53 protein-coding genes and 1 pseudogene (2 of these 54 running past the window's edge) are annotated in these 56,102 nt (G+C 74.3%); 29 read left to right on the top strand and 25 right to left on the bottom strand.

Going from position 1 to position 56,102, the window contains the following annotated elements; genetic code table 11:
• The 5 genes from mmsA to E2B92_RS02355 all read right to left on the bottom strand — a co-directional run.
• A protein-coding gene (mmsA, locus tag E2B92_RS02375) for a multiple monosaccharide ABC transporter ATP-binding protein (protein WP_126888195.1) crosses the window boundary here: on the bottom strand, positions 1-201 show its 5' end (the start). 1,335 nt of this gene lie to the left of the window's left edge; 201 of the gene's 1,536 nt are visible here — the first part of the coding sequence; it begins with the start codon at positions 199-201; its stop codon lies beyond the left edge, outside the window.
• 32 nt (positions 202-233) lie between these two features.
• Complete coding sequence (chvE, locus tag E2B92_RS02370; protein ID WP_126888191.1) at positions 234-1,346, bottom strand: multiple monosaccharide ABC transporter substrate-binding protein; 1,113 nt, start codon at positions 1,344-1,346, stop codon at positions 234-236.
• A gap of 2 nt (positions 1,347-1,348) precedes the next feature.
• Complete coding sequence (locus E2B92_RS02365; RefSeq protein WP_185923718.1) at positions 1,349-2,317, bottom strand: hypothetical protein; 969 nt, start codon at positions 2,315-2,317, stop codon at positions 1,349-1,351.
• 147 nt (positions 2,318-2,464) lie between these two features.
• Complete coding sequence (locus tag E2B92_RS02360; protein WP_126888190.1) at positions 2,465-3,490, bottom strand: zinc-dependent alcohol dehydrogenase; 1,026 nt, start codon at positions 3,488-3,490, stop codon at positions 2,465-2,467.
• Positions 3,487-4,641 carry a mandelate racemase/muconate lactonizing enzyme family protein gene (locus E2B92_RS02355; protein ID WP_126888189.1) on the bottom strand — a complete coding sequence of 385 codons (1,155 nt, stop codon included), beginning with the start codon at positions 4,639-4,641 and terminating at the stop codon, positions 3,487-3,489. Before E2B92_RS02355 ends, E2B92_RS02360 begins: the two co-directional genes overlap by 4 nt.
• A gap of 270 nt (positions 4,642-4,911) precedes the next feature.
• On the opposite strand from E2B92_RS02355, the gene E2B92_RS02350 reads away from it, so the two are divergent.
• The 7 genes from E2B92_RS02350 to E2B92_RS02320 all read left to right on the top strand — a co-directional run bounded on the left by E2B92_RS02350 (position 4,912) and on the right by E2B92_RS02320 (position 13,297).
• Positions 4,912-5,685, top strand: coding sequence for an IclR family transcriptional regulator (locus E2B92_RS02350; RefSeq protein ID WP_126888188.1), 774 nt, complete (start codon positions 4,912-4,914; stop codon positions 5,683-5,685).
• 224 nt (positions 5,686-5,909) lie between these two features.
• Positions 5,910-6,782 carry an SMP-30/gluconolactonase/LRE family protein gene (locus E2B92_RS02345; RefSeq protein ID WP_126888176.1) on the top strand — a complete coding sequence of 291 codons (873 nt, stop codon included), beginning with the start codon at positions 5,910-5,912 and terminating at the stop codon, positions 6,780-6,782.
• Positions 6,783-6,895: 113 nt separating this feature from the next.
• Positions 6,896-7,441: a SigE family RNA polymerase sigma factor gene (locus E2B92_RS02340; RefSeq protein WP_126888177.1), complete on the top strand. Its 546-nt coding sequence runs from the start codon at positions 6,896-6,898 to the stop codon at positions 7,439-7,441.
• Between the two features lie 184 nt (positions 7,442-7,625).
• Positions 7,626-8,507: a pectate lyase gene (locus E2B92_RS02335; protein ID WP_126888178.1), complete on the top strand. Its 882-nt coding sequence runs from the start codon at positions 7,626-7,628 to the stop codon at positions 8,505-8,507.
• Positions 8,508-8,591: 84 nt separating this feature from the next.
• Entirely contained in the window at positions 8,592-9,500 is a 909-nt protein-coding gene (locus E2B92_RS02330) for an arginase family protein (protein WP_126888179.1), read from the top strand.
• 64 nt (positions 9,501-9,564) lie between these two features.
• Positions 9,565-12,969, top strand: coding sequence for an AfsR/SARP family transcriptional regulator (locus E2B92_RS02325; RefSeq protein ID WP_399432224.1), 3,405 nt, complete (start codon positions 9,565-9,567; stop codon positions 12,967-12,969).
• Between the two features lie 127 nt (positions 12,970-13,096).
• Positions 13,097-13,297, top strand: a complete 201-nt coding sequence (locus E2B92_RS02320) for a hypothetical protein (protein WP_126888180.1) — start codon at positions 13,097-13,099, stop codon at positions 13,295-13,297.
• Positions 13,298-13,439: 142 nt separating this feature from the next.
• Here the strand turns inward: E2B92_RS02320 and E2B92_RS02315 are convergent, their stop codons facing one another.
• A complete protein-coding gene (locus tag E2B92_RS02315) occupies positions 13,440-14,456 on the bottom strand; it encodes an iron-containing redox enzyme family protein (RefSeq protein ID WP_126888181.1) in 1,017 nt (338 codons plus the stop codon).
• Positions 14,453-16,030, bottom strand: coding sequence for an FAD-dependent oxidoreductase (locus tag E2B92_RS02310; RefSeq protein ID WP_126888182.1), 1,578 nt, complete (start codon positions 16,028-16,030; stop codon positions 14,453-14,455). The genes E2B92_RS02315 and E2B92_RS02310 overlap by 4 nt, the downstream gene beginning before the upstream one ends.
• A gap of 63 nt (positions 16,031-16,093) precedes the next feature.
• Here E2B92_RS02310 and E2B92_RS02305 point away from each other — a divergent pair, with 63 nt between their 5' ends.
• The 7 genes and pseudogenes from E2B92_RS02305 (at position 16,094) to E2B92_RS02275 (ending at position 23,257) form a co-directional block, all read left to right on the top strand.
• Positions 16,094-16,753 (top strand): HemK2/MTQ2 family protein methyltransferase, encoded by a 660-nt coding sequence (locus tag E2B92_RS02305; RefSeq protein ID WP_126888183.1) that lies wholly within the window; start codon positions 16,094-16,096, stop codon positions 16,751-16,753.
• Positions 16,737-16,982 carry a CDGSH iron-sulfur domain-containing protein gene (locus tag E2B92_RS02300; RefSeq protein ID WP_185923717.1) on the top strand — a complete coding sequence of 82 codons (246 nt, stop codon included), beginning with the start codon at positions 16,737-16,739 and terminating at the stop codon, positions 16,980-16,982. The genes E2B92_RS02305 and E2B92_RS02300 overlap by 17 nt, the downstream gene beginning before the upstream one ends.
• Before the next feature lie 28 nt (positions 16,983-17,010).
• On the top strand, positions 17,011-17,262 hold the full coding sequence (locus tag E2B92_RS02295; RefSeq protein ID WP_126888184.1) for a DUF6480 family protein: 252 nt from the start codon (positions 17,011-17,013) through the stop codon (positions 17,260-17,262).
• Between the two features lie 14 nt (positions 17,263-17,276).
• Positions 17,277-17,693 carry a CBS domain-containing protein gene (locus E2B92_RS02290; RefSeq protein ID WP_133087368.1) on the top strand — a complete coding sequence of 139 codons (417 nt, stop codon included), beginning with the start codon at positions 17,277-17,279 and terminating at the stop codon, positions 17,691-17,693.
• Between the two features lie 214 nt (positions 17,694-17,907).
• On the top strand, positions 17,908-19,086 hold the full coding sequence (locus E2B92_RS02285; protein WP_126888185.1) for an acyl-CoA dehydrogenase family protein: 1,179 nt from the start codon (positions 17,908-17,910) through the stop codon (positions 19,084-19,086).
• A 252-nt stretch (positions 19,087-19,338) separates the two neighbouring features.
• Positions 19,339-21,716, top strand: a pseudogene (locus tag E2B92_RS33225) (tetratricopeptide repeat protein).
• Entirely contained in the window at positions 21,713-23,257 is a 1,545-nt protein-coding gene (locus E2B92_RS02275) for a phytoene desaturase family protein (RefSeq protein ID WP_126887412.1), read from the top strand. The pseudogene E2B92_RS33225 and the gene E2B92_RS02275 overlap by 4 nt, the downstream one beginning before the upstream one ends.
• Before the next feature lie 67 nt (positions 23,258-23,324).
• Here E2B92_RS02275 and E2B92_RS32590 read toward each other — a convergent pair whose 3' ends face one another.
• The 3 genes from E2B92_RS32590 to E2B92_RS02265 all read right to left on the bottom strand — a co-directional run bounded on the left by E2B92_RS32590 (position 23,325) and on the right by E2B92_RS02265 (position 25,800).
• Positions 23,325-23,501 carry a hypothetical protein gene (locus E2B92_RS32590; RefSeq protein WP_160159727.1) on the bottom strand — a complete coding sequence of 59 codons (177 nt, stop codon included), beginning with the start codon at positions 23,499-23,501 and terminating at the stop codon, positions 23,325-23,327.
• 240 nt (positions 23,502-23,741) lie between these two features.
• The gene (locus tag E2B92_RS02270; RefSeq protein WP_126887413.1) at positions 23,742-23,936 is read right to left on the bottom strand and encodes an antitoxin; all 195 of its coding nucleotides are present in this window, start codon (positions 23,934-23,936) and stop codon (positions 23,742-23,744) included.
• Between the two features lie 85 nt (positions 23,937-24,021).
• Entirely contained in the window at positions 24,022-25,800 is a 1,779-nt protein-coding gene (locus E2B92_RS02265) for a serine hydrolase domain-containing protein (protein WP_133087367.1), read from the bottom strand.
• Positions 25,801-26,007: 207 nt separating this feature from the next.
• Between E2B92_RS02265 and E2B92_RS02260 the strand changes: the two genes are divergently transcribed.
• The 3 genes from E2B92_RS02260 to E2B92_RS02250 all read left to right on the top strand — a co-directional run bounded on the left by E2B92_RS02260 (position 26,008) and on the right by E2B92_RS02250 (position 30,010).
• Complete coding sequence (locus E2B92_RS02260) at positions 26,008-27,117, top strand: NAD(P)H-dependent flavin oxidoreductase (protein WP_126887414.1); 1,110 nt, start codon at positions 26,008-26,010, stop codon at positions 27,115-27,117.
• Positions 27,114-28,781, top strand: a complete 1,668-nt coding sequence (locus E2B92_RS02255; protein WP_126887415.1) for an acyl-CoA synthetase — start codon at positions 27,114-27,116, stop codon at positions 28,779-28,781. The genes E2B92_RS02260 and E2B92_RS02255 overlap by 4 nt, the downstream gene beginning before the upstream one ends.
• Positions 28,782-28,849: 68 nt before the next feature.
• The gene (locus E2B92_RS02250; RefSeq protein ID WP_126887416.1) at positions 28,850-30,010 is read left to right on the top strand and encodes a calcium:proton antiporter; all 1,161 of its coding nucleotides are present in this window, start codon (positions 28,850-28,852) and stop codon (positions 30,008-30,010) included.
• Here E2B92_RS02250 and E2B92_RS02245 read toward each other — a convergent pair.
• Positions 30,000-32,474: a penicillin acylase family protein gene (locus E2B92_RS02245; protein ID WP_126887417.1), complete on the bottom strand. Its 2,475-nt coding sequence runs from the start codon at positions 32,472-32,474 to the stop codon at positions 30,000-30,002. The genes E2B92_RS02250 and E2B92_RS02245 overlap by 11 nt on opposite strands.
• Before the next feature lie 24 nt (positions 32,475-32,498).
• Positions 32,499-33,602, bottom strand: a complete 1,104-nt coding sequence (locus E2B92_RS02240) for a glutamate--cysteine ligase 2 (RefSeq protein ID WP_126887418.1) — start codon at positions 33,600-33,602, stop codon at positions 32,499-32,501.
• 124 nt (positions 33,603-33,726) lie between these two features.
• On the opposite strand from E2B92_RS02240, the gene E2B92_RS02235 reads away from it, so the two are divergent.
• On the top strand, positions 33,727-34,404 hold the full coding sequence (locus E2B92_RS02235) for a restriction endonuclease (protein WP_126887419.1): 678 nt from the start codon (positions 33,727-33,729) through the stop codon (positions 34,402-34,404).
• Between the two features lie 176 nt (positions 34,405-34,580).
• Here E2B92_RS02235 and paaK read toward each other — a convergent pair whose 3' ends face one another.
• The 3 genes from paaK to E2B92_RS02220 all read right to left on the bottom strand — a co-directional run bounded on the left by paaK (position 34,581) and on the right by E2B92_RS02220 (position 38,179).
• The gene (gene paaK / locus E2B92_RS02230) at positions 34,581-35,873 is read right to left on the bottom strand and encodes a phenylacetate--CoA ligase PaaK (protein WP_126887420.1); all 1,293 of its coding nucleotides are present in this window, start codon (positions 35,871-35,873) and stop codon (positions 34,581-34,583) included.
• A gap of 155 nt (positions 35,874-36,028) precedes the next feature.
• The gene (locus E2B92_RS02225) at positions 36,029-36,508 is read right to left on the bottom strand and encodes a GNAT family N-acetyltransferase (protein ID WP_126887421.1); all 480 of its coding nucleotides are present in this window, start codon (positions 36,506-36,508) and stop codon (positions 36,029-36,031) included.
• A gap of 45 nt (positions 36,509-36,553) precedes the next feature.
• Positions 36,554-38,179: an acyl-CoA synthetase gene (locus E2B92_RS02220; RefSeq protein ID WP_126887422.1), complete on the bottom strand. Its 1,626-nt coding sequence runs from the start codon at positions 38,177-38,179 to the stop codon at positions 36,554-36,556.
• Positions 38,180-38,354: 175 nt separating this feature from the next.
• Between E2B92_RS02220 and E2B92_RS02215 the strand changes: the two genes are divergently transcribed.
• The 5 genes from E2B92_RS02215 (at position 38,355) to E2B92_RS02190 (ending at position 42,922) form a co-directional block, all read left to right on the top strand.
• A complete protein-coding gene (locus E2B92_RS02215) occupies positions 38,355-39,155 on the top strand; it encodes a crotonase/enoyl-CoA hydratase family protein (RefSeq protein ID WP_126887423.1) in 801 nt (266 codons plus the stop codon).
• Positions 39,156-39,407: 252 nt separating this feature from the next.
• On the top strand, positions 39,408-40,364 hold the full coding sequence (locus tag E2B92_RS02205) for a Zn-ribbon domain-containing OB-fold protein (protein ID WP_126888251.1): 957 nt from the start codon (positions 39,408-39,410) through the stop codon (positions 40,362-40,364).
• A complete protein-coding gene (locus tag E2B92_RS02200) occupies positions 40,361-41,422 on the top strand; it encodes a thiolase domain-containing protein (RefSeq protein ID WP_399432225.1) in 1,062 nt (353 codons plus the stop codon). The genes E2B92_RS02205 and E2B92_RS02200 overlap by 4 nt, the downstream gene beginning before the upstream one ends.
• Positions 41,409-42,578, top strand: coding sequence for a thiolase domain-containing protein (locus E2B92_RS02195; RefSeq protein ID WP_126888240.1), 1,170 nt, complete (start codon positions 41,409-41,411; stop codon positions 42,576-42,578). The genes E2B92_RS02200 and E2B92_RS02195 overlap by 14 nt, the downstream gene beginning before the upstream one ends.
• Positions 42,579-42,679: 101 nt before the next feature.
• Positions 42,680-42,922 (top strand): DUF397 domain-containing protein, encoded by a 243-nt coding sequence (locus tag E2B92_RS02190; protein ID WP_126888241.1) that lies wholly within the window; start codon positions 42,680-42,682, stop codon positions 42,920-42,922.
• Here E2B92_RS02190 and E2B92_RS02185 read toward each other — a convergent pair.
• On the bottom strand, positions 42,915-43,508 hold the full coding sequence (locus E2B92_RS02185; protein WP_126888242.1) for a hypothetical protein: 594 nt from the start codon (positions 43,506-43,508) through the stop codon (positions 42,915-42,917). The two genes, E2B92_RS02190 and E2B92_RS02185, sit on opposite strands and share 8 nt — an antisense overlap.
• A complete protein-coding gene (locus tag E2B92_RS02180; protein WP_235023648.1) occupies positions 43,505-43,882 on the bottom strand; it encodes a PadR family transcriptional regulator in 378 nt (125 codons plus the stop codon). Before E2B92_RS02180 ends, E2B92_RS02185 begins: the two co-directional genes overlap by 4 nt.
• A gap of 134 nt (positions 43,883-44,016) precedes the next feature.
• Here E2B92_RS02180 and E2B92_RS02175 point away from each other — a divergent pair, with 134 nt between their 5' ends.
• The 4 genes from E2B92_RS02175 (at position 44,017) to E2B92_RS02160 (ending at position 46,131) form a co-directional block, all read left to right on the top strand.
• Positions 44,017-44,616 carry a CGNR zinc finger domain-containing protein gene (locus E2B92_RS02175; protein ID WP_126888244.1) on the top strand — a complete coding sequence of 200 codons (600 nt, stop codon included), beginning with the start codon at positions 44,017-44,019 and terminating at the stop codon, positions 44,614-44,616.
• Positions 44,617-44,673: 57 nt separating this feature from the next.
• Positions 44,674-45,075, top strand: a complete 402-nt coding sequence (locus tag E2B92_RS02170) for an ACT domain-containing protein (RefSeq protein ID WP_126888245.1) — start codon at positions 44,674-44,676, stop codon at positions 45,073-45,075.
• A gap of 126 nt (positions 45,076-45,201) precedes the next feature.
• The gene (locus E2B92_RS02165; RefSeq protein ID WP_064070633.1) at positions 45,202-45,702 is read left to right on the top strand and encodes a hypothetical protein; all 501 of its coding nucleotides are present in this window, start codon (positions 45,202-45,204) and stop codon (positions 45,700-45,702) included.
• Between the two features lie 33 nt (positions 45,703-45,735).
• Positions 45,736-46,131, top strand: coding sequence for an RNA-binding S4 domain-containing protein (locus E2B92_RS02160; protein ID WP_126888246.1), 396 nt, complete (start codon positions 45,736-45,738; stop codon positions 46,129-46,131).
• A gap of 19 nt (positions 46,132-46,150) precedes the next feature.
• On the opposite strand, the gene E2B92_RS02155 is transcribed toward E2B92_RS02160, so the two are convergent.
• The 5 genes from E2B92_RS02155 to E2B92_RS02135 all read right to left on the bottom strand — a co-directional run bounded on the left by E2B92_RS02155 (position 46,151) and on the right by E2B92_RS02135 (position 53,455).
• Positions 46,151-48,427: a terpene synthase family protein gene (locus tag E2B92_RS02155; protein WP_126888247.1), complete on the bottom strand. Its 2,277-nt coding sequence runs from the start codon at positions 48,425-48,427 to the stop codon at positions 46,151-46,153.
• Positions 48,428-48,544: 117 nt separating this feature from the next.
• Complete coding sequence (locus tag E2B92_RS02150; protein ID WP_133087366.1) at positions 48,545-49,021, bottom strand: hypothetical protein; 477 nt, start codon at positions 49,019-49,021, stop codon at positions 48,545-48,547.
• A 141-nt stretch (positions 49,022-49,162) separates the two neighbouring features.
• Complete coding sequence (locus tag E2B92_RS02145) at positions 49,163-51,085, bottom strand: N-acetylmuramoyl-L-alanine amidase (RefSeq protein ID WP_126888249.1); 1,923 nt, start codon at positions 51,083-51,085, stop codon at positions 49,163-49,165.
• Positions 51,086-51,264: 179 nt separating this feature from the next.
• The gene (locus tag E2B92_RS02140) at positions 51,265-53,022 is read right to left on the bottom strand and encodes a PP2C family protein-serine/threonine phosphatase (RefSeq protein WP_133087365.1); all 1,758 of its coding nucleotides are present in this window, start codon (positions 53,020-53,022) and stop codon (positions 51,265-51,267) included.
• A 148-nt stretch (positions 53,023-53,170) separates the two neighbouring features.
• On the bottom strand, positions 53,171-53,455 hold the full coding sequence (locus E2B92_RS02135) for a GlsB/YeaQ/YmgE family stress response membrane protein (protein WP_126888054.1): 285 nt from the start codon (positions 53,453-53,455) through the stop codon (positions 53,171-53,173).
• 249 nt (positions 53,456-53,704) lie between these two features.
• On the opposite strand from E2B92_RS02135, the gene E2B92_RS33220 reads away from it, so the two are divergent.
• Together E2B92_RS33220 and E2B92_RS33215 are read left to right on the top strand one after the other, a co-directional pair.
• Entirely contained in the window at positions 53,705-54,088 is a 384-nt protein-coding gene (locus tag E2B92_RS33220; RefSeq protein ID WP_235023647.1) for a hypothetical protein, read from the top strand.
• A gap of 29 nt (positions 54,089-54,117) precedes the next feature.
• On the top strand, positions 54,118-54,471 hold the full coding sequence (locus tag E2B92_RS33215; RefSeq protein WP_235023646.1) for an ANTAR domain-containing protein: 354 nt from the start codon (positions 54,118-54,120) through the stop codon (positions 54,469-54,471).
• Here E2B92_RS33215 and E2B92_RS02125 read toward each other — a convergent pair.
• The 3 genes from E2B92_RS02125 to E2B92_RS02115 all read right to left on the bottom strand — a co-directional run.
• Complete coding sequence (locus E2B92_RS02125) at positions 54,443-54,625, bottom strand: hypothetical protein (protein ID WP_126888056.1); 183 nt, start codon at positions 54,623-54,625, stop codon at positions 54,443-54,445. The two genes, E2B92_RS33215 and E2B92_RS02125, sit on opposite strands and share 29 nt — an antisense overlap.
• A 245-nt stretch (positions 54,626-54,870) precedes the next feature.
• Complete coding sequence (locus tag E2B92_RS02120) at positions 54,871-55,587, bottom strand: DNA alkylation repair protein (RefSeq protein WP_126888057.1); 717 nt, start codon at positions 55,585-55,587, stop codon at positions 54,871-54,873.
• Between the two features lie 212 nt (positions 55,588-55,799).
• On the bottom strand, positions 55,800-56,102 hold the final stretch of the coding sequence (locus E2B92_RS02115) for an aminoglycoside phosphotransferase family protein (RefSeq protein ID WP_126888058.1). 816 nt of this gene lie beyond the right edge of the window; the window shows 303 of its 1,119 coding nt (coding positions 817-1,119); its start codon lies beyond the right edge, outside the window; the stop codon is at positions 55,800-55,802.

The raw sequence follows: 56,102 nt of genomic DNA, 5'->3' as shown, positions 1-56,102 counted from the left end.
CTTGAAGGCCACCGGCTCGCCGAGGAACCGGATCTCGCCCTCGTACGACCCGTGCGGGTGGACGCCGCTGAGCACCTTCATCAGCGTCGACTTCCCGGCGCCGTTCTCGCCGCAGACCGCGTGGATCTCGCCGGGCCGCACCGTCAGGTTCACCCCGGACAGGGCCGTGACGCCCGGGAACGTCTTGGTGATCCCGCGCATCTCCAGGACGGGCGGCTCCGCCGCGGGCCCCGTCACGTCAGCTCCCCGGCGGTGAAGTAGCCCTCGTCGACGAGGAGCCGGGTGTTGGTCCGGTCGATGCTGACCGGGTCCAGCAGGAACGACGGCACCGTCTTCCTGCCGTTGTCGTAGTCCGTGGTGTTGTTGACCCGGGGCTCGCGGCCGTTGAGGACGGCGTCGCCCATCAGCACCGCCTGCGCCGCGAGCTTCCGGGTGTCCTTGAAGACCGTCTGCGTCTGTTCGCCCCGGATGATCGACTTCACCGAGGCCAGCTCCGCGTCCTGCCCCGTCACCACCGGCAGCGGCCGGCTCCCGGTGCCGTAACCGGCGCTCTTGAGGGCCGAGATGATGCCCAGCGAGATGCCGTCGTAGGGGGAGAGGACCGCGTCGACGCGCTGCTCGCCGTAGTTCTTGCTGATCAGGTCGTCCATCCGCTTCTGCGCGGTGCCACCGTCCCAGCGCAGGGTGGTCGCCTGGTTCATCCGGGTCTGCCCGCTGCGCACCACGAGCCGGCCGCTCGCGAGGTACGGCTGGAGCACCTTCATGGCGCCGTTCCAGAAGTACCTGGTGTTGTTGTCGTCCGGCGAGCCCGCGAACAGCTCGATGTTGTACGACTTCCCCGCGGAGGCCGGCGGGCCGAGCTTCAGCGCCCCCACGACGTACGCCGCCTGGAGCTCGCCGACCCGCTCGTTGTCGAACGACGCGTAGTGGCCGACGTGTTCGCTGCCCATGATGAGGCGGTCGTACGCGATCACGGGTATGCCCGCGCCGTCGGCCCGCCGGAGCACCTCGGTGAGGGCCGAGCCGTCGATCGCCGCGATCACCAGCAGTCGGCGACCCTTGGTGATCATGTTCTCGATCTGGGCGATCTGGTTCTCGACCTTGTCGTCGCCGTACTGGAGGTCGGTCGCGTACCCCGCCTCGCGGAACCGCTCCGCCATGTTCTCGCCGTCGGCTATCCACCGCTCGGACGCCTTGGTGGGCATGGCCAGTCCGACGGTGCCGCCCTTGCCCCCCGCCGGCCGGTAGCGGCTGCCGCCCCTGGCCTCCTGGCCGCAGGCGGCGAGCGGGGCGGAGAGCAGCGCGGCGAGCGAGGCCGTCACGGCGGTTCTGCGGGTGATGCGCATGGTCAGTCCCCTTCCGGGACGGGGAAACGGCACAGCTCGCCCGGCAGCCGCGAGCCGAGCGGGGACATCCCGCCGTCCGCGCCGTGCCGGGCCAGCAGGTCGAGGACGAGCCGGCCCCGGCGGACCCGCTCACGGGCGGTGGCGAGCGCGGCGTCCCGCAACTGCGCGCCGTAGGGGTAGATGCCGGGGGAGCGGCTCAGGCCGAACTTCAGGTAGAGCGGGGCCCCGCGCCGGATCAGCTCGGCGGCCTCGTACATCCGGACGCAGCCGCCGAGGTCGTCGGGCGCCTCGACGTACAGGTCCATCGGCGCGCGGGCGGCCAGCCGGATCTCGGTGAGGTGGTCCAGGGTCAGGTCGGAGGGCACGTTGATGGAGTCCGCGCCGAGCCGTTCGTACACGGCGTACGAGGCCGGGTTGACCGGGCCGGTGAGCGCGGACAGCTTGAACGTGGTGCCGGCGGGCAGGTGCCCGGCCACGCGCAGTCGGTGCAGTGTCCACAGCACGCCCTCGTCGGCGACGAGCAGGCAGCGCACGCCCAGCGCGGTGGCGCGGCACGCGTCCTCCACGCAGCCGGCGAGCGCGTCGTGGCCCCGGGCCCGCGGTCCGGCGCCGCCCGCGTCGGTACGGGTGCCCGCTCCGATGTCCCAGGTGCCGCGCGGACCGGTGAACAGGCACAGCTCGATGTCGCGTTCGGCGCAGGACTCCACCATCGAGGTGATCTCGGAGTCGGTGAGCATCCAGACGCCGCTGCCCTGGCTGACGCGGTGGACGGGGACGCCGAGCCGGGCACTCTCCTCCAGGACGACGCCCAGGGCCTCCGGGCCCTCCACGGAGGGGATCTCGGTGCGCCAGGTACCGCCGTCGGGGAACGTGTGCGGCGAGGTGTCGGCCGGGTCGGCGGCGGGCGACGGATGGCCGATGGCGGCCAGGGCGCCGGCGCCGGGACGGCGGGGCAGGGACGGGGCGGTCACAGGACTCCCATGTTCGATATGTCGGACGTGGTTCGGAAGAGTGGGTGTACGGCGGTACGGGATGCGAGCAGGGCACCCCGTACCGCCGTACGGCATACGAGGGCCGCCGTGCCACGGGGACCTCCGGGCGCGCAGGCCCGGCCGGCCCTACGGGCGCAGCAGCACCTTGCCGGTCCCCGGGTCGCCGCCGCCGACCAGCGCGACGGCGTCCGCGAACCGCTCCAGCGGGAACTCGTGCGTGATCAGCGGCGCCGGATCGAGCAGACCGAGCCCGAAGGCCCGTACCGCGTCCGACCAGGCCGACGAAGGGGCACCGAAGACGCTGCGGACCTCGAGCTGGCTCAGCGACAGGTGGACGGGGTCGATCCCGGCCGCACCCGGGCCGAACATGCCGGTCAGCACCACCCGGCCGCCGCGGCGCGCCAGCAGGCACGACGAGGCCGCCGTGGTCGGCGCGCCGGCCGTCTCGACCACCAGGTCGAACCGCCCGCCGAGCCCCTCCGCACCCGCCGGGTCGACCGCCGCGGTCGCCCCCAGCAGCAGCGCCCGTTCACCCCGCGCCGCCCGTGGATCGACCACCGTCAGCTCGGCCGGTGAGCAGGCCCCCAGCAGTTGCACGGCCAGCAGCCCCAGGGTGCCCGCGCCCACCACCGCGACGCGCTGACCCGGGCGGGGCCGCCCGGCCCGTACGGCCGCCGCGACCACGGCGGCCGGCTCCAGCAGGGCCGCGGCCCGCAGGTCGGCGTCGTCGGGCAGCGGGTGCAGCAGCCGCGCCGGAACGCCGACGTGGTCGGCGAAGGCACCCGGCTCGGTGAACCCGGTCTCCGCGTACCCGCCCGCGCACAGGCTCGTCTCGCCGCACCGGCACCGCTCGCACACCCCGCACGCCCGGAACCCCTCGGCGACCGTCTTGCGGCCCACCAGCGCCGGGTCGACCCCCTCGCCCACCGCCTCCACGGTCCCCGCCCACTCGTGGCCGGGGATCACGGGGTAGCGGACGTAGGCGGCGTCCCGGTGGCCGTCGTACACCTCCCGGTCGCTCATGCAGATCCCCGCCGCGGCGACCCGCACCAGGACCTCGCCCGGCCCCGGCCCGGGCACGTCGCGCTCGACCAGCCGGTACGCGCCCGGCCGGTCGACCACCACAGCCCGGCTGCGCGGCGGCCCGCTCACCTCGGCGCCCTCCTCTCCCAGCCCTCGGCCCACAGGTCGAACCGGGCCCGCTGCTGCGGGAACTCGGCCGCCGCGTCCACGTCCAGCTCCACACCGAGCCCCGGGGCGTGCGACACCGCGAAGCAGCCGGTGGCCGGATCCACCTCGGGGGCACCCCTGACGACCTTCTTGATCTCCGCGTCCGCGAAGTCGTTGAAGTGCTCCAGGATCTTGAAGTTGGGTGTGCACGCGGCCAGTTGCAGGGAGGCCGCGGTGAGGACCGAGCCGCCCACGTTGTGCGGGGCGACCATCATGTAGTGCGTCTCCGCCGTGGCCGCCAGCTTGCGGGTCTCCAGGATGCCGCCGATGTGCCCCACGTCCGGCTGGATGATGTCGGCCGCCTGCGACTCGAACAGCTCGCGGAACTCGATCCGGTCGTGGATGCGTTCACCCGTCGCCACGGGCATGTCCACCTTCCCGGCCACCTTCGCCAGGGCCTTGAGGTTCTCCGGCGGCACCGGCTCCTCCAGCCAGGCCGGGCGGAACGGAGCCATCTCCCTGGCCAGGCGCACCGCCGTGGCCGGGCTGAAGCGCCCGTGCATCTCCAGCATCAGCTCGGCGTCCGGCCCGATCGCGTCCCGCACCGCCTCGATCAGCGACACCGCGTACCGGGTCCGCTCCGCGTCCAGCTCGAAGTGGCCGGTGCCGAACGGGTCGATCTTCAGCGCCCGGTAACCGCGCGCCATGACCCCCTTGGCGGCCCGGTGGTACGCCTCGGGGGTCCGCTCGGTGGTGTACCAGCCGTTCGCGTACGCCGGGACCGTGTCGGTCACCCGGCCGCCGAGGAGCTGCCAGACCGGCACCCCCAGCGCCTTGCCCTTGATGTCCCAGCACGCCATCTCGACGACCGCGATGCCGGACATCACGATCTCACCGGCCCGCCCGTAGTCGCCGTACTTCATACGGCGCACCAGATCCTCCACGGCGAACGGGTCCGACCCGGCGATGTGGTTGGTCTCGGCCTCCCTGAGGTAGCCGGCCAGGGCGTCCGTATGACCCAGCATGCGCGTCTCGCCGACGCCGGTGAGCCCTTCGTCGGTGTGGACGAGCACATAGGTGAGATTGCGCCAGGGGGTCCCGACGACATGAGTGCTGATTCCCGTGATGCGCACGGCAGTTGCCCTCTCGCGCTCGTTCGATATTTCGTCACGCGTTCGAAATCTGGGCGTGACCGTATGCAACCGCTCGGGAGGTGTCAATGGGGTGCGCGGGTTCCGCCTTCCGCCCCTCTCCGTACGGCAGTTGCCCGCCGCCGCGGGGTCGGCTCCGGTGCGGCCGTGACGGGAGCGCACGGCCATTGCCCGGCGAAGTGGCTGCGGTTAGCCTGTGTTCGTCATACCGGCCAATGGCCGGAATTTCGAACGATGGGGTGGGTGGACGGCATGGGACGGCTGGTTCCCGCGGTGACCAGGGCGCTCGACATCCTGGAACTGTTCCTGGACGGCGACGGCACCCTCTCGGCGCCCGAGGTCACCCGCAGGCTCCAGTTGCCCCGCACCACCGTGCACGAGCTGCTCACCACGCTCGCCGCCCGCTCCTACCTGTCGGCCCTCCCCGAGCAGCCCGGCCGCTACCGCCTGGGTGTACGCGCCTACCAGCTCGGCAGCCGGTACGCCGAGCAGCTCGACCTCGCCGCCGAGGGGCAGCGGGTCGCCCGGGAGGTGGCGGAGACCTGCGACGAGACCGTCCATGTGGCCATCCTGGAGGACACCGACGTCATCTACATCGCCAAGGTCGACTCCACGCACGCGGTCCGCATGGTCTCCGCCGCCGGGCGCCGGCTCCCCGCCCACTGCACCTCCGTCGGCAAGATGCTCCTCGCCTCGCTCCCGCAGGCCGAACTCGACGCCCGGATCGAGCGGCGCGAGCTGGTCGCCATGACCTCCAACAGCATCACCGACCCCGACGCGCTGCGAGCCGAACTGGCCGCCGTCCGCGAGCGGGGCATCGCCTCCGAGTACCAGGAGTCCAACCCGGACGTGAGCTGCGTCGCCGCCCCCGTGCGCGACGGCTCCGGCCGGGTCGTCGCCGCGCTGTCCATCTCCGTGCCCATGATCCGGTGGAGCGAGCAGCGCGAGGCCGAACTCGCCGGCCTCGCCGCCAAGGGCGCCGACGACCTCTCGGCCAGCCTCGGCCACCGGGGCGGCGCTAGGTGAGGCGCGATCCGGGCGGGCGCACCCCGGGGCCGGGCGTGGCGGCGTCGGGCGTGGCGGCGTCGGGCGTGGCGGCGTCGGGTGTGGCGGCGTCGGGTGTGCCCGGGGCAGGTGTGGCGGGGCCGGGTGTGCCCGGGGCAGGTGTGGCGGGGTCGGGTGTTACCGGGGCGGGTATGGCGGGGCCGGGTGTTACCGGAACGGGCTTCGCCGGGCCGGGTGTTACCGGAATGGGTGGCACGGTCAGGGCCAGGGGCCTGGAGGTCGCCGTACGGGAGCGTGCCGAGCTGGGCGAGGGTCCTACCTGGGACCCGGCCACCCGGCGGCTGGTCTGGGTCGACATCCTAGGCTCCCGCGTCCACACGTACGCCCCGGAGAGCGGCCGCCGTACGGTCACGCTCACCGAACAGCACGTCGGCGCCGCCAAGCCGCGGGCCGGCGGCGGGCTGGTGGTCAACCTCAGGGACGGCATCGGACTGTACGGCCCGGGCGGCGCGCCCTTCCGCTGGCTGGTCCACCACCCCGTGCCCGGGCGGCGCGGCAACGACGCGGCCGTCGCCCCCGACGGGGCCCTGTGGGCGGGCACGATGCGCTACGACGAGGCGGACGGCGGCGGCACGCTGACCCGCGTCGCCCCGGACGGAACGGCCACCACCGTCTTCCCGGGCGTCTCCGTCAGCAACGGCACCGGCTGGAGCCCCGACGGCACGCGGATGTACTACATCGACAGCCCCACCCGCCGCATCGACGTGTGCCGCGTGACCGACGGCGGTGAGCGGGTCACCGGCCGGCGGCCGCTGGCGACCGTCGAACGGGGCGCCGGCATCCCCGACGGGCTCACCGTCGACGCCGACGGCTGCGTGTGGGTCGCCCTCTGGGACGGCGCCGCGATCCGCCGCTACACCCCGGACGGCACCCTGGACAGGGTCGTCGAACTGCCCGTGCGCCGCCCCACCGCCTGCGCCTTCGGCGGCCCAGGGCTGCGCGACCTGTACATCACCACCGCCCGCACGGGGCTGACCCGCCCCCATCCCCTCTCCGGCTCCCTGCTGGTGCTCCCCGACGCGGGACGCGGCCTGGAAGGCACCGCGTTCAGGGGCTGACGTCCGATGGCAAGCGCTTGCTACGATCGCGCCCTCGCACTCGGGGCGAGGGCACGGCCGAGCACACCACCATCAGCGACGCAGCGCGCGACGACGCGGAGGGAGAGGCCGCCGTGGGAGCATCCGCCGACGACGCCAGGGAGTTCCACGACTTCTTCGAGCGTCACTACGCCGAACTCGCGCGGTTCGCCCACCTGCTGACCGGTGAGGCCGACGCCGCCGACGACCTCGCCGCCGACGCCCTGCTCGCCTTATGGCACCGCTGGGACCGCGTCCGCGCCGCCGACCACCCAACCGCCTACGCCCGAGGCGTCGTCGCCAACCTCGCCCGCAGCCGCGTCCGCAGCGCCGTACGCGAACGCCGGCGCATCGCCCTGTTCTGCTCCCCGCACTCCCCGCACACCGACGGCCCCGACGTACCGTCCGTCGTGGACGTCCAGGGCGCCCTGCGCACCCTGCCGTTCCGCAAGCGCGCCTGTGTCGTGCTGCGCCACGCCTTCGACCTGTCCGAACGGGACACCGCCCTCACCCTCGGCGTCTCGGTCGGTACGGTGAAGAGCCAGACGTCCAAGGCCATGGCCCAGCTCGAGCGGCTCCTCGGCAACCGCGCGGCGGCGCACCTCGTGGGGGAGACACGGACGGGCCGAGGCGCCGTCTGAGCGAGGCGGCCGACGAGCACCACCCGGACCGCGCCCGCGATCCCCCCGGAGGCGAACGGGCGACGGCGGCGGGCGAGTTCCCCCCGTCCGGTCCGGAGAACCCCGCGACCGGCGGCAACCCTCCGCGCGGCGGCGGCGACCAGCAGGTGCGAGGTCTCACCCCCACACGAAGGAAACGGGACACATGAGCCGACGAGCCGCCCAGCGGTCCACCCTTCCTGAACATTCCGCCCAGCCCGGCCGGGCCGACCGCCCCCACCGCCCCTCCCGGCGCACCGGCCGCCGTGCCGTCGCCGCGCTCGCCGGGGCCGTGGCCCTCACCGGCGCCGCCATCACCGCCGGCGTCACCCTCCCGACCGCCGGTGCCGCGGCCGCGTGGCCGGCCCCCAGCGGCAGCAAGCCCGTCCCGGCCACCATCCCGGTCGCCGCCGGCACCTCGTACGACGGCGGCATGAAGCGCCACTACGGCACCGGCGACCTCGGCGACGGCGGGCAGGACGAGGGCCAGGCCCCGCTGTTCAGCCTGGCGGACGGAGCCGTCCTGAAGAACGTCGTCCTCGGCTCCCCGGCCGCCGACGGCGTCCACTGCCAGGGGAGCTGCACCCTCCAGAACGTCTGGTGGGAGGATGTCGGCGAGGACGCCGCCACCTTCAAGGGCAAGTCGTCCAGCGCCGTGTACACGGTGACCGGCGGCGGTGCGAGGAAGGCATCGGACAAGGTCTTCCAGTTCAACGGCGCCGGCAGGCTCACCATCACCGGCTTCCAGGTCTCCGACTTCGGCAAGCTGGTCCGCTCCTGCGGCAACTGCTCCACCCAGTACAAGCGCACCATCGTCGTCGACGACGTCGACGTGACCGCCCCCGGCGGCAGCATCGCCGGCATCAACACCAACTACGGCGACACCGCCACCCTCCGCGCCATCCGCGTCCACGGTGACAGCAACAGGAAGATCAAGCCCTGCGTGCGCTACACCGGCAACAACACCGGCGCCGAGCCGGTCCAGACGGGCAGCGGCCCCGACAGCACGTACTGCCGCTACACGGCGTCGGACATCACCTACCGGTGACGCCTCGGCCCCCGCCGCCCCGCCCGCCCGCCCCGGCGGGACGCCGCGGGGCACGCGGGGGCCCACGACGGTAATGTCCGTTCCATGGCGGCTTCTGGTGCGCGGCAACCGGCGATCATCGAGGCGCCCTCCGTGCTGGGCCTGCGGCCCTCCGGCGTCCAGGACCTCCCGGCGGCCCTCCTCGGCGCCGGGCTGCCGAGACGTCTCGGAGCGGTACGGGCCGGGCGCGTCGACCCGCCCGCGTACGACCCGGCGCGCGACGCCGGCACCGGCGTCCTCAACCCGTACGCCCTCGCACGCTACTCGGCCGCCCTCGCCGACACCGTCGGCGACGTCCTCGACTCCGGCCGCTTCCCCGTCGTCCTCGGCGGCGACTGCACCATCCTGCTCGGCAACCTCCTCGCGCTGCGCCGCCGAGGCCGCCCGGGGCTGCTGTTCCTCGACGGGCACACGGACTTCTACCAGCCGTCGGCGGAACCGGCCGGTGAGGCGGCCTCGATGGAACTCGCCCTGGCCACCGGCCGGGGACCACGGGTCCTCACCGACCTGGAGGGGCGGGGGCCCCTGCTGCGGGACGAGGACGTCGTCGCCCTCGGCTTCCGCGACGCCGAGGAGTCCGCCGCGGCCGGCATGCAGCCCCTCCCGCCCGCACTGCACGCCATCGACCTCGACGGCGTACGCGCGGCCGGCGCCGCCGCCGCGGCACGCCGCGCCGTGGACCTGCTCACCGGGGGTGGCAGCGACGGTTACTGGGTCCACCTCGACGCCGACGTCCTCGACGACGCGGTCATGCCCGCCGTCGACTACCGGCTGCCCGGCGGGCTCGGCCTGCCGGAACTGGAGACGATCCTGCGGACGGCCCTCGCGGACGAGCGGGCCCGCGGACTCGACGTCACCATCTTCAACCCGCGCCTCGACCCCGACGGCCGCGCCGCCGCCCGCCTGACCGACTGCCTCGCGCGGGGACTCGCACCGGTCACGGGTCACCGGTGACGGCCGGGTCTCCGCGCGTGCCCGCGCGGCGACACCGGTGGCGCCGGAAGGCGACAATGATCCCGTGGCGGACGGTACGGCGGAAGCGGATGCGGTGACGGAGGGTCCGGCGGCGGACGGTGCGGTGGACGCGGCGGTGACGTGCCGTTACCGGGTGCTGGGGCCGACGCGGGCGCTGCGCGCCGACGGGACGGAGGCCCCGGTCACCGGGGCACGGCTGCGGGCCCTGCTCACCGCGCTCGCGGCGGCCGGCGGCCGGGCCGTGCCGGTGGGGCAGCTCGCCGCCCAGGTGTGGGTGGCGACCGCGCCCGCCGACGAGACGGCCGCGTTGCAGGCGCTCGTCGGGCGGCTGCGCCGGGCACTGGGGCCGGACGCCGTCGGCTCCGTGCCGGGCGGGTACCGGCTCGGCGCCCGGCCCGAGGACGTCGACCTGTTCCGCTTCGAACGGCTCGCCGCCGCCGGGGCCACCGCGCTGCGGGGCGGCGACGCGGCGGGCGCCGCCCGACTGCTCGACCGGGCGCTGGCCCTGTGGTGCGGGCCCGCCCTGACGGACCTGCCCGGCCGGGACGGTGACCCCCTGGCGGTACGGGCCGAACGCCGCCGCACCGAGGCGCGCCGGGACCGGCTCGCCGCCGAGATCGCGCTCGGCCGCGCGGAGGGCGCCCTCACCGGCCTCGCCGAACTGGCCGCCGAGCAGCCGCTCGACGAGCCCCTGGCCGCCCTGCGCATCCGGGCGCTGCGGTCGGCCGGCCGGCCCGCCGAGGCACTGGCGGCGTACGAGGAGATACGCACCCGCCTCGCCGCCCGGCTCGGCACCGACCCCGGCCCGGACCTCAAAGCCCTGCACGCCGAACTGCTCGCGCCCCGCACGGCCCCCGGCCACCCGGAGACCAGGCCCCTGGAGACCAGGGCCGCGGAAAGCAGGCCCCTGGAGACCAGGGCCGCGGATCGCCCGGCCCCGCACCGCCCGCGCGCCGCCCGTCCCGCGCCCGGGAACCTGCGGGCACGGCTCACGTCCTTCGTGGGGCGTGCGGGAGAGCTGGCCGCCGTCACCGCGGCGGTGCGCGAGCGGCGGCTGGTCACCCTGCTCGGGACCGGGGGCGTCGGCAAGACCCGCCTGGCGCTGGAGGCGGCCGGGGCGGTGGCGGACGCCTGGCCGGACGGCACCTGGGTGGCCGAACTCGCCTCCGTACGCGACGAGGCCGGCGTTCCCGAGGCGGTGCTGCACGCCTTGGGCGCCCGGGAACCCCTGCGCTGGGGCGACGAGAGCGCGGCCCGCGACCCGGTCGCCCGCCTCCTGGACCACTGCGCCGGGCGGCGCCTCCTGATCGTGCTCGACAACTGCGAGCACCTCGCCGGCGCCGCGGCCACCCTCACCGACACGCTGCTCGGCGGCTGCCCCGGCGTCACCGTCCTCGCCACCAGCCGCGAACCCCTCGGCGTCCCCGGCGAAGCCGTGCACCCCGTCGAACCCCTGCCCCCGGACGCGGCGCTCCGGCTGCTCGCCGACCGGGGCGCGGCGGCCCGCCCCGGCTTCCGCCCCGACGACGACCCGGAGGCGTGCGCCGAGATCTGCCGCCGCCTCGACGGCCTGCCGCTCGCCATCGAACTGGCCGCCGCCCGGCTGCGCGCCCTGACCCCGCGCCAGATCGCCGGCCGGCTCGACGACCGCTTCCGGCTCCTCGACCGGGGCAGCCGCACCGCGCTGCCCCGGCAGCAGACCCTCCGCGCCGTCGTCGACTGGTCCTGGCAGTTGCTCGACGCGCCCGAGCGGGCGGTGCTCGCCAGGCTGTCGGTCTTCTCCGGCGGCTGCGCCCTGGCCCAGGCCGAGGAGGTCTGCGCCGAACCGGACACGCTCGGCCACCTCACCTCCCTGGTCGACAAGTCGCTCGTCGTCGCCACCCCCTCGGCGGCCGGGGACGGGATGCGCTACCGGCTGCTGGAGACCGTCGCCGACTACGCCGCCGAGCGGCTCGCCGAGGCGGGGGAGCGCGAGATCACCGCCCGACGGCACCTGGCCGCCGTCCGCGAACTCGTCCGCGCCGCCGGCCACGCGCTGTGCGGCCCGCGCCAGCGGACCGTGCTGGAGACGCTCGACACCGAGCACGACAACATCCGCGCGGCGCTGCGGACCGCCGTCGACCTGGGCGAGGAGCAGGAGGGGCTCTGCCTGGCGCTGTCCATGAGCTGGTTCTGGCAGCTCCGGGGCCACCTGGCCGACGCCCGCACCTGGGCGTCGGCGGTCGCCGCGCTCGGCCCCGACCCGTTCCTCCCGCCGGTGCGGCAAGCCGTGCCCCTGACCGGGCGGATCACCGACACACCGCCGCCCTGGCCCGAGGAGCGGGTCCAGGAGGCCCGGCGGGGCGTACGGCTGATGGTGCTGGCCGCCGACGGCAGCCAGGGCGCCGCCACGATGGAGCGGCCCGGGAACCGCGCGTATCTGGAGGCGGTCGCCGACGCCTACCGGCCGGGCATGCCGCAGAACAGCCGGCAGCCCGGCACCATGTGGTTCTTCGTCCGGCTGCTGCTCGGCGAGTTCGACGGCCTCGGCCCGACCATGGACGCCTACGTCGCCTCCTGCCGGGCGCACGGCGACGACGCCGACCTGGGGTTCGCCCTGCTGGTGCGCGCCCGACTCGTCCCCGGCGGGCGGGACGACCCCGGTGAGGCGCTGGCCCGGTTCGAGGCGGCCGGCGACCCCTGGGGCGTCGCCGAGGCGCTCTGCGCGCGCGGCGAGGCCCACGAGCGGTCAGGCCGGTACGGCGAGGCCGCCCGGGACTTCGAGCGGTCCATGGAGTGCGCGCGGCGCATCGGCGCGCACGGCCAGGTCCCCGTCTTCCGCGCCAAGCTGGCCTCGGCGCTGCTGCGCGGCGGCCCGCCGGCGGAGCGCGAGCGGGCCGAGCGCATGCTGCTGGAGGCGGCCGAGGAGGGGGCGGGGCACACCGTCGAGGCGGTCAGCACCGCCCGGCTGCTGCTCGTCCAGCACTACGCCCGCACCGGCAGGGTGCCCCTCGCGCGGCGGCAACTGGACGCCATCGAGGAAGGCTTCACCCCGGGGACGGCCGAGATGTTCACCGGGATCGTCCTCGGCCTGCGCGGCTGGCTCGACTGCGTCGAGGGCCACCACGCACGCGCCCGGGAACGCCTGGCGGCCGCCGTGCGCGGACTGGAGACGCTGGCGTACATGGTCGCTCCGCACCTGGTCCTCGAACTGTTCCCGATCGCCGCCTGGGCCCTCGCCGGGCAGGGCGACCCGCGCGACGGGGCGCGGCTGCTCGGCGCGTACGACCGGCACGCGGACCGCCCGGGCGGCACCGGCTTCCGCCAGCTCCCCACCGACGTGGAGGACGAGATCCGGCGCCGCGCCGAGGCGGAGGTGCGCGCGGTCCTGGACGCGGGGGCGTACGCCGCCGCCCACGCCGAGGGCGGCGCGCTCGCGGTGAGGGACGCCGCGGCCCTCCTGCGGTGACACCCGCCACCGGGCGTGGCACCCGCCTCGCGGTCGGTGACGCGCCGCGCCGCAACCCGGATGGTGTAGGGGATGCGATCCGGGTACCCGGCGACGACAATGACTTCAGGACGAGCAAGGAGGCGGCATGAACGCTGAGCCCGATTCGACCTCCAAGCGAGAGGGCGTCACGCCCGACAGGCTTCTGCACAGCGGCGCCGAAGGCGAATTCAACGCGGAAGACGTGGTGCTCGCTTCAGGACGTGACGTCAACCCCAAGAACCTGGCCTGGGCCGAGCGCAGGCTGGCCGAGAAGGGCAAGGCGGCCCTCGACGAACTCCTCCCCTGACGCGACCCCCGCACGGGCCACGCGACCACCCGCGCCGCGTGGCCCCCGCGCCTGCCCGCGTCCCCCCCCGGGACGCGGGCCACGCACTCCGTACGACGTATGACGCGGCCGGCCGCGTATGTGGCCGGCCGGCGTCACCCGCCTACGACGTGACCGTCCCCGGGGCCGGGCGGGGCGTGCCGCGCAGGGACGAGCGGCCGTGGTCCCAGGCCGCGAGCACCCGGGCCTCCCACCGCTCGTCGAGCCAGACCGTGGCCCGGATGCCGAAGGCCACGTCGGCGGCCAGCCCCGGCTCGCGCTCCAGCAGGCCGCCCAGGACGTCGCGGCGCATCACCTGCTCGTGCACGGCGTCGGCCTCGATGTGCTCCGTGAAGAAGCGGACGCACCGCTCCTCGGCCCCCAGCCGCTCCAGCGCCTTCGCCATCCGCCGCGCGCCCGGCGGCGAGGCGATCTCCAGCACCGCGAAGTTCCCGGCCGCCGCGCCCCGCAGCGACCGGCGCAGCCCGAACAGCGACATCACGTTCACAGTCGCCAGCGTCGTAGCCGGGACGAGCTCCAGGTAGTGGCCGTAGGACGGGTCCAGCCCGGCACCCTCCATCAGGTCCGCGAACAGCTTCGCGTGCACCCGCTCACCGCGCCCGGCGCCGAACTCGTCGTACGCCACCGCCACCAGTGACGCCTTCGCCTGCCCCTCCAGGCGGGGGATCAGCCACGCCTGCGGATCGGACTCCTTGAGCTGGTACGGCGAGCGGTGCACCAGGTACTCCCGCATCAGCTCCCACGTGCCGCTCTCCATCAGCCGGTGCGACACCCCGTGGCCGTCCACGGGCTCCACGAGCAGTGGTGCGAGCGCCTCCGCGACGTCGTCGCCCCCGGGCACCGCCTCGCGCAGGGCGGCCAGGAACGCCTCCTCCATCGGCCGGCGCAGCGCGAGCAGCCCGGCGTCCCACTCCCGGTCGGCGGCGACGCCCTCCATGTCCCGGTAGTGGGGCTCGTACGCGAGGTACAGCGCGAGCTGGAGGTCCTCGCCCAGCGGGTCGGCGCCGGCCACGGTGACCTCCGGAGCGGGGCCGCCCCGCAGCACCCGCAGCACGGCCGCCGACAGGGGGCCCCGGTCCTCCGGCAGCGGAGCCGGGCGCGAGGCGGCGGCAGGCGTCATTCGTCCTCCTCCGCCACGTCCGCCGCCTCCACCGTGTCCTCGACGTCCATCTGCTCCAGCGGCCGCACCGCCGGTCCCTGCACCACCTTGCCGTCCACGTCGAACCGCGAACCGTGGCACGGGCACTCCCAGGCGCACTCCTCGTCGTTGAAGTGCACGATGCAGCCCAGGTGCGTACATCGCGCCGACAGCGCGTGCAGGGTGCCCGCCGCGTCCCGGTGGACCGCGAGGCGCCGCCCCGCGACCCGGACGACCGCGCCGCCGCCCCGGGGGATGTCGGCCGTCGTGTCGGCGTGCGCGCCCGGCAGCCGGTCACCGATGAAGTGCTTGCCGACCTGCGCCTGGAGCCGCAGCATCGCGGGTGCCTCCCGCACCGGGTGCAGCCGCACCGGGTCGTACAGGCTCGTCCAGGCGGGTTCACGGCCCCGGATGCGGGCGGCGAGCAGATCGCCCGCCATCACCCCGTTGCTCATGCCCCAGCCGGCGAAGCCGGTCGCCACGTACGCGTGCCGGGACCCGGCGTGCAGCCGCCCCACGTACGGCACCCGGTCGGTCGTGACGTTGTCCTGGGTCGCCCAGCGGTGGGTGAGCTCCACGCCCTCGAACCGCTCCCGCGCCCAGGCGGCGAGCCTGTCGTAGTGCCGGCCGACCTCGCCGTCCTCGACCGCGCCGGGCGTGAACTTCTCGCCCGTGACGATGAGCATCCGGCGCCCGTCCTCGCCGTACGGTGCCGTGCGCACCGATTTCGTGTTGTCCTCCCAGGTCAGGAACATGCCGCCCGGGTCCTGGCCCTCGGGGAGCGGGCCGGCCACCACCAGTTCGCGCTTGGGCTCCAGCCGGGTGAACAGCAGCGCCCGGTCGAAGACCGGGTAGTGGGTGGCGACGACCACCTCACGCGCCTTGATCGTGTGCCCGGTGCTGGTGGTCAGCTCGCACGGGGAGCCCTCCTGGAGGCGCGTCACCCGCGTCCGCTCGAAGATCCGCCCGCCCAGCACCTCCAGGTCGGCGGCGAGCCCCAGCAGGTACTTGCGGGGGTGGAACTGCGCCTGGTTCTCCACCTTGACCGCGCCCACCACCGGGAACGGCAGCGGTACGTCGGTCTCGTACGAGGCGTCCAGCCCCGCCGCCCGGGCCGCCTCCGCCTCCTCGCGGAGCTGGTCCGCCTTCTGCGGGTCCTCGGTGTACGTGTAGGCGGGCAGCCGCTCCAGGTCGCAGTCGATGCCCAGCTCCTCGCTCACCTCGGCGACGCGGTCGACGGCGATCTGCTGCGAATGGGCGTACAGCCGGGCCGCCCGGGCGCCATGGATCCTGGCGATGTCCGCGTACACCAGCCCGTGCAGCGCCGACAGCTTCGCCGTCGTGTGGCCGGTCACCCCGGTGGCGATGCGGTCGGCCTCCAGCAGCACCACCGGATGCCCGGCGCGGGCCAGCTCCCACGCCGTGCAGATACCGGCGATCCCACCGCCCACGACGGCGACCTCGGTCTCGATGGGCCCGTCCACGGCCGGGCGCGGGGGTCCGGGGGCGTACTCCATCCACAGAGAACCCGAACCGGTACCGGACTCAAGACTCATCGCTCACTCCTCACACACCGATCACCGGCGTTTCGCCGGGAAAGACCGAGGTACCCGCTGCTCATGCGTCTACTCAGACCGCGCGGCGTGTACGCGCCCCAGGAGGACACGGAACTGCTCGCCCGGGCCGCCCGTGAGGAACTGCGCGCACTGCGCGAACAGAGCGGCGTCGAGGTGCTCGACGTGGGCACCGGGACCGGCGCACTGGCGCTGGTGGCGGCCAGGTCCGGAGCGGCCCGTGTGACCGCCGTCGACATCTCCTGGCGCGCCGTGCTCGCCGCGCGGTACAACGCCTGGCGCCTCGGCCTGCCGGTCGTCGTCCACCATGGCGACCTGACGGAGCCGGTGGAGGGCCGCCGTTTCGACCTGATCCTGTCGAACCCGCCGTACGTGCTGTCCCCGGCGCCCGCGCGACGCCGCGAGGAGCGCACCTGGAGCGCGGGCGCGGACGGGCGCCAGATCCTCGACCGGATCTGCGCCCGGGCGCCCGGCCTGCTGCGGGACTCGGGCGTCCTGCTGCTGGTGCAGTCGGCGCTGTCCGGCGTGGACGCCACGCTGGACTCCCTGCGCGACGGGGGCCTGTCGGCGCGGGTCGAACTGCGCACGACGATCCCCTTCGGGCCGGTGATGGCGCGGCACGCCGAGTGGCTGGAGGAGCGCGGGCTTATAGCCCCCGACGAGCGCAAGGAAGACCTGGTGGTGATCCGTGCGCAACGCGTCTGAACGCCCCGCCGGACGGGTGGTGATCGACCCGGAGGGGCCCCTGCTGCTGGAGGGGCCCGTCGAGATCCGGCTGCCGGACGGCACGACCGCGTACTCGGACCGGTTCATGGTGGCGGTGTGCACCTGCCGCCGCAGCCGCCGCTACCCGTGGTGCGACACCAGCCACCGGCGCCGCACGCGCGGGCGGGACGAGGCCGGGGAGCAGGCGCGGAGGCCGGCGGAGGATTGAAAGGCTCCGGTCTGCGCACTCGTACGCCATGACCCACCCGAACCCGAACCCGAACCCCGACCCGGATCCCGAGCGGGACCGCACCCCGGGTCTCGACGCCGGAGGCGGTGTCCCGCCGGGCGAGACACCGCCCGCGGAATCGAGCATGTCCGGGGCCGGGCCGAGGGAGACGCACAACCCGCCGACCGGCTGGGCGAAGGCACCGGTGGTGCTGATCCTGCTGGTCGCCGTCCTCGTGGCGGCGCTGTTCGCCGCGATGGCCATCGTGATCGCACTCTGAAGGGAGCTCCGGGCATGACAACCGCACGTCAGCTCATGACCATGGGCGTCGACTGCGTCGGTGAGGGCGACACCGTCCTCCAGGCCGCCGAGATGATGAAGCAGCTCGGCGTGGGCGCGATGCCGATCTGTGGCTCCGACGACAAGCTCAAGGGCATGCTGACCGACCGCGACATCGTGGTGAAGGCGCTCGGCGCGGGCAAGGACCCGGCGAGGACGACGGCGGGCGAGCTGGCGCAGGGTGAGGTCGTCTACGTGAACGCCGACGACGACGTGCAGATGGTGCTGCGCAAGATGTCCGAGCACAAGGTGCGCAGGCTTCCGGTGATAGACGACCACCGCCTGGTCGGCATGATCGCCCAGGCCGACGTCGCCCGCGCACTGCCCGACCCCCAGGTCGGCGACCTCCTGGAAGCCCTCTCCACCGACTGACCCGCCACCGCCCACCCCCGCCGCCCATGGGTCGGCCCCGCCACGGAGGCGGGGCCGACCCATGGGCGCTGCAGCGCCGGTCGGCCTCCGGCGTGCCCGGGACCCCCGCCGCCCACCGTGAACCGCGCCACGGGGCTTCCGCATTACTGGAACAGGTTCTACTCTGTGCCGCGCCGTGCGGACTGGCCGCGCCACCGCGACGCCTGGAGGGGCCGTGCACCTCGCATACACACCGGAGCAGCACCGCCTGCGCGCCGAACTGCGCGCCTACTTCGCCGAGCTCGTACCCGAGGGCGCCCATCCGGGCGACGCCGACCCGGTCGCCCGCAAGCGCTTCTACCGCGCGACCATCCGCCGCCTGGGAGCCGACCGGTGGCTCGGCGTCGGCTGGCCAGAGGAGTACGGCGGGCGCGGCCTGACGCCGATGGAGCAGTTCATCTTCTTCGACGAGGCCGCCCAGGCGAGCGTCCCGCTGCCGCTCATGGCGCTGAACACCGTGGGCCCCACGATCATGCGGTTCGGCACCGAGGAGCAGAAGGCGTACTTCCTGCCCCGCATCCTCTCCGGCGAGATCGACTTCGCCATCGGCTACAGCGAACCCGCCGCCGGAACCGACCTCGCCGCGCTCCGGACGCGGGCCGTGCGGGACGGGGACGAGTACGTCGTCAACGGCCAGAAGATCTGGACCACCAACGGCGACACCGCCGACTGGGTGTGGCTCGCCGTGCGCACGGACCCCGACGCCCCGCCCCACAAGGGCATCAGCACGCTCCTCGTCCCGACCTCCGACCCCGGCTACTCCTGCACCCTCATCAACACGCTCGCCGGGCACGACACCACCGCGAGCCACTACGACAACGTCCGCGTGCCCGTGTCGCACCGGATCGGCGAGGAGAACCAGGGCTGGCGGCTGATCACCAACCAGCTCAACCACGAGCGCGTCACGCTCGCCGCGCACGGCACGATGGCCATCCGCGCCCTGCACGACGTGCGGCGATGGGCCGCCGGCACCAAGCTCGCCGACGGCCGCCGCGTCATCGACCTCGGGTGGGTCAGGAAGCGCCTCGCGCAGACCCACACGAAACTCGACGCGATGAAGCTCCTCAACTGGCGGATGGTCACCGCACTCCAGGAGGGCACCCTCACCCCGCAGGACGCCTCGGCCGTCAAGGTGTACGGCTCCGAGGCCCGCCGAGACGCGTACGCCTGGCTGATGGAGGTCGTCGGTTCGGCGGCCCCGCTCAAGGAGGGCTCGGCCGGCGCCGTCCTCCACGGCGACCTGGAGCGCGGGTACCGCACCGCCGTGATCTTCACCTTCGGCGGCGGCAACAACGAGATCCAGCGCGAGATCATCTCCTGGATCGGCCTCGGCATGCCCCGGGTACGGCGGTGAACCCACCGCACTGAGGCCCCTGCCGTATCCACCCGTAACTGCCGCAACAGCGCCCCTCGAACCCGTCATCGGACTGTCGCCCGACACCCGCCGCGCCCCGTACACACCGTGCGGACAGGCCGCCATACTGGACGGGCCGGGGAGGGCAGGACGGGGACGGCGGGCGCGGCGGCGCGGTGGAGCGGTGGAGCGGCGCGGCGACGGGTACCGGACAGGTGCTCGACGGGGACTCGACGGGGGCGAGGGCACGCGATGGGGGAGAGCAGGCTGCTCCAGGGCCGGTTCCGGCTCGAGGAGCTGATCGGACGCGGCGGCATGGGCGAGGTGTGGCGCGCGACCGACGAGTCGCTCGGGCGCCGCGTGGCGGTCAAGTGCCTCAAACCGCTGGGCCCGCAGCAGGACCCGAACTTCATCCGGGTGCTGCGTGAGCGCTTCCGCCGCGAGGCGCGCGTGGCGGCCGCCCTCCAGCACCGCGGCGTCACCGTCGTCCACGACTTCGGAGAGTCCGACGGCCTGCTCTACCTCGTCATGGAGCTCCTCGACGGCCGCAACCTCAGCCAGCTCCTGGAGGACCACGCACAGCACCCGCTGCCCGTCCACGACGTCGTCGACATCGCCGAGCAGGTCGCCGACGCCCTCGCCTACACCCACCGGCAGGGCATCGTGCACCGGGACCTCAAGCCCGCCAACATCATGCGGCTCGGCGACGGCACCGTGAAGATCTGCGACTTCGGCATCGCCCGCCTCGGCGCCGACATCGGCTTCACCTCCCGGCTCACCGGCACCGGCATCGCCATGGGCACCCCGCACTACATGTCGCCGGAGCAGATCAGCGGCGGCCACGTCGACCACCGCAGCGACCTGTACTCGCTGGGCTGCGTCCTGTACGAGATCGCCACCGGCACCCCGCCCTTCGACCTGGACGACGCCTGGGCGATCCTGGTCGGCCACCGCGACACCACGCCCGAACCGCTGCGCAACCGCCGGGCGGAGATCCCCGAGTTCTTCGAGCGCCTCGTGCTCGACCTGCTCGCCAAGAGCCCCGACGGCCGCCCCGACGACGCCGCCGACCTCCGCCGCCGCATCACCGCCGCCCGCCCGGCCCCGGCGCCGGTGCTCCACGCGCCCTTCCCCCTCGCCCCGGCGTACCCGCACGCGCCCCACCACCTGCCGTCCTGGACCCGCGGCATGACCACCGGTCACAAGGCGGTGGGCACCGCCCTGCTGCACGCCACCCCGCCGCCCGACCCGTCGGCGGGCCTCACCGGCGAGTGGACCGCCGCCCCCGCCCCGCCCGCCCCCCCCCCCCCCGTACCGGCGGCGACGCCGCACGCCCCCCCCCCCCCCCCGCCCCGCCGCCCCCGCCCCCCCCCCCCCCCCCCCCCCCGCCCCTGCCGCCCCTCCCTCCCGTCCCGCCCACCCCCCCGCGGGCGCGGGCGGAGGCGCACGGCGTACCGCCCGAGGTGCTCGCCCGCCTCGCCGGCCGGCACGGCGAGGGCCTCCGCCTGGGGCGCCTGGGCCGCTGGAAGGAGGCGGGGGAGGTGCACCGCACGGTCGCCGCCGAACGGGAGCGGACCCTGGGCGCCGACCACCCCGACACCCTGACCAGCCGCTACGAGGCAGGCTTCGCGTTCGGCCGGACCGGCCGCGACGCCGACGCGCTGCGCGAGTTCGGCCGCGTCGCCGAGGGCCGCGCCCGGGCGCTCGGCCCCGACCATCCCGAGACACTGACGGTGCGCCAGGAAATGGCGTACGTGCTGGGCCGGCTCGGACGCCATGCCGAGGCCCACCGCACGTACACCTCCGTCCTCGACGCCCGCACGCGCACCCAGGGCCCCGACCACCCCGACACGCTGCGCTGCCGCCACAACCTGGCGTTCAACCTGGGCCGGCTCGGCCGCCTGGAGGAGTCGTACCGCATGGCCGACGAGGTGGCCGCCGCCCGCGCCGCGCTGCTGGGACCCGACCACCCCGACACCCTGGTCACCCGGTACGAGGTGGCGCACGCCCTCGGCCAGCTCGGGCGCTGGACCGACGCCCTGCGCACCTACCGGGACGTCGCCGCCGCCCGCGCCCGCGCCCTGGGCCCGGACCACCCCGACACGCTCGCCGCCCGCCACGAGGTGGGGATAAGCCTCGGCAGGCTCGGCCGCGGCCCGGAAGCGCTGGAGCTGTTCCGCGACCTCGTCGCCGCCCGCACCCGGGCGCACGGGCCGGACGACCCGGAGACCCTGCGCGCCCGGCACGGCCTGGGCGTCAACCTCGGCCGCCTCGGTCGCTGGCGGGAGGCGCTCGCCGAGGCCCGCGACGTGTGCGCCGCCCGCGAGCGGGTGCTCGGCCCCGACCACCCCGACACGCTGGTCAGCCGCCGGGAGATCGCCGTGGGGCTCGGCTGGCTCGGCCGCTGGCACGAGGCGCTCTCCGTCTACCAGCGGGTCGCCGAGGCCCGGGACCGGGTGCTCGGCGCCACCCACCCCGACGCCCTGGCCAGCCGCGACGACGAGGCCCACTGCCTCCAGCAGCTCGGGCGGCAGGCCGAGGCCGCCGAGCGGTACCGGCGGGTGGCCGCGCTGCGCCGGCGCGACGGCCACTGGAAGGCCCGCGGCGGCGCGTGCTACGAAGGGCCATGACCGTACCGCGCTCGTACGACGCCGTCATCGTCGGCGGTGGCCACAACGGACTGGTCGCCGCCGCCTACCTCGCCCGCGCCGGGCGCTCCGTCCTCGTCCTGGAACGCCTCCCGGGCACCGGCGGGGCCGCCGTCTCCACACGGCCCTTCCCGGGGGTGGACGCCCGGCTCTCGCGCTACTCCTACCTGGTCTCCCTGCTGCCCCGGAAGATCGTGCGGGACCTGGGCCTGCGCTTCACCGTCGCCCGGCGCACCATCTCCTCGTACACCCCGGTGGAGCGGCGGGGCCGGGCCACCGGCCTGCTGGTGGGCGGTGAACGGACCCGCGAGTCGTTCGCCGCGCTCACCGGTTCGGACGCCGAGTACACGGCCTGGCGGCGCTTCTACGCCCGGACCGGGCACGTCGCCCAGCGGGTCTTCCCCACCCTCACCGAGCCGCTGCCCACCCGCGAGGCGCTGCGCGCCCGGATCGACGACGACGAGGCGTGGCGGATGCTCTTCGAGGAGCCCGTCGGCGTCGCCGTCGAGGAGCACTTCGCCGACGACCTGGTGCGGGGCGTGGTGCTCACCGACGCCCTGATCGGCACGTTCGCCGACGCCCACGACCCGTCCCTGGTGCAGAACCGCTGCTTCCTCTACCACGTGATCGGCGGCGGGACGGGTGACTGGAACGTGCCGGTCGGCGGCATGGGCGCCCTCACCACCGCGCTCGCGGACGCGGCGCGCGCCGCGGGCGCCGAGATCCGCACCGGCCACGAGGCGACCCGGATCACCACGGACGGCCACCACGCCGAGGTCGCCTTCCGCACGGCGGACGGCGAGGGCGCGGCCGGCGCCCGGTACGTGCTGGTGGGCGCCTCACCGCACACGCTGGCCGGCCTGCTGGGCGAGAGCGCCCCGCCGCCCGCCGAGGGTGCGCAGCTCAAGGTCAACATGCTGCTGACGCGGCTGCCCCGGCTGCGCGACCGGTCCGTCGACCCGCGTGAGGCGTTCGCGGGGACGTTCCACATCTCCGAGGGGTACGGGCAACTGGCCGCCGCGTACCGGGAGGCGGCGGCCGGCCGGCTGCCGGGTGCCCCGCCCTCCGAGATCTACTGCCACTCCCTGAGCGACCCGACGATCCTCGGCCCCGACCTGGCCGCCAGGGGCCACCAGACGCTGACGCTCTTCGGCCTGCACACCCCGGCGCGGCTCTTCGCGGCCGACAACGACGCCGCCCGCGCCGCCCTGCTCAAGGCGACCCTCGCCGAGCTGGACACCCACCTGGACGAACCGCTCGCCGACTGCCTCGCCACCGACGCGGAGGGACGCCCCTGCATCGAGGCCAAGACCCCGCTCGACCTGGAACGGGAGGTGGGGCTGCCCGGCGGCCACATCTTCCACGGCGACCTCGCCTTCCCCCACGCCACCGACACGACCGGCCGGTGGGGCGTGGAGACCACCCACGCCAACGTGCTGCTCTGCGGGGCGGGCGCGGTGCGCGGCGGCGGCGTCAGCGGCATCCCGGGTCACAACGCCGCCATGGCGGTCCTGGGCCGCTGAGGCACCACGGCCGGACGACACACCGATGGGCGCCACCAGGGCGCCCATCCGTGTGCCGCTCGTGGGGTCAGCCGACGTCCCAGCAGGTGGCCTCGTGGTGCTTGACCTTGACGTCGCCTGCCTTCACGTGGCCGCCGGACCCCCAGCAGCCTTCCACGTCGTCGCCGTGGGCGGCGGCGGGGGCCGCGGCCATGAAGCCGACCGCCAGCAGGCCGGCCAGAACGAGCGAGATGCGCCGAAGCATGAGTTTCTCCTTCGAGTTGGGGACTCGACACGACTGTTCATCAGTCGCCGCTCCAGCGCACGCCGAGTCGCGCGGGCGGGTGGTGGAGCCGCCCCGAGCGCGCCGCGCGGGGGAGGGGAGACGGGTCCCCGGAGCACGGGCGAAGGGCACACGCCCGTCCCCGGTGGTCGTGGGAGCACGACCACCGGGGACGGGAAGGCTGTCACCGCTCCGGACAGGCCGGGGCCGGGTGGGCCGGCATCAGGTCCGGGTCGGCGGGTCCTGGTTCGGGTCGCTGCCGAACTCGTTCTTGAGCCGCTCCTGGCCGGTGTCCACCTGACCGCTGTACTTGCCCTGGGTCCTCTTGTCGACGTAGTCGCCGCCCTTGTCGATGCCTTGGGCGGCCTTGTCCTCGTGGCCCTTGAGCATCTGCTTGAGCTTGTCCATCACGGACATGGGTCATCCTCTCCTCGCAGAGTGACCCCCCGCCCCTCAGTTTCGCTCGCCCGTACGAAACCCGCATCCGCACCGCCGTGACCAGTCAGTTCGCCGACTCCACCCACCCCTGCGCCTCGATCCGGGCGCCGTCCCCGGGCCGCGCCTCGTCGAAGAGGGTCCGCGAGCCGTCCTGGACGCGCAGGGCGTCCACGTACACCCCGCGCCCGACGTACAGCCGGTCCGTGGCGTACCGCCAGCGCAGCCGGACCGGTGTGCCCCGCCATCCGGACAGGTCCGCCTCCAGCCGGTGCCAGACCCGGCCGGACCAGCCGCTCACCGACCCGGCCGGGTGCTGCCGGGGCTGCTGCCCGTGACGTACGGTCGTCACGAACGGCACCGGCCGCCAGGTCGCGCCCGCGTCGCCGGACGCCTCCAGGTACAGGGCGTCCGCACCGGGCTCGGTGTCCCACCACACCGAGCAGCGCAGCCGGGGGCGCGGCGACGCGGGCGTCAGCTCCGGCAGGGTGAGCGTCGCCGACGCACCGGCGGCCATGCCCGCGTACCAGGCGGTGCGGCCCCGCGCGGGGCGTACCGGAACGGCGCGTGCCAGGTTGTTCGCGGCGGCCACGCGCGGCGCGGAGCCGGAGCGCCAGCCGCGCACCGGGTGGACCGAGTTGCCGAGCACCACCAGGAAGGAATCGGTCGTGGGGTCGATCACCAGGCTGGTGCCCGTGAAACCGGTGTGGCCCGCGGTGTGCGGGGTGGCCATGGCGCCCATGTACCAGTGCTGGTTGAGCTCGAAGCCCAGGCCGTGCTCGTCGCCGGGGAAGGCGGTGTTGAAGTCGGTGAACATCAGCTCCACCGACTTGGGTTCCAGGATGCGCGCGTGCCCGTACACGCCGCCGTTCAGCAGCGTACGGGCCAGGACGGCCAGGTCCCACGCGCAGGAGAAGACACCCGCGTGGCCCGCCACGCCCCCGAAACCGTACGCGTTCTCGTCGTGGACCTCGCCCCACACCATGCCGCGGTCCAGGCCCGACCAGGGCGGCCGGGCGTCCTCGGTGGCGGCGATCTTCGGTCTCCAGGAGGCGGGCGGGTTGAAGCGCGTGCGGTGCATCCCGAGCGGACCGGTGATCTCGTTGCGCAGCAGGGCGTCCAGCGAGTGGCCGGTGATCCTCTCCAGGACGAGCTGCAGGGAGATCAGGTTGAGATCGGAGTAGAGGTACCGCGTGCCGGGCGGGTGGGCCGGGGCCTCCTGCCACAGCAGCCGCAGCTTCCCCTCCCGCGTCGGCTCCTTGTACAGCGGGATCCAGGCGCGGAGGCCGGAGGTGTGCGTGAGCAACTGACGTACCGTGATGTCCTGCTTGCCGCCGCCCGCGAATTCGGGCAGGTACGCCGTGACCTTCTCCTCCAGCTCCAGCGCCCCGCGCTCCAGTTGCCGCACGGCCAGGACGGAGGTGAACAGTTTGGAGACCGACGCCAGGTCGAAGACCGTGTCCTCGGCCATCGCGATCCGGCGCTCGGGCGGCAACTCCACGCCCGTGTCGGTCTTCTCGTCGTACGCCGCGTAGCGCACCGCGTGCCCGATCGCCCGGTGCAGCGCCACCGTGCCGCCGCGTCCCGCCAGAAGCACCGCGCCCGCGTACCACGGGTGTTTGGGGGAGGGCTCCAGGAACCGCTCGGCGTCGGCGACCAGCCGGTCCAGGTGCTCGGGCAGCAGCCCGGCGCGCTCGGCGGAGCCCAGCCGCAGCGTGGGCCGGCCGCCCGGAGCTCCACGGGACCCCGCCGCCGCGGCGGCCCCCGGAATCGAACCGATCACCAGCCCACCTCCCAGGGTCAGCACCCCGCCGCCGAACCGGCGACGGCTGATCCCCTCCGTCATGCCCATCACGGTCCCCCTTCCGGACAGCTTCGGAAGCCCCGCACAGCCGGAGAAGCCTCCTGAAAGAATTCTTCGCCACCACCCGCACCACGTGAAACTTTCTTACCGTCAGCCCGACCGCGTCAAGAACCGGCCACCCGGAAAGAATCTGACGCTGCATCAGAAATTCTCTTCCCTCGCCCGTTCCGCTGCGGCATCCTGCCGCCCATGGAGACGGAGCTGAGCAAGAGACTGGGTGTCGAGCACGCCATCTTCGGCTTCACGCCCTTCCCCGCCGTGGCGGCCGCCATCACCAGAGCGGGCGGGTTCGGCGTACTCGGCGCCGTCCGCTACACCGCGCCCGACGACCTCGCCCGGGACCTCGACTGGATGCGGGCCCACACCGGCGGCCTGCCTTACGGCCTCGACGTCGTCATGCCGGCCGCGAAGGTGGAGGGCGTCACCGAGGCCGACGTCGAGGCGCTGATCCCCGACACGCACCGGCGGTTCGTCGCCGAGACCCTCGCCAAGCACGGTGTGCCCGAACTCGCCGACGGCGAGGCATCCGGCTGGCGCATCACCGGCTGGATGGAGCAGGTCGCCCGGGCGCAGCTCGACGTCGCCCTCGAACACCCCATCGCCCTCCTCGCCAACGCGCTCGGCTCCCCGCCCCCCGACGTCGTGCGCCGCGCCCACGAGCGCGGCATCCTCGTCGCCGCCCTCGCCGGCAGCGCCACGCACGCCCGGCGCCACGCCGAGGCGGGCATCGACGTCGTCGTCGCCCAGGGGTACGAGGCGGGCGGCCACACGGGCGAGATCGCGTCCATGGTCCTGACGCCCGAGGTCGTCGAGGCGGTCAGCCCCCTGCCCGTCCTCGCCGCCGGAGGCATCGGCAGCGGCGAGCAGATCGCCGCCGGGCTCGCCCTCGGCGCCCAGGGCGTCTGGCTCGGCTCCCTCTGGCTCACCACCACCGAGGCCGACCTCCACTCGCCCGCTCTCACCGCCAAGCTGCTGGCCGCCGGCAGCGGCGACACCGTCCGCTCCCGCGCCCTCACCGGCAAACCCGCCCGCCAGCTCCGCACCGCGTGGACCGACGCCTGGGACGACCCGGACGGCCCCGGAACGCTCCCCATGCCCCTCCAGGGGCTACTGGTGGCCGAAGCCGTCTCCCGTATCCAGAAGTACGAGGTCGAGCCGCTGCTCGGCACGCCCGTGGGGCAGATCGTCGGCCGGATGACCTCCGAACGCAGCGTGCGCGAGGTCTTCGACGACCTCACCCGGGGCTTCGAACGGGCGGTCACCCGTCTCCACCACATCGCGCAGAGGAGCCGGTCATGAACGAGCCGGTCGCACAGCAGCAACCGGTCGGCGGCGAGCCGGCGGGGAAGCAGGCGGTCCGCAAGCAGCCGGCCGGGAGCGAGCCGGCGGGGGGCCCGCCGAGCCCGCCGGGCGACGGCGGGCGGCCCAACGGCTTCTGGGCCCAGGCCGCCGCCGACCCCGCCCGTACGGTCCTGACCGCGCCCGACGGAGAGCGGTGGACCGCCGGCGAGCTGCACGCCGCCGCGAACCGGCTCGTCCACGGACTGCGCGCGGCCGGAATGGAGACCGGCGACGCCTTCGCCGTCGTCCTGCCCAACGGCGTGGAGTTCCTCACCGCGTACCTGGCCGCGTCCCAGGCGGGCTTCTACCTGGTCCCGGTCAACCACCACCTCGTCGCGCCCGAGATCGCCTGGATCGTCGCCGACTCCGGCGCCAAGGTGCTCATCGCGCACGAACGGTTCGCCGAGGCGGCGCGCGCCGCCGCCGACGAGGCGGGGCTCCCGCCCGGACAGCGCTACGCCGTCGGGCCCGCCGACGGCTTCCGCCCGTACGCCGGACTCCTCGACGGCCAGCCCGCCTCACCGCCCGAAGGCCGCACGCTCGGCTGGGTGATGAACTACACCTCCGGCACCACGGGCCGCCCGCGCGGCATCCGCCGCCCCCTGCCCGGCAGGCCGCCGGAGGAGACGTACCTCGGCGGCTTCCTCGGGATCTTCGGCATCAAGCCGTACGACGGCAACGTCCACCTGGTCTGTTCGCCGCTCTACCACACCGCCGTGCTGCAATTCGCGGGCGCCTCCCTGCACATCGGCCACCCCCTCGTCGTCATGGACAAGTGGACGCCCGAGGAGATGCTGCGCCTGATCGACGCCCACCGGTGCACCCACACCCATATGGTCCCCACCCAGTTCCACCGCCTGCTCGCCCTCCCCGAGGAGGTGCGGACGGCGTACGACGTGACGTCGATGCGCCACGCCATCCACGGCGCCGCACCGTGCCCCGAGCACGTCAAGCGGGCGATGATCGACTGGTGGGGGACGTGCGTGGAGGAGTACTACGCGGCCAGCGAGGGCGGCGGCGCGTTCGCCACCGCCGAGGACTGGCTGAAGAAGCCCGGTACGGTCGGCCGGGCGTGGCCCATCAGCGAACTCGCCGTCCTCGACGACGACGGCCGCCCGCTGCCCCCCGGCGAACTGGGCACCGTCTACATGAAGATGACCACCGGCGGCTTCAGCTACCACAAGGACGAGGCCAAGACCCGCAAGAACCGGATCGGCGACTACTTCACCGTCGGCGACCTGGGCCACCTCGACGAGGACGGTTACCTCTTCCTCCGCGACCGCAAGATCGACATGATCATCTCGGGCGGCGTCAACGTCTACCCCGCCGAGATCGAGGCCGTCCTGCTCACCCACCCCGCCGTGGCCGACGCCGCAGCCTTCGGCGTCCCGCACCCCGACTGGGGCGAGGAGGTCAAGGCGGTCGTCGAGCCCGCCGAGGGGCACGCCCCCGACGCCGGCCTGGCCTCCGCGATCCTGGCCCACTGCGCGGGGCGTCTCGCCGGCTACAAACGCCCCAGGAGCGTCGACTTCATCGCGTCGATGCCCCGCGACCCCAACGGCAAGCTCTACAAGCGCCGCCTGCGCGACCCGTACTGGGAAGGCCGGCAGCGCGCGGTGTAGCCGCACCGGCGCACCCGTTTCGGTGCCCCTGCCGCGCGGTGCGCCGCCCGCTCTGGCAGCGTGGCGGCATGAGCACCGGCACGGGCGGCACGGGCACGGACACCGGCACGGACCAGCGGGGCGCGGCGCCCGGCGGGGCGCCGGGGCCCGCGCGGCAGTGGACCACCTGGGCGCCGGTGGCCGCCGTGCTCGTACTGGCCGCGGGCTGGGGGCGGGACCTGCCGGGGCCGGTCGTCGCGGTCGTCGGGCTCTGCCTGATCGGCTCGGTCCTGTCGGCCGTGCACCACGCCGAGGTCGTCGCGCACCGCGTCGGCGAGCCGTTCGGGTCCCTCGTCCTCGCCGTCGCGGTGACCGTCATCGAGGTCGGGCTGATCGTCATGCTGATGGCGGGCGGCGGCGACAAGGCGTCCACCTATGCCCGCGACACCGTGTTCGCCGCCGTCATGATCACCTGCAACGGCATCGTCGGCCTGTCCCTCCTCGTCGCCGCCCTGCACAAGCGGCGGGTCGCCGTCTTCAACGCCGAGGGCTCCGGCGGCGCCCTCGCCACCGTCCTCACGCTCGCCGCCATGACGCTGGTGCTGCCCAGCTTCACCACCAGCCGGCCGGGCCCCGAGTTCACCGGGGCGCAGCTCGCCTTCGCCGCCGGCGCCTCGCTCTGCCTCTACGGGATCTTCGTCGCCGTGCAGACCGTCCGGCACCGCGACTACTTCCTCCCCGTCGCCCGCGACGGCGCGGCGGCGGGCGACGACGATCACGCGCCGCCGCCCACCGTCACGGAGACGTGGTGGAGCCTCGGGCTGCTCCTGGTGGCCCTGGTCGCCGTCGTCGGCAACGCCAAACTCGTCTCGCCCACCATCGAGGACGGTGTCGAGTCCGCCGGGCTGCCCAAGGCGGTCGTCGGAGTCGTCATCGCCCTGATGGTGCTGCTGCCGGAGTCCCTGGCGGCCGTGCGTGCCGCCCGCCGGGACCGCGTGCAGACCAGCCTCAACCTCGCGTACGGCTCCGCGATCGCCAGCATCGGCCTGACGATCCCGGTGATCGCCCTCGCCACCGTCTGGCTGTCCGGGCCCCTGGTCCTGGGACTGGGCCCGCTCCACCTGGCGCTGCTCACGCTCACCGCCGCGGTGAGCGCCCTGACCGTGGTGCCCGGACGAGCCACCCTCCTCCAGGGCGGCGTGCACCTGGTGCTGTTCGCCGCCTTCGTGTTCCTGTCGTTCAGCCCCTGACGCGCACCACCCTCAGCTTCGGGTCGGCCAGGATGTCCTTCTCGCAGAACCGGGCCGTCACCCACCGCTCGCCCGAGAACAGCGACGTCTGGTCGCTGAAGTGCGGCGACGCCGGGTCCGACGACTGGGAGTACGTCAGCAGGGTCCGTGCCACCGGGCACCGGCCGCCGTCCCAGCCGACCGCCTGGACGTGGCTCGTCCCGTGCGCCACCTCCGTGTAGCCCCCGCCGGCCGCGTTCCACACCGGCTCGGTCTTGTTCCACACGCCCAGCGACTCCGTACCGCCGTGCACCGGGACCCGATGGCCGCCGCGCACCACGAACTGGTGGTCGCCCAGCGGCGCGTCCAGCGGTATGCCGGCCGCCCGCAGCTCGGCGACGGCGCCCTTCAGCGCCGTGGCGAAGGCGGGCCCACCGGTGTCGAGGGTGTGCGGCGTACGGACCGGGTCCGCCGCCGAGAACGGCACCTTCCACAGCGCGTCCGCCGGGACGGACGCGGTCAGCCTGCGCCAGAAGCGGTCGAAGAGCAGCGCGCCCCGGCTGCCGGTGTCCATCGTGCGGTCCCACCGCCCGATCACCTCGCACGCCCGCGGGTCGTCCGGCAGCACGGCCGGGCAGGCCCTCGCGACGTCGGCCGCCGCCAGGTCACCGGCCGGCGCCCGGTTGGCGAACTGCTGCCGCTGGAGGTCCGCCACCGTCAGCCGGCCCCGCGCGGCCATCGCCGCCACGTCCGCGACACCGCCCCGGGTGCGCAGCGAACGGGGCGTCGCGATCGTCCCGAACACCCGCTCGTAGCCGGTCAGGGGCCGCTCCGCGTTGGTCAGCCACGCGCTGTCGTTGGAGTTCACCGCGTACGGCGCGTCCTTGAGCACCGGCATCCGCGACGGCCCGAAGATCCCCGGCTGCACCGCGTCCCGGTCCGAGCCCGGCGCGCATCCGGAGCGCGCGCCGTCCAGCACCGCCACGCCCGACGCCGGGTACGTCACCGCGCCCAGCGGCGTCGAACAGCGCCGTGCCAGCTCGTCGGTGATGCGCGGCAGCACCTGCGACTGGCTGAACACCGTGTGCCCGCCCGCGTCCGCCGCGACCGTGTTCACCCACGGCAGGCCCTGGGTGCGCCGCAGCACGCCCAGCACCTCGTCCGCCGAACGGGCCCGGGCGAAGCCCAGCGCGGTGTCCGTGGCGCGCAGGTTGACGGCGTTGGGGTCGTTGAGCGCGTACGCCGTCGTCGCCGACCACGGCAGCGGCAGCGACGGGCCCAGCGAGGTGACGACCGGCCCGTACCGGGTCCACCACTGCGTACGCGTCACCGGGACACCATCCTTGACGGGCACGGTGACCGTCCGCTTCCGCATCCTTTCCCGCCTGCCGTCGACCAGGTGGACCGTGGGGTCGGACGGGTCCAGCGTGAGCTGGTGCAGGTTGAGCGGGACACCGGTGGCGACCGTGTGGCTCCACGCCACCTTGTCGGTGAACCCGATGTTGACGGCCGTCCCGCCGAGCAGCGAACCGCCCGAGACGTTCAGCTCGCCCGGGATGGTCTGCTGCGACTGCCAGAAGCGCCGCCCGCCGTGCCAGGGGTAGTGCGGGTTGCCCAACAGCAGACCGCGGCCGTTCGCCGTCGTGGCGCCGCTGAACGCCACCGCGTTGGACCCCATGTCGGCGGAACCCGTGCCGGCGGAAGCCGTGCCGGCGCCGCCCGCGCTCCCGGCGCCCCCTCCGGCGAACAGGGCGCGTGCCGCCCGCGCCGTACGCACCGGGTCGGCCGGCGCCACCGGGACGGCACCCGGCGGGCGCGCGGCCGTGATGCCGCCAACGGCACGCCCCTGGCCGCCCAGCACCGCCAGGGCGAAGGCGCGGCGCGCCACGTCCAGCGCCGACACCGGACGTACCCATCCGGCGCCCGCGCACGCCGGGTCGGTGACGCGGTTCTGCCGCAGCCAGGCGTTGTAGCCGGCCGCCCAGCCGCGCATCAGCTCCCGGGCCTCACGGCTCGGCCCGGCCGGTGCGGGCGTGCGCAGCAGCCGCTCGACCGTCCCCGCGTCCCGTACCCCGCGGAAGTACAGGTCACTGGAGAGGTTGGTCCGCGCGGACGACAGCGCTCCGTCCGACGCCGCGTCCGGCCCGAAGTGGCGCGAGCGCTCACCGCGTACGGTGACGAAACCGTCGGCGAGCACGCACACCTGGTCGGCGGCCTGCGCCCAGCCGGTGCCGAAGCCGAGATTCGCGTAGTCCTTGGCCACGATGTGCGGGATGCCGTACTCGGTGTACCGGATGACGGCCGACAGGCCACCGCCGGACGGGCCGTGCCGTTCAGCCGGTACGGAAGGGCTCACCGTACCGGCCACCGCCGCGAGGGCGACGGTGGCCGGCACCAGATGTCTTCTCAGGAGGTGCTTTCTCGGGCGGGTGCGGAAGAGCAACGTGCCTCCCAACGGGACTGGTGTGAAAGCTCGTTGAGCCATGCACCCACCCGGCGCCCCGCCCTGTCAACATCCCGTCCGGTATCCCGTGGTGATCCGGGCGCACTCGGCGACCACCTCGCGCAGGTCGCCCGTCCGCCGCAGCAGGTCCCGCTGGACGCTGGCCCCGTTGCCGGTCTTCAGCAGCCCGGCCAGCGCCTCCTGGGCGGGCACCACGTCACCGCTGTCCTCCAGTGCTTCCCTGACGTGGTCGAACAGCGCCCGCACCACCGCCTCCGCCGGGGCCGGCCGCATCGTCACCGGGTGGACGAGCTGGTCCTCCAGCCCCGACCGGGCCGCCCGCCAGGCGGCCAGCCGCAGCAGCGCCACCCCGTGCCGCGCCGGCGGCTCACCGTCGCGCCACTGCCGCGCCGCCGTCTCCACCAGGCCGCGCACCAGTGTGGCGACCAGCACCGTGGTGGACGGGTCCAGGCAGACGTCCGCCACCCGCACCTCCACGGTCGGGTAGGTGTGCGACAGCCGGGCGTCGAAGTACACCATCCCCTCGTCCCGCAGCACCCCGCTCGCCACCATGTCGGCGACCTGCTCGTGATAGCGGTCGGCGGAACCGAAGATCTCCACCGGCCCGGCCGACGGCCAGCGCCCCCACACCCGGCTGCGGTAACTGCTGTAACCGCTGTCCTCGCCCTGCCAGAACGGCGAGTTGCCGCTCATGGCCAGCAGCACCGGCAGCCACGGCCGGATGCGGTCCAGGACCGCCACGCCCTCCTCGTCCGACTCCACCGACACGTGCACATGGCAGCCGCACGTGAGCTGCTCCTGGGCGGTCAGCCCGAAGTGCTCCTTCAGCCACTGGTGGCGCTCACCGGTGCCGATCGTCGGGCTGACCGGCAGCGGCGACGTCGCCAGCGCGGCCACCGACGCGTTCAGCCCCTCGGCGTGCCGCGCCGCCTCGGCCCGGCACCGCCGGATCTCCTCGCCAAGGTCGCCCATGACCGTCTGCGGACTGGTGGCGAACTCCAGTTGCTGACGCTGGAGTTCACTCTCGAAAACCTCCTCGTCGGCGTGCGGGTCCCGGGCCGCCGCCAGCACGGCCGTCGACAACGCCCTCGGCTCCCCGCTCCGGCCGTCCACCAGGAGCAGCTCCTCCTCGACACCCACACTGCGCACGTTGACCTGCCTTTCTGCACGGAATGACCCACGCTTGCCCCCGATCCGGTGCGTCACGCCCACCTGCCGGGGCATACGGGCAACACAAGATCATTCACCGGTGAGGTGAGAAGGGAGCCCGCACATGGCGATACCCGTCCGCAGGCCGGGCACGGACCGAGCCACCCGCACGGGCGCCCGCCGCCCGCGCTTCAGCCTCCGCGACACCACGCTCGGCTGCGGCCTGGTGGCCATCGTCCTGTGCGGTACGGGAGCGATGGCGCGGGCGGCGGTCGGCGACGCCGCCGACGTACCCGCCGCCGCCCTGGCCGTGATCGGCACCCTCGCGGTGGTCCTCGCCCTGGTGCGCGCCGCCCGCCGGGGCCGCGCGACCGCCGCCGCGCCCGTGCCGGCGGCCGTGTACGTGGACTACTCGGCCATGGACGCGGACGCCTTCGAACAGGCGGTCGCCGACCTCTGCGTACGGGACGGCTGCCTGGACGTCGAAGTCGTCGGCGGCGCGGGCGACCTGGGCGCCGACGTGGTGGCCACCGCGCCCGACGGCCGCCGGGTCGTCATCCAGTGCAAGGCGTACGGGCCGGACAACAAGGTGGGCTCCCAGGACGTCCAGCGCTTCGGCGGCACGTGCTTCGCCGTGCACGACGCCCACGTCGCCGCCGTGGTGACCACCAGCGAGTTCACCGAGCCCGCCACGCAGTACGCCGAGCAGTGCGGCATCCTCTGCGTCGACCGGGCCGGCCTGGACGCCTGGACGGACGGCAGCGGCCCGGCGCCCTGGCTCCGCGTCCCCGAGCCCCGCTGACCGGGGGGCTCGACACCCGCCCCGCCACCGCCCTCGAAACGGCCCCGTGCGACGGGCCGGTGCGCCGCCGTGCGGGTCCGCACAGTCCGTGCGACAGATCGCACCAGCCGGCCGTGCGGACCGCCGGCGCGCTCCAGGACGGGCGGGGCGGCCCGGCCGGGGCGCCACGGGCCGGGTCACCGCTCCCGGCGCAGGTCCACGATCCGCTTGATCTTCCCCACCGACCGCTCCAGCGTCTCCGGGTCGACCACCTCCACCGCCACCGACACCCCGATCCCGTCCTTGACGGCCGCCGCGACGGCCCGCGCCGCCTCCGCGCGCACCTCGCCCGTCGCGTCCGCCCGCGCCTCCGCGCGCACGGTGAGCGCGTCCAGCCGGCCCTCCCGCGTCAGCCGCAACTGGAAGTGCGGGGCGAGGCCCGGCGTCCGCAGCACGATCTCCTCGATCTGGGTGGGGAAGAGGTTCACGCCCCGCAGGATCACCATGTCGTCGCTGCGCCCCGTGACCTTCTCCATCCGCCGGAACGCCGGGCGTGCCGTCCCCGGAAGCAGGCGCGTCAGGTCACGGGTGCGGTAGCGGACGACCGGCATCGCCTCCTTGGTCAGCGAGGTGAACACCAGCTCGCCCCGCTCGCCGTCCGGCAGCACCTCACCCGTCAGCGGATCGACGACCTCCGGGTAGAAGTGGTCCTCCCAGATGTGGAGGCCGTCCTTGGTCTCCACGCACTCCTGCGCGACCCCCGGCCCGATCACCTCCGACAGCCCGTAGATGTCCACCGCGTCGATCGCGAACCGCTCCTCGATCTCCCGCCGCATCTCCTCCGTCCACGGCTCCGCGCCGAATATCCCCACCTCGAGGGAGGTGGACCGAGGGTCGACGCCCTGCCGCTCGAACTCGTCCAGCAGCGTCAGCATGTACGACGGCGTCACCATGATGATCTCGGGACGGAAGTCCTGGATCAGTTGCACCTGACGTGCCGTCATGCCCCCGGAGGCGGGAACCACCGTGCAGCCGAGCCGCTCGGCCCCGTAGTGGGCCCCGAGCCCGCCCGTGAACAGCCCGTACCCGTACGCCACGTGCACCGTGTGCCCCGGCCGTCCCCCGGCCGCGCGGATCGACCGGGCCACCACGTCGGCCCAGGTGTCCAGGTCGCGGTCGGTGTACCCCACGACGGTGGGCCGGCCGGTCGTCCCGCTGGACGCGTGGACCCGCCGTACCCGCGACCGCTCGACCGCGAACATGCCGAAGGGGTAGTGGTCGCGCAGATCGGCCTTGGTGGTGAACGGGAAACGCGACAGGTCGGCGAGCGTCCGGCAGTCCTCCGGCCGCAGCCCCGCCTTGTCGAAGGCCCGCCGGTAGAAGTCCACGTTCTCGTACGCGTGGCGCAGCGTGGCCCGCAACCGCTCGAGCTGGAGCGCCTCCAGCCCCGCACGGTCGAGCCGCTCCCCGGCATCCCGCAGGTCCGTCATCCGTCGCACCCCTCCGTCCGGCCGCCCGGACCGGTGTCGCACCTCACCCGAACCGGACGACCGATCATTCGGTCGTCACCTTGTGGATCAGTAATCCAAGCCGGCGGCCCGAAGGCAAGGGTTGTGCGGCACTTTTTCCCGGTGGGGGCGCGGGGCTACGCCGGGACGGGGATGACCAGCTCCGGGCGGTCCCACGGCACCGCCGGCGGGTTGGCGTGCACCGTGCCGACCCGCCGCGCGCCCACGCTGAGGTAGAAGCCCTCCGAGGGCGGGTGGGACACCACTCGTACACCGGTCACCCCGGCAGCCCGCGCCCGCTCCGTCATGTGGGTGATGAGCCGGCGGCCCACGCCGAGGCCCTGGGCGTCGTCGGCGACGAACATCAGGTCCAACTCGGGCGCGGACAGCACGAGCGCGTAGAAGCCGAGCACGCGGCCGTCCGGCCCGACGGCGACGTGCACCTCGTGGGCGTCGATGTAGTCGGGCCCCACGCGGTAGCCCGCCACCATCGGCGCGTAGTGGCCCTCGTAGGCGCCCGAGCCGCGCACCAGTGCGGTCAGCCGCCTGGCGTCGCCGGCGGTGGCCCGCCTGATCCGTACCGCCGCGCTGTCGGCCCGCGTCATACCCGAAGTCATGTGGAGAGTATTACCCCCCTGGTGCCTGGCCGGAAAACGAGCAGGTCAGGGGTGGGGCGCCGCGGCCTCCGCCACGGAGCGGGCCCACCGGTAGTCGGCCTTGCCGCTGGGGGAGCGCTGGATGCTGTCGGTGATCACGAGCTGCCGGGGCACCTTGTACCCGGCCAGCCGGGTGCGGCAGTGGCCCTGGATGTCCTCCAGTGAGGGCCGCCCCGCGCCCGCGCGCAGTTGCACCACGGCCGCCACATGGTGGCCCCACCGGGGGTCGGGGACACCGGCGACCAGGGCGTCGTACACGTCGGGGTGCGATTTCAGTGCCTGCTCGACCTCCTCCGGGTAGACCTTCTCGCCGCCGGTGTTGATGCACTGCGACCCGCGCCCGAGGACGGTGACGATCCCCTCCTCGTCGACGGTCGCCATGTCGCCCAGCAGCACCCACCGCTCGCCGTCGCGCCGGAAGAAGGTCTCGGCCGTCTTGACGGGATCGTTGTAGTAGCCGAGCGGGACGTGGCCGCGCTGGGCCACGCGTCCGACCTCGCCCGGCGCCACCGGTTCGTACGTCGCCGGGTCGACCACCCGCGTACGGCCGTTCACCCGCAGCCGGAACCCCTTCTCCGCCCCCGAGTCGTCCGTCGCCGTGCCGTTGAAACCGGACTCGGAGGAGCCGAAGTTGTTCAGCAGCATCACATGCGGGACCAGCGCCAGGAACTGCTCCCGCACCGTCTCCGACATGATGGCGCCCGACGACGACACACTGAACAGCGACGACAGGTCGGCGCCCCGGAGCGGACCGCCGAGCGCGTCGATCAGCGGCCGCAGCATCGCGTCGCCGACCAGCGAGACGCTGGTGACCTCCTCCTTCTCCATCGTCCGCACCACCTCGTGAGGCACGAACTTGCGGTGCAGCACCACCCGCTGGCCGAAGTTGAAGCCGATGAACGCGGTGAGCGTCGAGGTGCCGTGCATCAGCGGGGGAGTGGGGAAGAAGGTGATCCCCGCACCGCCCGCCGCGACCCGCTCGGCCAGCTCCTCAGGGCACTTCACCGGCTCCCCGGTCGGCGCGCCCCCGCCCAGCCCGGAGAAGAACAGATCCTCCTGGCGCCACATCACGCCCTTGGGCAGCCCGGTCGTGCCGCCCGTGTAGATGATGAACAGGTCGTCGCCCGAGCGCGGTCCGAAGCCCCGCTCCGGCGAGCCGGCCGCCTCGGCCTCCGGGAACGCCGTGCACGCGAGCCGCGGCGCGTCCCCGGGCGCCGCCCCCACCCGTACCAGGTGCCGGAGCCGTTCCGTCCTCGGCACCGCGGCCGCGACCCGCGTGGTGAACTCGGCGTCGAACACGAGCCCCGCCAGATCGGCGTCCCGGTAGAGGTGGACCAGCTCCTCCTCGACATAACGGTAGTTGACGTTGACCGGCACGAGCCGCGCCTTGAGGCAGCCGAGCACCGTCTGTACGTACTCGACGCCGTTGTACAGGTGCAGCCCCACGTGCTCACCGGCCCGCAGCCCCGCGTCCAGCAGGTGGTGGGCGATGCGGTTGGCGGCGGCGTCCAGCTCCGCGTACGTCAGGCGCCGCTCCGCGCCCGTCCCCGGAATGTCGAGGTGGACGAGCGCCTCGCGGTCCGGGACCACGTCCACGACCGACTCGAACAGGTCGGCAAGGTTGTACTCCACCGCTCCTCCTCCACCCGGCCCCACTGGCTCGCGGTCATTAGAGCGCCGCCGCCCGCAAGTGGGAAGGGACCGCACCGAATAATCTGACTGAGTGTCAGAAAGCTATTGAACTGACACCCCCGCTCCTGCAACCTGTTCTGAATCCGGATCCCACCCCGGGTACGGGAGGACGGCCATGACCGGTACGGAACACCTCACCGTGCGGCGCGAGGGCGCCACACTGATACTCACCCTGAACAGGCCCGAGGCGAAGAACGCGCTCTCCCTGCCGATGCTCGTCGGGCTGTACGACGGCTGGATCGAGGCCGACGAGGACGACGCCGTCCGCTCCATCGTGCTCACCGGCGCGGGTGGCGCCTTCTGCGCGGGCATGGACCTCAAGGCGCTGGCCGGGAACGGGATGGCCGGCCAGGAACACCGCGAACGGCTGAAGGCCGACCCCGACCTGCACTGGAAGGCGATGCTGCGCCACCACCGCCCCCGCAAACCGGTGATCGCCGCCGTCGAGGGCCCCTGCGTGGCCGGCGGCACCGAGATCCTCCAGGGCACCGACATCCGCGTCGCCGCCGAGTCGGCCACCTTCGGGCTCTTCGAGGTGCGGCGCGGCCTCTTCCCGATCGGCGGCTCCACCGTGCGCCTGCCGCGCCAGATCCCGCGCACCCACGCCCTGGAGATGCTGCTCACCGGCCGCCCCTACAGCGCGGCCGAAGCGGCACGGATCGGCCTGGTCGGCCACGTCGTGCCCGACGGCACCGCCCTCGACAAGGCCCTGGCCGTCGCCGAACAGGTCAACGCCTGCGGGCCGCTCGCCGTCGAGGCCGTCAAGGCCTCCGTGTACGAGGTGGCCGGCCTTCCCGAGACCGAGGCCCTCGCCGCCGAACTCGCTCGCGGATGGCCCGTCTTCGACACCGCCGACGCCAAGGAGGGCGCCCGCGCCTTCGCCGAGAAACGCCCCCCGGTCTACCGCCGCGCCTGACCCCGCCGCCCGGGCCGCCGCAGCCCCCCGCCCCCACCGCCCCAGACCCCCCCCCCCCCCCCCCCCGCGCCCCGCGCGCCCCGCTCCCGCCCCCCCGCCCGCCCGCGCGCGCCGCCCCCGCGCGCCCCCCCCCGGCCCCGCCGGCGCCCCCGCCCCTGCGCGCGCCCACGCCCCCGCGCCCCCCCCCGCGCCCGCCCCCCCCGCCCCGCGTCCGCCGCGGAGATCGGAGCACCGCCCGTGACCGCCGCCCCCGTGCCGCAGGCGCTCCGCGCGCCCCTGGTCGTGGAGTTCCCCTTCACCCGCTCCCTCGGCCCCGTCCAGTCCGCCTTCCTCACCGGTCTGCGCGAGCGCACCGTCCTCGGCGTCCGCACCACCGACGGCAAGGTCCTCGTCCCGCCCGTCGAGTACGACCCGCTCACCGCCGAGGAGATACGCGACCTCGTCGAGGTGGCCCCCACCGGCACCGTCACCACCTGGGCCTGGAACCCGGCTCCCCGGCGCGACCAGCCCCTGGACCGGCCCTTCGCCTGGGTGCTGGTCCGGCTGGACGGCGCCGACACCGCGCTCCTGCACGCCCTCGACGCCCCCGGCGGGCCCGCCACCGTGCGCACCGGGATGCGCGTCCGCGTCCGCTGGGCGGCGCACCGCACCGGCGCCATCACCGACATCGCCTGCTTCGAACCGCACGACGGCACGCCCCCGCCCACGGACCCGCCGCGGCCCCACACCGGCCGGTTCGACGACCCCGTCACCGGCATCGTCGCGCCCGCCCGGCTCGACTACACCTACGCGCCCGGCCGCGCCCAGAGCGCCTACCTCCACGCCCTGGCCGAGCGCCGGACCGTCGGCGAACGCTGCCCGGACTGCCGCAAGGTGTACGTGCCGCCCCGCGGCGCCTGCCCCACCTGCGGGGTGGCCACCGCCGAGCGGGTCGAGGTCGGCCCCCGGGGCACGGTCACCACCTACTGCATCGTCAACATCAAGGCCAAGAACCTCGACATCGACGTCCCCTACGTCTACGCCCACATCGCCCTCGACGGCGCGGGCCTCGCACTCCACGGACGCATCGGCGGCATCCCCTACGACCAGGTGCGCATGGGCCTGCGGGTGGAGCCGGTCTGGACGGACACCGACAGCCGCTACCCCGACCACTACCGGCCCACCGGCGAGCCCGACGCCGACTACGACACCTACAAGGAGCTGCTGTGATACCACGCGACGTCGCGATCGTCGCCTTCGCCCAGACCGTCCACCGGCGGCGCACCGACGACCTCTCCGAGGTCGAGATGCTCATGCCGGTCCTGCACGAGGTCCTGGGCGAGACCGGCCTGAAGGCCGGGGACATCGGCTTCACCTGCTCCGGCTCCTCCGACTATCTCGCCGGCCGCGCGTTCTCCTTCACCATGGCCCTGGACGGCGTGGGGGCCTGGCCGCCCATCGCGGAGTCGCACGTGGAGATGGACGGCGCCTGGGCGCTGTACGAGGCATGGGTGAAGCTGCTGACCGGCGAGGCCGACACCGCTCTGGTCTACGCCTACGGCAAGTCCTCGCCCGGCCCGCTCAGGGACGTGCTCACCCGCCAGCTCGACCCCTACTACCTCGCCCCCCTGTGGCCCGACTCCGTCTCGCTCGCCGCCCTCCAGGCGCAGGCGCTCATCGACGCCGGTGACACCGACGAGCCGCGACTCGCCGCGATCGCCGCCCGCAGCCGCGCCTCGGCCGAGGACAACCCGCACGCCCAGCTCCGCGGTCCCCGCCCCCGGGGCGACCTCCTGGTCCACCCGCTGCGCACCGGCGACTGCCCGCCCATCGGCGACGGCGCGGCCGCCGTCGTCCTCGCCGCCGGTGACCGCGCACGCGAGCTGTGCGACCGGCCCGCCTGGCTCCGTGGCATCGACCACCGCATCGAACCGCACGGCCTCGGCGTGCGCGACCTCACCGACTCGCCGTCCACCCGCCTCGCCGCACAGCGTGCCGGTGCCTTCGACCGGCCCGTCGACACCGCCGAGCTGCACGCCCCGTTCACCTCCCAGGAGGTGGTGCTCCGCAAGGCCCTGCGCCTCGACGACCGCGTCCGGGTGAATCCCTCCGGCGGCGCCCTGGCCGCCAACCCCGTCATGGCGGCGGGACTCATCCGGCTCGGTGAGGCCGCCGCCGCCATCCACCGGGGCGCCTCCGACCGTGCCCTCGCCCACGCCACCTCCGGCCCCTGCCTCCAGCAGAACCTGGTCGCCGTCCTGGAAGGAGAGCCCCGTGCCGCACGCTGAACCCGTGGCCGTCGTCGGGGTCGGCCAGACCAAGCACGTCGCCGCCCGCCGCGACGTCTCCCTCGCCGGACTCGTCCGGGAGGCCGCCCGCCGCGCTCTCGACGACGCCGAACTGACCTGGGCGGACATCGACGCCGTCGTCATCGGCAAGGCCCCCGACTTCTTCGAGGGCGTGATGATGCCGGAGCTGTACCTGGCCGACGCCCTCGGCGCGGCCGGGAAGCCCATGCTGCGCGTCCACACCGCCGGCTCGGTCGGCGGCTCCACCGCCCTCGTGGCGGCGGGCCTCGTGGCCGCCCGGGTCCATTCCACCGTCCTCACCCTCGCTTTCGAGAAACAGTCCGAATCCAACGCCATGTGGGGCCTGTCGCTGCCGGTCCCGTTCCAGCAGCCGCTCGTCGCCGGCGCGGGCGGCTTCTTCGCCCCGCACGTGCGCGCGTACATGCGGCGCACCGGCGCACCGGACACGGTCGGCTCCCTCGTCGCCTACAAGGACCGGCGCAACGCGCTGAAGAACCCCTACGCGCACCTGCACGAGCACGACATCACCCTGGAGAAGGTGCAGGCGTCCCCGATGCTGTGGGACCCCATCCGCTACTCCGAGACCTGCCCCTCCTCCGACGGCGCCTGCGCCCTCGTCCTCACCGACCGCACCGGCGCCGCCCGTTCGCCGGGGCCACCGGCGTGGGTGCACGGCGGTGCCATGCGCAGCGAGCCGACCATGTTCGCCGGCAAGGACTTCGTCTCACCGCAGGCCGGCAAGGACTGCGCGGCCGACGTCTACCGGCAGGCCGGGATCACCGACCCGCGCCGGGAGATCGACGCCGTGGAGATGTACGTGCCGTTCTCCTGGTACGAGCCGATGTGGCTGGAGAACCTGGGGTTCGCCCCCGAGGGCGAGGGGTGGAAGCTCACCGAGTCCGGTGTCACCGAACTCGACGGCGACCTGCCCGTGAACCCCTCCGGCGGTGTCCTGTCCACCAACCCCATCGGCGCCTCCGGCATGATCCGCTTCGCCGAGGCGGCCCTCCAGGTGCGCGGCTTGGCCGGCGAGCACCAGGTGCCCGGAGCCCGCCGCGCAATGGGCCACGCCTACGGCGGCGGGTCCCAGTTCTTCGCCATGTGGCTCGTCGGCACCGAACCCCCCGCCACCTGACCGGCCTCGCCACCGCCGGACGGGCCGCGCGCCGCGCCCTGTCCGTGACCGGACCCGATGACTAGTCTGAGGCCGGACGACGAACCGGGAGGAGCAGGCACGTGGCGGAGACCATCACCACCCAGCAGCAGCTCGCAGGCTGGGAGAAGCCGGACCTCGACCTCAGCAACGCGGACTGGCAATCGGGCAGTCAGGGGGCGGGCGACGTCCAGATCGCCTTCGTCGAGGGATTCATCGCGATGCGCAACGGCGGCCGTCCGGAGAGCCCGTCACTGATCTTCAGCCCCGCCGAGTGGCGCGCCTTCGTGCTCAACGCCAGGGAAGGGGAGTTCGACCTCACCTGACGGTGGTCCCCAGGTCACTCCGCTCCGCGCGCCTGCGGGCACGCGCGTCACCGACGGCGAGCGGCAGCCCGGGCAGTATCAGCAGGGCCGTGACCCACAGCGGCATGGGGAAGAGCGGCTCGTCGCCGGCCAGCAGGTCGGCCGCCAACGCGGCCGGCAGGCCGACGACGGCCGCCACCAGCCAGCTCTTGCCCAGGCCCAGCGCCCCCCGGCGCAGCTCCACGGTCACCGTGACCGCCGCGACGGCCACCAGCAGCGCGAGCCGGCCGGCGGTGACCGGGAGTGAAGTGGTCCGCCACAGCAGGTGGGACAGCAGCATGAGCACGCCCACCACGAACGGCACGACGGCCGCGAGCCGTGCCGCCCTCCGGCGCAGTGGCTGACGGGCCCGTGCCCAGGACGCGGCGAACGCCCTGATGTCGTGGCCGACCACGTCCTGAGGTCTCCGCCCGGCCGCCGAGGCGTCGTCCAGGTGCGCGGACAGCTCGGCGAGCATCTCCCGCACCGACACGTCGTCGATGCCGCGGTACGCCCAGTTGGCCCGGCAGACCGCCAGGACCCGTTCGTTGGTCAACGTGGTGGTCATGGTGTCGTTTCCCCCGTCTTCCCGCTGTCGCCCAGGACCCGGTCGGCCTGGGTGGTGAACTCCCGCCAGACGGCCCGGCCACGGGTCAGTTCGCCCCGCCCGGCCGCCGTCAGCCGGTAGTACTTGCGCGGTGCCCCGCCGCTCGACGACGGAGCGCGGTACGACTCGACGAGCCCGCTCCGCTCCATCCGCGCGAGCAGCGGATAGATGCTGCCCTCGCTGACGAGCTCGAGCCCGCTCTCGGTGAGGGCCTCCACGAACTCGTAGCCGTACCGGGGCCGTTCACCGATCAGTGAGAGCAGGCACAGATCGAGCACTCCGCGCAGAAGCTGGCTGCGTCGCTGGTCACCGGTCGCCGGCAGCTCCTTTGTCATGCGACACATGGTAGTCACGGATTGTCGTGCGGCGCAAGACTCCTGCGACGCAAGATTCTTACGACGCAAGATTCTTACGCCGCACGACTCTTGTGCCGTACAGGAGTGCGCACCGGCGCGCTACCGTGAGCCGTATGGCCGCACACCCGCTCGCACTCGACCTCGCGCTCACCATCCGCCACGACGGCCGGGGCGGAGTCGCCGACGACCTCGAGCACCCGGACGGTCTCACCACATGGCTCCGCGAGCACACCGACGCCCTCCACGCCGTACCGGGAGCCGGCCGGCTGGTCGCGGACGCGGACACGCTCGCGGCCGTCCGGGACCTGCGCGCCGCCGTCCGCGCCCTGTTCGCCCGCGCCGTGCCCGGCGACCCGAGCCCGGCCGACGCCCGCCGCCTGCTGCCCGTGGACACCGCCCTCCGGCGCCTCAACGCGGCCGCGGCCGCCGCCCCCGCCGTACCGAGCCTGGCCTGGCCCGACGGAGCCGAACCGGTCGCCGACTGGCGTCCCGTGAGCCCCGCCCCGGGCGCCGCCCGCGACGCGCTGTGCGCCGCCCTGGCCCACGACGCCATCGCCTTCCTCGCCGGACCGGACCGCTCCCGGCTGCGGGCCTGCCACGCCCCGCGCTGCGTGCGGTACTTCCTCAAGGACCACCCCCGCCAGGAGTGGTGCAAACCGGCCTGCGGGAACCGCGCCCGGGTCGCCCGGCACCACGAACGCCACCACGCCTGACCGAGGCCCGGCCGACGGCCCGCGCCGACGGCCCCCGCCTGGCCTAGGGTGAGGAACATGAGCGCAGAGCGTGACCTGACCCGGCTGCTCGCCGGCATGCGGCCCGAGCTCAACCCCGGACGCTTCGTCTTCGCCACCGTCGACGGCCCCGCCGTACCGCCCGGGCTGCACCCGGTCGTCACGGTCACCGAATCGGAGGGCCTCACCCTGGTCGTGCCGCAGGACGAGGCCGACGCCGCCTCACTCCCGTACGACTACGTCGCCGGGTGGATCACCCTGCGCGTCCACTCCGCGCTCGACGCCGTCGGGCTGACCGCCGCCGTCGCCCGGGAGCTGGCCGGGGCCGGTCTGAGCTGCAACGTCGTGGCGGGCTACCACCACGACCACCTCTTCGTCGAACACGACCGGGCCGGCGACGCCCTCACGGCCCTGCGCCGCCTGGCGGAACGATCCGCCTGATCGATCGGGTCGCCCGAAGCGGTGAATCACCGCCACCCCCGCGCACCCCGTACGAAGCCCGCGCCGACGTGCGGAGCGCGCGGGGCCGGACACCGGACGGGGGCCCCGGGCACGTACCATGGCGGCATGTCCTTCCTCCGCCGCCGCAGCGCCGCCACACCCGCGGGCCCGGACTTCGACGTCCTGGCCATGGACCCGGGCGACTGGCCCGGCAATCTCGGCGCCGGTCTCCTCCCCGCCCCCGACGGCACCTGCCAGGGCGTCTTCCTGCGGTACGACCTGTTCGGCGGCCGCGGCCCCGCGATGATCATCGGCAACCTGCCCGAGGGCTCACCCGCGCGTGAGCTCGCGGAGGGCCAGATCCCGTTCGAGGTCGCCCAGCTCCTCGCGGCGCTGGAGAACGACGAGCCGGTCGAGGTCGTCGAGACCGAGGACGTCCCCGTGATGCAGGGCGACAACCTGCTCATCGTGCGCCGCCTCAAGCTCTCCGAGAGCCGGATCTCCTGCGTCCAGTTCGACCGCAGCGACAATGTGCTGGTCACCATCGCGAGCTGGGACCGCCCCATCACCGACGACCTGTACGCGCTGCTCAAGCCGCTGCCCGCCGAGCTGTTCCAGCAGGGCTGACCCGATCCGCCGGGGCGGATTAGAGTCGGCGGCATGGCAGCGAACGAGGGGAAGACCACCGGCACGGCCCGGGTCGACAGTTGGATCTGGGCGGTACGGCTCACCAAGACGCGCTCGCAGGCCGCCACCGCCTGCCGGGCCGGTCACGTACGGGTCAACGGCGAGCGCGCCAAGCCCGCCCAGAGCGTCAAGCCCGGCGACGAGGTGCGGCTGTTCCACGCCGGCCGCGAGCGCGTCGTCGAGGTGAAGCAGGTGCTCACCAAGCGCGTCGGCGCCCCCGCGGCCGCCGAGGCGTACGCGGACAACACCCCGCCCCCGCCGCCCCGCGAGCACGTCGCCCTGGCGGGCGTCCGGGACCGGGGCGCGGGCCGCCCGACCAAGCGGGAGCGCCGCGAACTGGACCAGCTCCGCGGCACCCGCCCGTCCTGACCGCCCGCCGGCCGCCCCGCTACGACCCGATGAGCCCCACCACCCGGGCCGCCGAGGTCCCCATCCCCGTCGGCCCGCCGGGCAGCCCGGCGGCCCGCGCCGCCATGCCCTCGCCCGCAGCCGGCGCCGTCCCGTCCACCGGCGGCGCGCCCACCCCGGCCGCCGCCCGCGGGCGGGACGTACCGGCACCCGAGCGGACGTCCTCGGCCCCGTAGCGGCGTACGCTGCGGTGCCAGTGGAGGATGCCCGCGAGCCAGTCCTCCAGCTCCCGCACATAGGCGCCGAGCGCGGCCCGGCCCGCCGCGTCCAGCTCGAAGCGCTCGCTCAGCAACGGCAGCTCATGCGTCTTCACGTGCTCGAACTGGCGCAGCCGGCCCCGCATCAGGTCGTCCACGATCCCCACGCCCGTCCGGTAGTCGCAGCCGAAGAAGGTCTGCACCACCAGGACCCCGTTGTGCACTTCGCCCTCGACCTCGATCTCCTTCTGGTACGAGAAGAGGTCGTTGACCATGGTGGCGTAGTCCGACACGGAGTTCTCCAGGCTCCGCATCGTCCCGCTGCGCAGCAGCTCCGCCGGCAGGGCGTGCTGGTGCCGCAGCCGCGACAGGCTCATGGTGAGGTCGGAGCCGAAGGTCAGGCGCCGCATCTCGATGTAGTCCACCGGGTCGGGCACCCGGTGCTGGGCCTGGTTGTGCAGCTCCCACAGCCAACTGTCCAGCATCGCGTCCATGGCGCGGCGCAGGGAGGCGCGGGCGTCCGGGTCCATGGGGCCGGCGGTGCGCGCCCACAGGTCGGCCAGCGACCGCTCCATCGGGGTCGTGGCCCCCGTGGCGCCCGCCTCCGGGTCCTCGACGGGCATGCGGTCCTTCAGCCGCTCGGTGCACAGCTTCGCCCCCGGCAGGTCACGCGGCCGGCCGAAGACGATGGGGTAGTAGTCGTCCCCGTACGTCCCCCAGGTCAGCCACTCGGCGCTGAGCTCCAGCTCCTCCGCGGTGGCGTCCGGGTCCAGCCCGGCCGCGCACAGGGCGAGGTCGAAACCGGCCATCAGCCGCTCGTCCCAGATGTCGTCGAGCAGCCCCATCCGGCCCGCCCACTCCAGTGACTTCGCCCGCGCGTCGTCCAGGTGCCGGCTCAGGGACAGGGGGTAGGGCAGGTCGAACTCCGGCAGCAGCGAAGGGCCCACGTGCTGGTGCGGCACGTGCGTGAGCGAACGCGCCCGGGCCGCCGCCGGCCGGCCGAAGAGGGTGGTGATGTCGAGCGCCGAGGTCCCGAGCACACCGCGGAAGAGCGAGGGCCCGCTCCGCGCCCCCTCGTTCATGTAACGGCTCGAGCGCATGTGCCACTCGTGGCCGCCGGACTGCCAGTCCTGGAGGCCCTTGGTGTACGCGGCGACCGCGGCGCACTCCCGCGCGTCCAGGCCCTCCTCCACGCACATCTGGGGGACCTCGGTCAGGGCGGTGTTCTCGAACTGCTGGAGCCGTGAGGTCAGCAGGTCGTTGACGGCCTCGGCGGCCTCCTGGGTCGTACAGTCCAGGAACTTCTCCAGGACCAGGACACCGTTGCTGTTCTCACCCTCGTCCTCGACCTCGCGCTGGTACGAGAAGAGGTCGTTGCGCAGGTGCACGGCGTCGGCGAACGCGTCGCGCAGCACCCGCAGCGGACGGGAGCCCGCCACCCGCTCCGGCACCTCGGCGCCCGCCGCGAACTCCACCAGCCCCGCCGACCAGGGCGCGCCGCCCACCTTGCGGCGCATCTCGATGTACTCGACGGGGTTGGCGATCCGCCCCTCGTTGATGTTGTCCAGCTCCCACAGGGACTCGTTCAGCAGGTGCTCGGTCGCCTCGGCGAACCGCGAGCGCCAGGCCGGCGACATGCTCGGCACGGTCCGCGTCCACAGGTCGGCGAGCCCGGCCTCCACCGGGTTCACCGGCTCGGGCATCGGCTGCGAGAGGTCCATCGGCATGAACGCCGGCATCCGCTCCAGGTACGCCGTGCCGCCGACCAGGTCCTGGGTGCGCTTGAACACCTCGAGGAAGTGGTCGTCGAAGAAGAACACCCAGACGTACCAGTCGGTGACCAGGGACAGCACCTCGGCGTCGCAGTCCGGATGGGTGTACGCGCACAGCAGCGCGTAGTCGTGGGAGTCGAGGTCGTGCTCCTCCCAGACCCCCGACCCCTCCAGCATCCCCATCCGGCGCGACCACCCCTTGGTGTGGGAACGTGCCGCCTCCACATGCGGATTCAGGCGCGCCGGATGGGGCATGTAGAAGTCCGGCAGAACGAAGGGCTGTGCCATGCGTACGGGGCCTTTCACGGGAGGTGGACATACCGGGCCACCCCCTACCCCCCGCCGGTGAGCCCCACGCCGTGGACCGCATTAGTCGTACGAGTGACGTGTGGGGCGGAGGGGACCTCAGGAGGTGCCTTCCGTACCCTTCCCGGTGGCCTCCGCCTCGGGGAAGCACGCCCCCCTGCGGACGAACTCCGCCCGGAAGTCCTGCCGGGGGACACCGCTGAAGGAGAACGAACCGTCCTTCCGCCGGTCGCGCAGGAGTATCTGGTCGCATCCGCCGCAGTACTTCGTGTGGTCCGTGTACTGCTCCCGCGCCCGGTCGGCCCTGGCGTCCCCGGCACGCACGGCAGCACGGCTGCGCCGGGCGGCGAAGAGCAGCGCGCAACCGACGAGGAGAGCGCTCCACGCGACGCCCCCGTTGAACGCCGCGAACATGAACAGCACCGCGAAACCCGCCAGCATGCAGGTCCGGTGGTGGCGGCGCGGATCGAGTTCCGCCGCGCCCAGCGGACGGGGAAGGCCCACGAGGGGAGACCCCGGAGCCAGGCCCTTCGTGCGGAAGCAGACGTCCATTTCCCGGTCGGGGCAGTCCGCCACCGTTCCCCCCTCACCTCGTACGGGTGACACAGACTGCCCTCGTCCTGCCCGCACCGGGCATCCCATATGCCCGCGGCGGCGCCGGGCGGTGATATCCGGCCACCCACCGCCGCCACCCGCCGCCGCCCCGGGGCCCGCCCCTCAGGCGCGCGTGACCACCACGTCCGACGCCTTCACGAAGGCCACCCGGTGGCCGAACTGGATCTCGTAGTACGTCTCCTCGCCCCGCACCACCCGGTGTCCCGACGTGTCGAAGGACGGCGCGTAGAAGTACTCACCCGGCACGCGGTCACCCACCACGTACCGCTGGCCCGCGAGGAGCCGGTACGGCAGCGGCGACACCGCCTGCACCGGCACACCGGCCGGGTAGGCGGACGCCTCGGGGTACGCCCGCCCGTAGACGGGGACCTCCGCGAGGCCCTCCCTCGGTGTCAGCACCCAGCCGCGCGACCCCACGGCCACCGGCCGCGTACGGGGATCGTGGAACCAGGCCTTCTGGCCCAGGTACCAGATCGCCGTCCACTCCCCGCGCCGCTCCGCCACCGCGTACCGCTGGCCCGTCGACGCCCGCGCACCCGTGTCGTTGACGCCGGTGGTCGAGTCCTGACCTCCCGGCCGCAGCCCGGCGTCCTTGACCAGCGGCGCGCTCTCGCGGGGCTCCGTGTACAGCCGCACCGCGCCGCTGCCGTGCGGCGGGCACGCCTCACCGGGCTTCGCGCAGCCCGTGTAGAGCGGCTGGTGGGCGGCGTACCGGGGCCGGATCGTCACCACCCCGGCACGCGGACCCGCCGCCGGCGTGAACGGCCGGCCCAGCAGCGTGAAGTAGTGCGCCCAGTCCCAGTACGGCCCCGGGTCCGTGTGCATCCCGCGGACCGCCGCGCCCGTCGGGCCGGGCACGTTGTCGTGGCCCAGGATGTGCTGCCGGTCCAGCGGAACGCCGTACCGCTTCGCCAGGTACCGCACCAGGCGCGCCGACGTGCGGTACATCGCCTCCGTGTACCAGGCGTCCGGCGACACCAGGAACCCCTCGTGCTCCAGGCCCACCGACTTGGCGTTCACGTACCAGTTGCCCGCGTGCCAGCCGACGTCCTTCAGCGGCACGTGCTGGGCGATGTGACCGTCGGACGACCGCAGCGAGTAGTGCCAGGACACATACGCGGGGTCCTGCACCAGCTTCAGCGTCACGTCCCAGGTCGCCTCCGTGTCATGGACGACGATGTAGTCGACCGACTGGGAGGCGGGGCGGTCCGCCTTGTCGTGGTTGCCGTAGTCGCCCTCCCCGAACTCCTCGTACGGCGCCGGGACCCACTCGCACGCCACCGTCACCGGACACTCGGTCCCGGCCGCGTCGGCGGTCCGCAGGCCCAGCCCGGCGGCCTGCGCCGTCCGGGGAGCGACGCCCGGGTCCGGGGCGAGGGCGACCACCTGCCCGCTGTCCGTCGTGCGACGCTCACCCGAACGGATGACGTCGTACACGTCGTCGGCGTACGTCGTGGCGGTCGCAGTGTCGTCGGCGCCCGAGTACCGCGCCACCGCGCCGTACCAGTCGCCCGGGTCGGTGCTCACCGGGTGGCCGAGTTCCCGCTGCGCGGCCGCCAGCAGGGCCGCGCCGCCCCGGATGTTCGCCGGCGTGCTGGTGCGCAGGTCTTCGGGGGAGAGCCCCGACAGTCCGGCCGCCCGCTCCAGGGTCCGCAGTCGGGGCGGCAGCGCCGACGGCGCGGGCAGCCCGGCGTCCGCCACCCGTTTCGCGGGGCGGGAGGTGTCGCCGCGCGGGTCCTCCGTGCCGTGCGAGTGGTGGGGCGCCGAGGCGAGCGCGGTCGCCGCGTCCGTCAGGTGCATGGGCCCGTAGCCGCCCGTGACGCTCGGCGCGCCGCCGTGCCCGTCCGAGCGGGACTGGAGGTAGGAGACGGCCAGCAGCACGCTCGGCGGCACCCCGTACTCGGCCGCGGCCGCCGCGAAGTCGCGCTGCAACGCCCCCGGGGCGGGCGGCCGACCGGCGGTCGCCGGCGGTGCCGCGGACACCAGGGGCAGCAGCAGCGCGGCGGACGCCACCAGCGCGCCCACCGCCCCGGGCCGCCCCGGCGGCCGTCCCAGCCGTGTGTGGTGTAACCGTCGGCGAGCGGGAGCGGACAAGGCGGCCTCCTGGGGCGGATGGTGTGCGGCGCGACCGTACAGGCGTATCCGCTGCCCGACCGTCCGTCAATCAGGACGACGCGAGGGGAAGTTGCCCCGTGGGACGTACGTCAGTCGACACACACCGCGAGCAGGCAGGCGTCGTCGTCGTGGACGCCACGCTCGTACTCCTCGGTCAGCCGGTCGACGATCCGCTGGGGCGCTAGGCCACTGCTCGCCGCCAGCAGCCCCGTCAGCGCGGTGATCCCCTCGGTGATGTCCTGGCCGCGCCGCTCCACCACCCCGTCGGTGTACAGCAGCAGCACGTCGCCCGCCTCCAGTCGGAACTCCGCCGTCTCGTACGCGTGCCCCGGCAGCACCCCCAGCAGCGGCCCCCGGTGCTCCGTCGGCAGCGCGTAGGCGCGCCCCTCCCGCAGCAGCAGCGGAGCCGGGTGCCCCGCACACGTCCACCGGAACACCCGGTCGTCACCGATGTGCCCGACCGACAGGGTCGCCGTCGCCGCAACGGGTTCCCCGCACACCAACTCGTTCAGCCAGGTCGTCACGTCACCCGCGGACGCCCCCGTCTGGGCGAGCCCCGCCATCGCGTGACGCTGCTGCGCCATCCGGGCGACCGCCTCCAGCCCATGCCCGCTGGCGTCCCCGATGGCGATCAGCGCCCGGCCGTCCGGCAGCGGCCGGCACTTGTACCAGTCGCCGCCCACCGCGGCGTCCGGCTCCGCCGGGAGGTAGGCCGCCGCCACCGTCAGGCCCAGCTCCGCGAGCCCTTCCGAATACGTCGGCAGCAGCGCGTCCCGCAGCGCCGACGCGACATGCCGCTCGGCCGCCGCCTGCTGCCGCAACTGCTCCGTCTCCACCTGCTTCTCCACCAGCCTGCGGCGGCTGCGCATCTGGGGCGTCAGGTCACGCGCCACGATCTGCAACGCCCACGGCCGCCCGTCCGTACCCGCCACCGGCCGGCCCAGCAGGTCGACCGTCCGGACCTCACCCAGCACCACGAAACGGATACGCGTCCACGCGGGCTCCTCACCGGCCAGCACCGACGTGATGAACTCACCGAACGGCCCCACGTCCGCCGCCATCAGCGCGTCGCACAGCTCCAGCAGCGACCACGGCAGCGCCGGATCGGTACGGAAGATCCGCTGGAGCCCCTCCGACCACGTCACCGACCCGGACAGCAGGTCCCAGCGCCCCCACCCCATCGACGCCAGGTGCTGCGCGTCGATGGTGAGGAGCTCCGCCTGGCTGCGCACCGGGCGCCACGTCGTCAGCACCTGCTCGCCGCACGCCGACGCGTAATGCACGAGCTGTACGCGCCGGAGCCTGCCGTACCGCTCCTCCGTGTAGTCCACGACCAGGCCGTTCAGGGCGCGGCCCGTCGCCAGGACCTCCCGCAGCGCGGCCAGCAGGCCGCCCGCCGCCGCACCGGGGCGGGCCTGGGCGAAGAACCTCTGGCCCACCTGCTGATCGGGCGAGACCAGCCACTCGGCCGAACGGATGTGGTTGCCGGCGCGGACGACGAAGTCCGTGATGGTGCCGGCCTCGTCCCGCACCGGGGTCAGCAGCGCCGCGGACACCGGGACAGCCGGAAGAGCCGCACACAGACACGTCGAGGGGTCGTGCCCCTCGCCCGCGTCCCCGCACATGTGCGGGGCGCCGGACCCCTGACCGCACGGGCACTGGGCCGCCCCCGGGCCGCCGCCCGCCCCCAGGGCCCGCGCGCCCGCCTCACCGGGGCCGCGGCCGGCCGACGGCTCGGCGACCCCCGCCGTCTCCGCCTTGCGGCGGACCTCCGAGCGCAGCGTCGCGATCTCGCTCTCGATGAACGCCTTCAGCGACGCCACGTCGCTGGTGTACGACCGGGTCATGAGGGCGTCACAGCCCCGGGGCCGACAGCCGTGGCGTGTCCTGGACCGGGAACGTTCATGGCGACGGCCCTTCCTCTCGTACCCGCGTACACAGCCGGGGGTGTACCCCGCAGTGGGAGTACACCCCCGGTCGGATACTCCGTCCGGGTCAGGCGTGCACGCCGTGACCCCGGTGCCCCCGCCCGGTGATCAGACGGTAGAGGGCGAGAATGATGACCGAACCGATGATCGCGGCGATCCAGGTCGACAGGTCGAAGAAACCGTCGATCGAATCGACGCCGAAGATGACCTTGCCCAGCCAGCCGCCCAGCAGACCGCCGACGATACCGATCAGCATGGTCACCAGGATGCCGCCCGGGTCCCGCCCCGGCATCAGCGCCTTGGCGATCGCACCGGCGAGCAGCCCGATCAGTATCCACGCGATGATTCCCATTCTCGACCTCCTATGGATGTCCACGCCCCGCGTCATGGCGGGACATGAGACCGCGTTGCCGGTCACCGGGCCGGTAAACGCGGGCGACCCCCTCCACTCGGACGCGGGGACGAACGTCCCGGCCGGAAGGGGGCGGAAGTCCTGGAACGGACAGGCCGGTCGGCGTGCTTGCCCGCACCCTCCACCGGCAACACCAACGGCAGCCGCGCACCGCACGCCACTGCACCACAGGGAAGGGAGCAGCCACCGATGACGTGGATGACCCGCACCAAGGCCCGCCTCCTGCACGCCACCGACCGGCTCCGCCCGTCGCACACCCCGCACCAGGAGCCCCTCGAGTCGCTCCACGTCCGGAGCCCGGCCGAGGGCACCCGCTGGACGTGCGTCGAACGGCACCGGATCAGTTGGCAGTGCACCGGCGCACTGTGGCACCCGTGCGACGTGCTGCTGGAACGCCGCACGGACGAGGGATGGACCCGCGCCGCGCTCCTCGCCACGGACGTCGACCCCCGCGCCCTGGGCGCGTCCGTCGTCGTGCCCGACCTGCCGACGGGGCCCTACCGCGTGCTGGTCACCTCACCGGAACTGCCCGCCGCGGCCTGCAGCCCGCCCCTGTTCATCCGCCACCCCTGACCCGCCCGCACCAGGAGAGGCACCGTCACGTGCAGAACGAACTCGCCCGCCTCACCACCGAGGTGACCCAACTGCGCCAGGCCCTCGACAGCCGGGCCGTCATCGACCAGGCCCAGGGCGTGATCATGGCGCTCACGCCCTGCCCGGCCGAGCGGGCGTGGCAGGTGCTCGTGGAGACCTCCCAGCACGGCAACACCAAGGTGCGCGACGTCGCCACCGCGCTCGTCGCCGCCGTCGCGCACGGCCACGGCCTGCCCCCCGGGCTGCGCGTCCCGCTCGACCGGGCCGTGCGCCGTGCCCGGGCCGGGGGAGGCGGTGCGGGGCCGGCCCCGGGCCGCCGGGCGGCCACGGGGGTCAGCCCCGGGGCCCCGATTCCCTCCTGAGCGCGATCCACCGCTCGGCGACCCCCCTCACGGCCGGGTACCTGTCCAGCAGTTCCTCGTCCGTCAGGGAGAGCTCCGTCGCGGCGGTCGCCGTGTCACGGGTGGTCGTCGTCCCGGGGAGGGGTACGGCCCGGGCGTGGTGGTCGTTCGGCATCTGGCCTCCAGTCGCGTGGGCATGCGCCGGGCCTCCCGTGGGGAGCCGGGAGGCGGCGCGGCTCCGCCCGTGCGGTGACACGCCGGGCGGAGCCGATACGGCCACCCGTCGGGGGTACGAGCGCCGCGCGCACAGCATGCACCCGAATCGGCCACCATCGGTAGAGGTGTGGCCGAAATCCATCCGACCGTCGCCCGCCGCTCACCGTACGTCGCCACGAGCACCCCGCCCCCGGGGTGCCTCGGTCAGCGCGCGTCGCCGGGAAGCCGGCGGACGGCCTCCCGGTAGGTGACGCCGGACATGCGGGGCCGCCGCTGCCGCACCCAGGCGGTGACGAAGCCGGGATCACGTACGGAGACCTCGCGCAGCACCCAGCCGATCGCCTTGCGGATGAAGAACTCCCGCTCCTCCAGCATGGCGTCGGCGTACCGGCTCAGCCGCGGCAGGTCGGGCGCACCGGCCCGGACGCCGGGCAGCAGACACAGCAGCGCCGCACGGCGGAGCCAGAAGTCCCCGTCCCGCGCCCACCGGTCCAGCGTGGCACCGCACGCCCCGGGATCGCCCGTCACGACGGCACCCGCGGCATGGACGGCCAGGGGGTCCACCAGCGCCCAGGTGCGGGACGCCCGCAGGTACCGCTCCAGCTCGGTCAGGTCCCCGGGCCGCAGCAGGGCCCCCGCCCGCGCGGTGAGCGCCTCCACCGCCGCCTGCCGGTGCTCGTAGACCTCGCCGCTCCACAGCAGCGCCGCCAGGGCCAGGGTGTCCTGGCGCGTCGGCGGGCCGAGAACCCGGCGCGCCGCCGTGACGGCCCGCCGCACCTCGGGCACCGGAACGCCCAGGTGCGTGAGGTCGCTGCGCAGGTACGCGCGGTCCCGCTCCGCACGCCCGGGCTCCGCCAAGCCGGCGAGTGCCTCCCGGACACCGGCGGCCGCGGCGAGAAGTTCCGGGCGAGGGTCGTCCATGGCTCTCTCCTGTCACGCGGGGGCCGTGCGGACAGGGTCACACGCGGGGCGGAACCCACGCGGAGCGGGGCCCACGGGGGCGGAACCCACGCGGGGCGGGGCCCACGGGGGCGGAACCCACGCGGAGCGGGGCCCGCACTGCACACGACAGCGCGCTGCGTGCCCGGTGTGTCGGCACCGGTCACACAGCGCACTTCCCCCTCGTCGCGCGGTCAGCGCGTGCCGACCGCCGCGCGCACGGCCCGCCGTGCCAGTGCGCAGTCATCGTGCAGCCGCCGCAGCAGCAGCCGCTGTTCCTCCCCGGTCGACACCGCACCCGGCGCCGCCGGCACCGAACCGGCGGGTGGCGCTTCGCGTATCGTCCGCTGCACCGCCGTCTCGTACGTACGGATCTCGCGCGTCAGCACCAGCATCAGGTTCACCAGGAACGCGTCCCGCGCGGCGGGCCCCTCGCGCTGGGCGAGTTGGCTGATGTGACGGCGCGCCGCGGGGGCGTCGCCCAGGACCGCCCACAG

It is taken from the genome of Streptomyces sp. WAC05374, assembly GCF_004353505.1.
Lineage (GTDB): Bacteria > Actinomycetota > Actinomycetes > Streptomycetales > Streptomycetaceae > Streptomyces.
This window is presented reverse-complemented; position numbering and strand designations above follow the sequence as displayed.

What these genes read in the sequence shown, in the direction of transcription:
- E2B92_RS02155 (WP_126888247.1), bottom strand. Translation starts at nt 48,427, where the DNA reads ATGGCACAGCCCTTCGTTCTGCCGGACTTCTACATGCCCCATCCGGCG.
- E2B92_RS02120 (WP_126888057.1), bottom strand. Translation starts at nt 55,587, where the DNA reads ATGGACGACCCTCGCCCGGAACTTCTCGCCGCGGCCGCCGGTGTCCGG.
- E2B92_RS02345 (WP_126888176.1), top strand. Translation starts at nt 5,910, where the DNA reads ATGGGTGGCACGGTCAGGGCCAGGGGCCTGGAGGTCGCCGTACGGGAG.
- E2B92_RS02320 (WP_126888180.1), top strand. Translation starts at nt 13,097, where the DNA reads ATGAACGCTGAGCCCGATTCGACCTCCAAGCGAGAGGGCGTCACGCCC.
- chvE (WP_126888191.1), bottom strand. Translation starts at nt 1,346, where the DNA reads ATGCGCATCACCCGCAGAACCGCCGTGACGGCCTCGCTCGCCGCGCTG.
- E2B92_RS02180 (WP_235023648.1), bottom strand. Translation starts at nt 43,882, where the DNA reads ATGACAAAGGAGCTGCCGGCGACCGGTGACCAGCGACGCAGCCAGCTT.
- E2B92_RS32590 (WP_160159727.1), bottom strand. Translation starts at nt 23,501, where the DNA reads ATGCTTCGGCGCATCTCGCTCGTTCTGGCCGGCCTGCTGGCGGTCGGC.
- E2B92_RS02270 (WP_126887413.1), bottom strand. Translation starts at nt 23,936, where the DNA reads ATGTCCGTGATGGACAAGCTCAAGCAGATGCTCAAGGGCCACGAGGAC.
- E2B92_RS02275 (WP_126887412.1), top strand. Translation starts at nt 21,713, where the DNA reads ATGACCGTACCGCGCTCGTACGACGCCGTCATCGTCGGCGGTGGCCAC.
- E2B92_RS02245 (WP_126887417.1), bottom strand. Translation starts at nt 32,474, where the DNA reads ATGGCTCAACGAGCTTTCACACCAGTCCCGTTGGGAGGCACGTTGCTC.
- E2B92_RS02185 (WP_126888242.1), bottom strand. Translation starts at nt 43,508, where the DNA reads ATGACCACCACGTTGACCAACGAACGGGTCCTGGCGGTCTGCCGGGCC.
- E2B92_RS02135 (WP_126888054.1), bottom strand. Translation starts at nt 53,455, where the DNA reads ATGGGAATCATCGCGTGGATACTGATCGGGCTGCTCGCCGGTGCGATC.
- E2B92_RS02255 (WP_126887415.1), top strand. Translation starts at nt 27,114, where the DNA reads ATGAACGAGCCGGTCGCACAGCAGCAACCGGTCGGCGGCGAGCCGGCG.
- E2B92_RS02330 (WP_126888179.1), top strand. Translation starts at nt 8,592, where the DNA reads ATGGCGGCTTCTGGTGCGCGGCAACCGGCGATCATCGAGGCGCCCTCC.
- E2B92_RS02295 (WP_126888184.1), top strand. Translation starts at nt 17,011, where the DNA reads ATGACCCACCCGAACCCGAACCCGAACCCCGACCCGGATCCCGAGCGG.
- paaK (WP_126887420.1), bottom strand. Translation starts at nt 35,873, where the DNA reads ATGACGGACCTGCGGGATGCCGGGGAGCGGCTCGACCGTGCGGGGCTG.
- E2B92_RS02315 (WP_126888181.1), bottom strand. Translation starts at nt 14,456, where the DNA reads ATGACGCCTGCCGCCGCCTCGCGCCCGGCTCCGCTGCCGGAGGACCGG.
- E2B92_RS02260 (WP_126887414.1), top strand. Translation starts at nt 26,008, where the DNA reads ATGGAGACGGAGCTGAGCAAGAGACTGGGTGTCGAGCACGCCATCTTC.
- E2B92_RS02140 (WP_133087365.1), bottom strand. Translation starts at nt 53,022, where the DNA reads ATGACCCGGTCGTACACCAGCGACGTGGCGTCGCTGAAGGCGTTCATC.
- E2B92_RS02350 (WP_126888188.1), top strand. Translation starts at nt 4,912, where the DNA reads ATGGGACGGCTGGTTCCCGCGGTGACCAGGGCGCTCGACATCCTGGAA.
- E2B92_RS02160 (WP_126888246.1), top strand. Translation starts at nt 45,736, where the DNA reads ATGGCAGCGAACGAGGGGAAGACCACCGGCACGGCCCGGGTCGACAGT.
- E2B92_RS02175 (WP_126888244.1), top strand. Translation starts at nt 44,017, where the DNA reads ATGGCCGCACACCCGCTCGCACTCGACCTCGCGCTCACCATCCGCCAC.
- E2B92_RS02250 (WP_126887416.1), top strand. Translation starts at nt 28,850, where the DNA reads ATGAGCACCGGCACGGGCGGCACGGGCACGGACACCGGCACGGACCAG.
- E2B92_RS02165 (WP_064070633.1), top strand. Translation starts at nt 45,202, where the DNA reads ATGTCCTTCCTCCGCCGCCGCAGCGCCGCCACACCCGCGGGCCCGGAC.
- E2B92_RS02335 (WP_126888178.1), top strand. Translation starts at nt 7,626, where the DNA reads ATGAGCCGACGAGCCGCCCAGCGGTCCACCCTTCCTGAACATTCCGCC.
- E2B92_RS02290 (WP_133087368.1), top strand. Translation starts at nt 17,277, where the DNA reads ATGACAACCGCACGTCAGCTCATGACCATGGGCGTCGACTGCGTCGGT.
- E2B92_RS33220 (WP_235023647.1), top strand. Translation starts at nt 53,705, where the DNA reads ATGACGTGGATGACCCGCACCAAGGCCCGCCTCCTGCACGCCACCGAC.
- E2B92_RS02170 (WP_126888245.1), top strand. Translation starts at nt 44,674, where the DNA reads ATGAGCGCAGAGCGTGACCTGACCCGGCTGCTCGCCGGCATGCGGCCC.
- E2B92_RS02235 (WP_126887419.1), top strand. Translation starts at nt 33,727, where the DNA reads ATGGCGATACCCGTCCGCAGGCCGGGCACGGACCGAGCCACCCGCACG.
- E2B92_RS02310 (WP_126888182.1), bottom strand. Translation starts at nt 16,030, where the DNA reads ATGAGTCTTGAGTCCGGTACCGGTTCGGGTTCTCTGTGGATGGAGTAC.
- E2B92_RS02125 (WP_126888056.1), bottom strand. Translation starts at nt 54,625, where the DNA reads ATGCCGAACGACCACCACGCCCGGGCCGTACCCCTCCCCGGGACGACG.
- E2B92_RS02305 (WP_126888183.1), top strand. Translation starts at nt 16,094, where the DNA reads ATGCGTCTACTCAGACCGCGCGGCGTGTACGCGCCCCAGGAGGACACG.
- E2B92_RS02225 (WP_126887421.1), bottom strand. Translation starts at nt 36,508, where the DNA reads ATGACTTCGGGTATGACGCGGGCCGACAGCGCGGCGGTACGGATCAGG.
- E2B92_RS02265 (WP_133087367.1), bottom strand. Translation starts at nt 25,800, where the DNA reads ATGACGGAGGGGATCAGCCGTCGCCGGTTCGGCGGCGGGGTGCTGACC.
- E2B92_RS02215 (WP_126887423.1), top strand. Translation starts at nt 38,355, where the DNA reads ATGACCGGTACGGAACACCTCACCGTGCGGCGCGAGGGCGCCACACTG.